A 40917-nucleotide genomic window follows, 5' to 3' on the forward strand; every position below is an offset into this window, starting at 1 on the left:
CCACTGGCAATCAGCACTTCGCGGCCTTTGCCGGCACTGGCATTGGCTTCTAGTTTATCGGCTGTAATGAGCATAGTACCTTGACGTATCTCAACTTTTTCACGATAAATTGAAATGTTATCTTTAATAGATGCTTCCCAGAAGTCAGCACTGATATCGACTGGCAAGGTATAGTCGGCGGGGGCAGCGTTTACACCAACACTCAGCAGCCAGCCAAACAGCCACAGGCGGTTAGTTTTCATTATGATACCTCGTCTCTAAATGGGTCGTCAGTTGCAACGTTTTTTGTTCAAGATTGGCCTGTAAACCTATACCTTTGATGATAAATCCCTCACCTTCAATTGACACTGCTTCATGGGTTTGCACGGTTTTTTCAGGCAATAAAATAGTCAGCTCAACACTGTCAATGCGGTCTACCAGTTCGCCGGGCAATAAGTTGCGAATGGCGACATCTTGCTCCAGCATAATTTTGTCTTCCGGAAACCACACTGCAAAGCGGCTACTGATTTCCCAGGCAGCCATATGTTGCTCGTTAAATAATGTATAACGGGGCTGCTCAAATTGGGTAAAGCCAAGTTGCTCAAAATGTTCCAATCCGCTGGCCTGCATATGATCGGCCAGATACCCCTCATTGTCATAAATTCTTAATACCACCTGCTCAGCAATGTAATCTGGAAACAGCTCATTTTCCTGCGCCATACTTAGCGAAGTGTCATCGGGGGCAAACCATAACCAGGCGGCAATGGAACTCAGTATCGCTATGACTACTATCCCCAATCGATTCATGTACTGCTACCCTCAAACTGCGCAAATTGCTGTTGGCTGATTAACAGTAAATCGCACAGCTCCCTTACCGCGCCAAAACCGCCAGCTAAACTGGTAATCAGATGCGCCTGTTGTCTGAGCCATGGATGGGCATCGGCCACTGCCACACTGAGACCACTTTGTTGCATTACCGGCCAATCGGCTAGGTCATCGCCTATATAGGCTACTTGTTCAGCGTTAAGTTGCAGTAGCTGTAATAATTCAGCAAAAGCAGCGGTTTTATTTTCCTGCCCCTGATAAATGTGGCTCACCGTGAGTGAGCGCATTCGTTGTTCAACAATAGCCGAGCGACGACCGGTAATAATGGCCACTTCAATACCCGCCTGGCGTAATGCTTTGATGCCATACCCATCCCGGGTATGAAAAGCTTTTAATTCTTCACCGGCATTGCCCAGATAAATGCGACCATCCGAAAACACGCCATCCACATCGCAGATTAATAAGCGGATGGCGGCAGCACGTTGCATGATGCTGTCAGGTATTGCCTGGTAAAGCTGCTGGTATAGATCCATTATCACAACACTCCGGCGCGCAATAAGTCGTGCATATTCATTGCGCCAATGGGCTGGCGCTGTGCGTTTAACACCAACAGGCCATTAATTTTCTTTTGTTGCATGATATTAAGTGCTTCGGCAGCCAGCATATCGGCTTTGGCGGTAATGCAATTTACGGTCATCACGTGCTCAATGGCTAACTGATGAATATCCAGCTTCTGATCGAGAATGCGGCGTAAATCGCCATCGGTAAAAAGCCCGGCCAAACTGCCATCATCATTGACAACACTGGTCATACCAAGGCCTTTTTGGGAAATTTCTAACAGCGCATCCTTAATACTGGCCGTTCGATGCACCCGGGGAAGCAGCTCGCCCTGATGCATAACATCTGACAACCTTAATAGCAACTTACGTCCAAGGCTGCCACCAGGATGTGACAGGGCAAAATCATCGGCCGAAAAACCTCTGGCATCAAGTACCGCTACGGCAATAGCATCGCCCATAGCCAGGGTAGCTGTAGTACTGGCGGTAGGCGCTAATCCGAGTGGGCAGGCTTCTTTAGCTATAGCTACACAGACATGGACATCAGCTAAACGGGCCAGGGTGGAGTGTGGTTTGCCTGTCATCGCAATCAATCCCAGCCCCATGCGTTTAATAACGGGCACTATGGTCAGCAATTCAGCGGTTTCGCCAGAGTAAGAAATAGCAATCACTACATCGCCTTTACCCAGCATACCTAAATCGCCATGACTGGCTTCACCGGGATGCACAAAAAATGCCGGGGTGCCGGTGGACGCCAGCGTAGCAGCAATTTTATTGGCAATGTGACCAGATTTGCCAATGCCGGTAACGATCACTTTGCCCTGACTGCTTAGAATCAGTTGGCAAGCCTTTTCAAAATCGTCATTCAGATATTGCTCAAGTTGCTGTACGGCCTGCGCTTCAATGTGCAAAACCTCTAAAGCTTGTTGGCGAAATAATCGACTCATGATGATGCCCTGAAATGAGAGTAGCCCAGGCTACTGAAACAATAAAACCATATAACCGACAAAACAGGCCAGCAAAAGTGCGCCTTCAACGCGATTAATCCGTTGTACTTTGCTAAAGCGAACCGACATAATCAGCATAGCAAGGGTGGCGGCTATCATGACATAACTATCCCGGCTGCCGGCGTTTACATCCAGTAAGCCGGGGCCAATAACCGCACCTAAACCTAGCACAGCTGTAATATTAAAGATGTTTGAGCCGATGATATTGCCCAGCGCCAGATCATCCTCGCCTTTTAAAATGCCAATAATGCTGGCAGCCAGCTCAGGCAAGCTGGTGCCAATAGCGATAATAGTCAGGCCAATCACTAAATCGCTCATGCCTGCATACCTGGCAATGGTGACAGCACCGTGTACTAATAGCTGCGAACTGGCCAGTAATAGTGCCAGGCCTGCGATTATCCAGAATACTGCTTTTAGTGTAGACACCGCCACCGGCAGTTCCGCATTAATTTCAGCAATTAATGGGTCATCCGCTTTTGCAGTTCGGCCCCAATGCACGAGTAACACGATAAAACCAATAAAAGCGCCCAACAACATAATGCCTTCAACGCGGGTGAGCTCATGATCGGCCAGTAAAGCATATCCAAAGAAGGTGCACACCAATAGCAACGGGAACTCCCGCCTTAACGTCAATGATGAGACGGCAATCGGTTTTAACAAGGCGGTAGCTCCTATCACCAGCAAGATATTGGTAATATTGGAACCTATAGCATTACCCACTGACGTATCTAGCCGACCTTGCCAGGCCGCTGTGGCCGATACCAGCATTTCCGGAGCAGACGAGCCCATGGCAACGATTGTCAGGCCAATAATCATTGGTGAAATACCACTGTTACGGGCAATAGCGGACGCACCGAAGATAAAGCGGTCAGCACTCCAAATTAACAGTACCAGGCCTACGATCACAAAAAAAACGGCGAGTAATAAAGGTGACACGGCTAAATCCAAATAATGCGTGGTCGGAATAGGCTATTTTCACGTGTATTGCTGCTAAATGCAAAAAAACCTGTTAACTGGCCCCCTTTCGATTTTTCGAACATTTAGTTACGAATTTTTATTACCTGTTATTACCGCTGAAGCTTTACAATAGTGTTACTTTTGCTTGAACCATTAATGTGTGCAGTACAATAGACGGTCGTCGGGGTGACATTGTCAGCGATTAACAAAGGGCGTATAGTGCGGCCGCTTGCCGCTACCCTGGTTTTTCAGCTGTAATTCAGCAAGGCTTAATTTTACTGGGTTTATTTTTACAGGGTTTACTTGATTAGTGAGTACCGATTTGTCTGACATTCTGGTTGATATTCAACATCTGACGTTTTCGCGCGGCGAGCGACTGATATATAACGACATGAGCATGCAATTTGCGCGCGGTAAAGTCACGGCCATTATGGGCCCCAGCGGCATTGGTAAAACCACTTTGTTAAAGTTGATTGGCGGCCAATTACAGCCTGATAGTGGTGATATCTGGTTTGATGGTCAGAATATCCCTCAATTATCTCGGCGTGAGCTGTATCAGGCCCGGCAAAAAATGAGCATGCTGTTTCAAAGCGGAGCCTTATTTACCGATATGTCGGTATTTGACAATGTTGCTTTTCCGCTGCGTGAGCATACCCGTTTATCTGAATCGTTAATTCGCTTAGTGGTGCTGATGAAACTTGAAGCTGTGGGCTTGCGTGGCGCCCGCGACTTAATGCCAGCCGAATTATCTGGCGGTATGGCACGCCGGGCGGCGTTAGCCCGTGCTATAGCGCTGGACCCGCAACTGATTATGTATGATGAGCCTTTTGCGGGGCAGGACCCGATTTCTATGGGCGTGATAGTGCGGCTGATTCGTGAATTAAATAATGCCCTGGGGTTGACCTCTGTAGTGGTATCACATGATGTGACAGAAGTAATGAGCATTGCTGATTATGTATATCTGGTAGCAGAGCAGCGCGTTATTGGTGAGGGCACACCGCAACAGCTGCGTGAACATACCTCTGAATTGGTACAACAGTTTTTACAGGGTAAAGCCGATGGTGCAGTCCCATTTCATTTTAGTGCGGCACCCTATGAACAGGAATTGATGGAGTTAAGCAAGTGATTGCTAATAACCTGCAACAGCTGGGGCGTAGTACGGTACAAATTATCGTCGGCTATGGTCGGGCGGCATTAATGCTGGCAAGGGTATTATTTGCCCTGCCTGATATCAAAAAAGGCTTCCCGCTGCTGCTAAAGCAAATGTACGTCATTGGTGTGCTGTCGCTGTTAATTATCCTGGTATCAGGCCTGTTTATCGGTATGGTGCTGGCGCTGCAAGGCTATACCGTACTGGTTAAATTTGGTGCAGAGGGTATGTTAGGGCCTTTAGTCGCATTAAGCTTACTGCGAGAATTAGGGCCAGTGGTTACTGCTTTGCTATTTGCAGGCCGCGCCGGAAGTGCGCTTACAGCTGAAATCGGCCTGATGAAAGCTACCGAGCAATTATCAGGTATGGAAATGATGGCCGTTGACCCGCTCAGACGCATTATTGCACCACGCTTTTGGGCTGGTGTTATCTGTATGCCGTTATTAGCCTTAGTGTTTAATGCGGTAGGTATCCTTGGCGGCCATTTGGTTGGTGTAGAGTGGTTGGGCGTGGATGCCGGCAGTTACTGGTCGGCCATGCAAGCCAATGTTGATTTGTACCAGGACGTGTTCAACGGCGTCATTAAGAGCCTGGTATTTGCTCTTATCGTCGTTTGGATTGCACTGCATAAAGGCTATGATGCGATGCCCACTTCTGAGGGGATTAGTCAGGCAACAACGCAAACAGTAGTAACGGCTTCATTAGCGGTACTGGGTTTTGACTTTATTTTAACTGCACTTATGTTTGGTGGATAAGATGACCACACGGAAAATTGAAATATTAGTGGGCGCTTTTGTGGCATTAGCTATAGCAGCCTTTTTACTGTTAGCCCTGAAAGTCGCCAGTAGCTCTGGATTTAGTGGCACCGGCCAAAGCTATAGTTTGTATGCCAAATTCGATAACATTGGTGGCCTGAAAGTGCGCTCGCCAGTGAAAGTAGGTGGGGTAGTGGTAGGTCGCGTCGCTTCCATTGAACTCGATACAGTATTTTATACGCCGGTGGTCCGACTGGAAATCATTGCGGCTTACTCGAATTTTCCAGAAACCAGTTCAGTGGCTATTTTGACGTCAGGACTGTTGGGAGAGCAATATCTGGGGTTAATCCCCGGCTTTATTGACGAAACTGTTGAAATTTTGACCGATGGCGACTACATCGAAGATACCCGTTCGGCCATAGTGTTGGAAGAGTTAATTGGCCAGTTCTTATTTAACCGAGGTAGTTAATGATGAATCTTTTAAAACCTGTCAAAGCGCTATTATTCAGCATCGCCTTAGTGAGTGTTGTTAAGCAACCGGCGCTGGCTGAAGTGCCTACTTATACCAATCCTTACACTATGATGGAAGTAGTAGCAGACAAAGCCTTTAATCGGATTAAACAGGATCAGGCGCTGATCGCCGAGAATAAAGAGCATTTACGCACAATTGTTATTGAAGAATTGCTGCCATACATCGACAGCCGTTACGCTGCGGGTACAGTAGTAGGTCGTACTGTGGATATTCGCCAGCAACCCGAGGTTTTTGCTGAATTTGTCAAAGCATTTGAGCAATATATGGTGCAGTCATATGCCGGCGCCTTAACCTATTACCGCGACCAACAGGTGATTATTGAGCCAGAGCGGCCGATTGAGAACCAGAATATTATTACTATCAGAACCCGGGTAATAGACCCTGGCAAGCCTGATATCACTATTGATTTCAAATTACGCCGTAACCGCAGCACTGAGCAATGGCTTGTCATAGATATGGTGGCGGAGGGGATTTCTTTGCTGGACAGCAAGAGAGCCGAACTGAGTAACTTAATCCGTCAACAGGGTTTAGCCAGCGTCACCGCCTTATTGATTGAAAAATCTAAAGATCCTATTGTAGTTCCGGAGTAAACAGTGAGCCTCAATATAGCGATTACAGGGCAGTTAGCCCATTTTAGCGGTGCGCTGAATCGCGATACGTTAATGCTGTATTCACCCTGGCCGCAGTTAAATACGCTGTCGGGTGAGGTAACCTTTGATTTCTCTTCCCTAACCAATGTAGACTCAGCCGGGTTAGCCTGGCTGATCCAACAGCTGGCTCTTGCTAAACAACAAGGGCTGACTATCAGGATACAACAGGCACCCGAACAATTGCAGTCGCTGGCCAGGGTCAGTGCAGTAACGGCGTTCTTGCCGATAATTGATTAAGGTGTAGTTATGGAGATTCAACAAATTGAGCAGCTGTTGACCGCTCAATTACAATTGGCAGAAATTTATGTTAAAGCAGATGGCTCGCACTATGCAGTGACCGCTGTTGGTGATTGTTTCGAAGGCTTAAGCCGGGTAAAGCAACAACAACTGGTGTATCAGCCATTACAAGCCGCTATCGCTGACGGCAGCATTCATGCTATCAGCATTAAGACCTTTACGCCTACGCAATGGCGCAGAGAAAAACTACTCAATCCAGTGACGTGATCTGCCATGCACCAATTTCTTGTATCTGCCAATGGTCCTTTACACGGTGAAGTGACAATTTCAGGCGCGAAAAACGCTGCCTTGCCTATTTTATTTGCCAGCTTACTGTCTGAAAAAAGCACCACCATCAGCAATGTGCCGCAATTAAAAGACATTGAAACCACCTTTAAATTGCTGCAGCTGTTTGGTGCTACGGTCAGTCGTCAGGATGATCAGGTTACCGTGGATGCGGGTGCTGTGAATAATCAGTTTGCCCCTTATGAATTGGTTAAAACCATGCGGGCGTCGATTTTGGCGTTGGGACCCTTGCTCAGCCGCTTCGGTCAGGCGGAGGTGTCTTTACCAGGTGGCTGTGCTATTGGCGCGCGTCCGGTTAATTTGCACATAGATGGTTTGCGCAAAATGGGCGCAGACATTCAGGTTGAAAACGGCTATATCAAAGCCCGTGCTACCCGCTTAACCGGCGCTCATATCATTATGGAAATGATTAGCGTGACCGGTACTGAAAACCTGATGATGGCTGCCGTCCTGGCGGATGGCTTGACGGTGATTGATAACGCCGCCCGCGAACCAGAAGTGGTTGATTTAGCCAAATATCTTAATACCATGGGTGCTAAAATCAGTGGTGCGGGCACCGACAGCATTCGCATTGAAGGGGTTGAGCGTTTGCACGGCGGCGATTACAGGGTATTACCCGATCGCATAGAAACCGGCACCTTCTTGGTGGCGGCGGCGGTGACTGGCGGTGATATTACCTGTGTTAAAGCTGATCCGGCAGAGCTGGAAGTGGTATTAGAAAAGCTGCGCGCTGCCGGTGCTGAAGTGACCACCGGCAAAGATTGGATCCGTTTGAATATGACCGGTCGCACCTTGCACTCGGTTGATGTTAAAACGGTACCACATCCGGGTTTTCCTACCGACATGCAGGCGCAGTTTACCGTGCTGAATGTAGTGGCAGAGGGCGTAGGCGTCGTCACAGAAACGATTTTTGAAAACCGTTTTATGCATGTACCTGAGTTGCAGCGGATGGGCGCGAAAATCCGGCTCGAGGGTAATACTGCAGTATGCCAGCACAGCCCACGGCTGATGGCCGCGCAAGTCATGGCTACTGATTTACGTGCCTCTGCCAGTCTGGTGATTGCCGGCTTAGTCGCCGAAGGCACCACAGTAGTGGATCGTATTTACCATATCGATCGTGGCTATGAGCAGATTGAACACAAATTGCAGCGGTTAGGCGCTAATATTAAGCGTATAAACGCCAATTAACCTCAGCTATGACTGTTACCCCAGCATAAAAAACCGCCTTTAAGGCGGTTTTTTATCAAAGGTCATGTTAACGCATGTCTCGCCGCAACTCTCGCACCGTCACCGGTAACGGCATGCGCTGACCATTGCGATCGATTTCCATTAACAGTTCAGTATCCGGCGCGGTTTCGGCAATCAGGTTCATCGCCTGTTGCATGTTATCAAACTGCATGCCGGCAATAGACAGGATAATATCGCCTACCCGCAAGTCAGCTTCGGCCGCAGGCCCCCCGGGGTTAACCGAGGGAATGGTCAGGCCATATAAGGTTTGGCCGGTGGAAATTAACCGGTCGCCTGCTGCATTCACAACTGCCTCACCCGATACGCCCAGGTGACTGCGGGTCACCCGGCCATGCTGTATCAGTTTTTGCATAATGTTATGTGCCAGTTGGTAGGGCACCGCAAAGAAAATACCTTGAATTTCCTGATTTTGTAGCTGAAAAGCTGCGGCATTAATACCGACCAGAGTGCCGTTGCTGTTGACCAGAGCACCACCGGAGTTGCCTTTATTGATGGCGGCATCCATGCGCATAAAATCAATATAGCCACGTGAGCTTAAGCCATTATTGCCATTGGCACTAATGATGCCTTGGGTAATGGTTTGGCCTAAATTAAGCGGGTTGCCGATGGCCAATACCAGATCGCCGACCTGTGGCTCGAGCTGGGTATCCTGTGGGATCACTGGTAAGTTGTCGGCCTGTACATAGAGCACAGCTAAGTCAGTAATTTCATCCTGGCCTATTAATACCGCTTCCAGCCAGCGGCCATCCTGCAAAGCGACTTCAATGTGATCGGCACCATAGACAACATGGTGGTTGGTCAGAATGTAACCCTGAGCACTCATAATCACCCCTGAGCCTAATTCTTGCCGCTCAATGGTGCGCGGGCGAAGGGAGCGGGGATCGACTACCCGGCTGCGGGTGTAGACATTAACCACGGCGGGAGCTGCACGCCTGACCGCACGATTGTACGAAACAGGCCCCGGCTCACTTTGTTCAGTATGACTGGACCATAAGGGTAACTGAATGCCGGTATACTGAGGCAGCATTAAAATCAGCAGTGCCAGCGCCAGGCCATAGGCGATACTCTTACCCAGGAATAATAAAAATTTAAGCACGTTAACTCAGACGAGAGTCGATAAGTGTGCTTAGCATAGCATTAATAATGCTTAAGCAGTAGCCACTTAGCTACTGCTTAAGCCGTTCTGTCGATTAGCGCAGCAGAATATAAAGCTGATCATTGCCACGACGTATATACAGTGCAGCAACACCACCGTCACGATTTTCCAGCAAGCGGCGTAAATCGGCCAGGTTAGTTACCCGCTGCCGGTTCAGGCCAATAATCATATCGCCTTTACGCAGCCCTAGTTGCGCGGCAGGAGAGTTGCCATCCAGCTCAGTGACTTCCACACCGGCGCTGGCATTATTTAAGGTGGCGCCGTGTAGCATCGGGTGCAGTTGATTGGCTGCCACCTGACCGCTAGTTAGTTCTTGCAATAGCACCTTAATGGCTCGTTCGCGGCCATCACGCCATACACCCAAGGTCGCCTCACGACCGGCGCCCAGAGTAGCAATTTTGGCGCGTAGCTCGTTAAAGCTATGAATACGATTGCCATTCATGCTGATAATGACATCGCCGGCTTTCAGGCCTGCTTTAGCTGCGGCACTGTCGGCAATCACTTCATTGACAAAGGCACCACGATTGACATTCAGGTTTAAAGCTTTGGTCAGCTCGGCAGTGACATCCTGGCCACGAACGCCCAGGCTACCGCGGCGAATTTCACCAAATTCTATGATTTGATCGACCAGGTTTTTCATCATATTGCTGGGAATGGCAAAGCCAATACCGACATTACCGCCGCCGGGACCTAAAATGGCGGTATTGATGCCAATCAACTCGCCCCGTAAATTGACGAGGGCACCGCCGGAGTTACCGCTATTAATAGCGGCATCGGTTTGAATAAAATCTTCAAAACCTTCGATGCCCAGATTGCCCCGACCCAGGCCGCTGATAATGCCGGAGGTCACGGTTTGCTCCAAGCCAAAGGGGTTACCGATGGCAATGGCAAAATCACCTACCCGCAGCCGGTCTGAGTCGGCCAGCTTAAGTTGTACTAATTCCTCGGCGTCAATTTGTAGTAAGGCGACATCACTTTCCGGATCCTCACCCAGTTTTTTTGCTGCGAAAGTGCGGCCATCTTTCAGTTTAATCTGAATATTATCGGCGTCTTTAATCACATGGTAGTTAGTGACAATATAGCCTTTAGCCGCATCAATAATCACGCCTGAGCCCAAGCCGCGAAAAGGTCGCTCTTCGCGCAGCTCGCCCGGGCTGCGTGGGCCAAAGAAATGGCGAAAGGCATCCGGCATACGTTGACGTACTTCACGGCTGCCCATAACAGAAATATGCACCACAGCGGGTGTGGCCTGCTCCAGCATGGGGGCTAGGGTGGGCATTTCCTGATTATCAGCAGTGAAAAAGGGTAAATTTGCCTGGACGGCCGGTGTGGTACTTAAGGCAAAGGCCGCCACTAATGCGGCGGCTGATACGGACAGTTTCTTATTCATCGCGTAATAGTCTCCATTAATAACATGCGACTAAGAACGTTCAGCAATAAAAAAAGTTCATTAAGACCAGTCACTGGTCGGAGCTTACTCCGTTTTACTGTCTGAACGCTCTTTAATCAAACCACTGGCGTAGCCGGCATAATCTTTCGGTTGTTGTTCAACGGCAGAATACACCCGGCGCTTTTCATCGATTTGATGCAGCGACTGTTTAATATGGCTGGCAGTGTCAGAAGACAAGTAGTTTAAGTCTGATTTTACCGGTTGCAGTGGTTGCTCAACCAACTGCATTTTTGACTGCTGCATGTGGCGAGCTATGCGTTCGTAGTTATCATGCAACTGTGACATCAGCTGGTGCGATGTTTCCAGGTGCGCAGAGACTTCCTGACGATACTGCGATAATTGCTGCTGGCTTTCATCCAGCGCCAGTTGTAACTGATGTTGATTAAACTGGCGTAAACTAAACCAGCGAGTCACACCGGCACCCACCACTAAACCTACACCTGCCCACAGCAAACCAAACATTATATCCATGACAACTCCTACAAAAGACTTTCTGTCTCTTAGTGTAACCTAAGTTCTTATCCAGAGTGGTAAGGCATGTTACTATATTCTGACGTATTTAAGGGCATTAGCTGCAGTTTCAAGCAAATTATCATGACACCAATAGAAAAATACCAACAAGACTTGCAGCGCGCTGATTTTCATTTTGATGCGGCCCAGCAACAAGCAGTGGTGCATTTGCAGCGCTTATTTGATGAATTTGTGCAAAAAGTCCCGGCCACACCCAGTTTATGGCAGCGGTTGCGCCTGAAAAAACAGTCATCAACACCTCTGTTAGGGCTGTATTTCTGGGGAGGTGTCGGCCGCGGTAAAACCTATCTGGTCGATACCTTTTATGAGTGTTTACCGACACAACGTAAATTGCGCATTCACTTTCACCGCTTTATGCACCGGGTGCATCAGGAATTAAAACAACTCAGTGGGGTGGCTAACCCGCTGGAACAGGTGGCTGACCGTTTTAAACAACAAACTGACATTATCTGCTTTGACGAATTTTTTGTGTCAGACATTACTGATGCCATGATCCTCGGCACCTTGATGCAAGCGTTGTTTGCCCGCGGCATTTGTCTGGTGGCGACCTCGAATATTGAACCTGATGGCCTGTACCGCAATGGCTTGCAGCGTGCGCGGTTTTTGCCGGCTATTGCCTTAATTAAACAGCACACTCAGGTAGTTAATGTTGATAGCGGTATTGATTACCGGCTGCGTACGCTAGAGCAGGCTGAAATATTTCACTGTCCGTTAGATGAGGTGGCTGAGCAGAATTTACAGCAGTACTTTCTGGCGTTATCGGTAGAGCCCAGGCAGCAACAGGTTGAGGTTGACGTTGCCAACCGCAAACTTAAGGCGCGGGCTGAAGCCGATGGCATTGTCTGGTTTGATTTTAGCCAATTGTGTGAAACCGCGCGCAGTCAATATGACTACATGGAGTTGAGCCGTTGCTACCACACTGTTTTAGTGTCAGGGGTTAAGGCCATGGGGCAACAGAATGATGATGTGGCGAGGCGTTTTATTGCGTTGGTAGACGAGTTTTATGAGCGGCGGGTTAAGCTGATCATGTCTGCAGAACTGCCGCTGGAACAACTCTATAGTCAGGGCCAGCTACAATTTGAATTTAAACGCTGTATCAGTCGTTTACAAGAGATGCAATCGAGGGATTATCTGGCCAGTGCCCACCTGCCATAAAAATTTACGGCTTTTTCAGCTTATTTTTAGCACAAGGGCTGATTTTTAAATTTGCTTAATATATAATCCGCGCCCGGCCTACGTTACAGCCTGGTATTGCCGTTAGCCCGGTAATTTTGTACTCGAAGGGGTGCGATAACGACACTTGTACAACAGCCCTGTACGGTGTCAGGTGTAACTTAAGTTATTTTTTGGAATAGGTTTAAATGAAAACTTTTACTGCAAAACCAGAAAGCGTACAACGCGACTGGTACGTTGTTGATGCAACAGGCAAAACACTGGGTCGTATCGCAACTGAAATCGCTGCTCGCTTACGCGGCAAGCACAAACCAGAATACACCCCTCACGTTGACACTGGTGATTACATCATTGTGGTTAACGCTGAAAAAGTGACCGTAACTGGTAATAAAGCGAAAAACAAAATGTATTACTCGCACACTGGCTTCCCTGGCGGTATCAAGGAAATCAATTTCGAGAAGTTGATCGCGAAGAAACCTGAAATGGTTCTGGAAACAGCTATTAAAGGCATGTTGCCAAAAGGCCCGTTAGGCCGCGCTATGTTCCGTAAGTTAAAAGTTTACGCCGGCGCAGAGCATCAACACGCTGCTCAGCAACCGCAAATCTTAGATATTTAATCGGAGCATAACATGGCACAGAATCAATATTACGGAACTGGTCGTCGTAAAAGCTCAACGGCCCGCGTCTTTTTAAAAGCTGGTTCAGGTAACATTGTTATCAACCAGCGTGGTCTGACTGAGTATTTCGGTCGTGAAACCGCCTGTATGATAGTAAAACAGCCGTTAGAACTGGTCGACATGGTTGAAAAGTTTGACCTGTACATCACTGTTAAAGGTGGTGGTATTTCTGGTCAGGCTGGCGCTATCCGTCACGGTATCACCCGTGCACTGATGGAATTTGACGAGTCATTGCGTCCGGCACTGCGTAAAGCAGGCTTTGTAACGCGTGATGCCCGTCAGGTTGAACGTAAGAAAGTGGGTCTGCGTAAAGCACGTAAACGTCCACAGTACTCAAAGCGTTAATCGCTTTTTGCACCCAAAAAACCCGGCTTATTGCCGGGTTTTTTTTCATCAGGCGTATATCAGCGCACTACTGTAACGCTTTGTTGCTGCCAGTGAATGACTGACCGTTAAGATAATCCTTCATCAAGTCGCTTAATCCTTGTGTAAAGCAAGGCTTTTCATTATGATCGACGTTATTTTTTCAATTATAATAATCGCTGAATTTCAGCCGCTTAAAATTTAATCAGTTAAGCGTAAATGTGGAGATGAGTGGATGAGCAATGCGCCTGTAGATCATGGTCGCCGCCGCTTCCTGACCATTGCAACCTCGGTAGTAGGTGGCGTGGGGGCAGTCGGAGTTGCGGTGCCGTTTATTGCGTCCTGGAGTCCGAGTGAGCGAGCCAAGCAAGCTGGTGCCTCGGTGTCTGTTGACATCAGCAAGCTGGAAGTTGGTCAGTTAATGCGGGCGATGTGGCGTGGCCAGCCGGTATGGATTGTTAAACGCGGCGAGCAAACTTTGCAGGAGCTGAACCTTGTTGAAGAGAGTCTCAGTGACCCTGAATCAAAGCAAGAGCAACAACCGGTTTATGCCCGCAATCAGCACCGGTCCATTCGCCCGGAAATTTTTATCGCTGTCGGTATCTGTACTCACCTGGGTTGTTCTCCTTTGTATCAACACACCACCTTTGATGCTCAGGTAGAGGGTGTGCGTTCTGGTTTCTTCTGTCCTTGTCATGGTTCCACCTTTGATATGGCTGGCCGTGTATTCAGTGGTGTACCTGCACCAACTAATCTGCGGGTACCACCGCATATGTATATAGACGACAACACCATTATAATCGGTGAAGATGAGGGGGCTGTCTGATGTTTAAAAATGTGATGGACTGGATCGAGTATCGTTTGCCCTTTATGGACAAAATGAAGCTACACGTTACCCAGTATCCGGCTCCGAAAAACTTTAACTTCTGGTACTTGTTTGGTTCGCTGGCTATTTTAGTGCTGGTCAATCAGATCCTGACCGGTATCTGGCTAACCATGAATTATGAGCCTTCTGCTGAAGGTGCTTTCCGCTCTATTGAATATATCATGCGTGATGTTGAATATGGCTGGTTGCTACGCTACATGCATTCTACCGGTGCCTCGGCGTTCTTTGTGGTGGTGTATTTACACATGCTACGCGGTATGTTGTATGGCTCTTATCAGAAGCCACGGGAATTGCTGTGGATTTTCGGTATGCTGATTTATCTGGTACTGATGGCTGAAGCCTTTATGGGCTACATGCTGCCATGGGGCCAGATGTCATTCTGGGGTGCTCAGGTTATTATCTCGATTTTTGGTGCGCTGCCGATTATTGGTGAAGAGCTGACGCTGTGGATCCGTGGTGACTATGTTATTTCCGGTGCTACCCTTAACCGTTTCTTTGCGCTGCATGTTATCGCTTTGCCACTGGTATTAGTGATTCTGGTATTTTTACACATCATGGCACTGCACGAGGTAGGCTCAAATAATCCGGATGGTGTCGATATTAAGCGCGATAATGATGGCAGTGTTGAGCTGACTGAAGCGGATAAGAAGTTTCAATTTCACCCGCATTTCAGCAAGGGTGGCAAAAAAGTGATTGTCGATGCTATCCCATTCCATCCTTATTACACAGTTAAAGACATTATGGGCGCAGCAGTGTTCTTGTTTATCTTTGCCTGGGTCATTTTCTTCTGGCCTGAAGGCGGTGGTTTCTTTCTTGAGCGGCCAAACTTTGAACCGGCTAACCCATTAAAAACGCCTGATCACATTGCTCCTGTCTGGTACTTTACGCCGTTCTACGCCATTTTGGCGGCTATCCCGCAAAAGTTGGTGGGTGCTATCGCTATGTTCGGTGCGATTTTAGCGCTGGCTTTATTACCGTGGATTGACCGTGGCAAGGTACGTTCAATCCGTTACCGCAGCACCTTCCACAAGTGGAATATGGCTAACTTCTGTATCAGTTTTGTTGCCTTAGGTTACTTAGGTACTCAGGAGCCGGTCGGCATTAACGTGATCTTATCACGTACTTTCTCTTTCACCTACTTCGCGTTCTTTGTGTTGTTGTGGGTATACAGTAAAAATGAAAATACTAAACCGTTGCCAGAGAGGTTGACCTGATGCTTAAGACCATTATATCTGCTGTTGCGCTATTGGCTTCATCAGTCGTGCTGGCTGCGGGCCCAAGTATTCCACTGGACAAAGCACCGGTTGATCTACGCGACAAAGCATCACTGCAACGCGGTTTAGCGATGTACCAAAACTATTGTCTGGGCTGCCACCAAATGGAATATCAGCGCTATGCCCGCTCTTTCCGTGATTTAGATATCCCGGAAGAGTTGGGTATGCAGCACCTGATGTTTACCGGTGAGCGGGTGGGCGATTTTATTACCAACAATATGAAACCTGCGGATGCCAGTAACTGGTTTGGTACTGTAGCCCCTGATTTAACTAACGTATCACGGGTTCGCACTGCTGACTGGATTTATACTTATTTACGGACATTCTACCGTGATGACAGCCGTCCCTTTGGCGTGAACAATGATGTGTTCCCTATGGTCGGTATGCCGCATGTGCTGCAGGAATTACAAGGTGTTCCTTATAAGGCATACGAAACCCGTTTGGTTGATGGCCAGCCGAAAGAAGTTTACGTTGGTATCAGAACAGACGGCAGCGGTGAGATGAGTAACGAAGAATATGACCGTGCCGTCGGCGATCTGGTAAACTACCTGGTCTATGTCGGCGAGCCGACTAAGCTGCAATCTCAGCAGTTAGGTTATAAGGTATTAATCTTTTTAGCCATCTTCTTTGTGTTGGCATTGTTGCTGAAGAAAGAATACTGGAAAGATGTTCATTAAGTAGCTGTTTTTAAACGGTTGTTTTTTCAGGGGCCTTAGCGCCCCTTTGCTGTTTTTTATTTTACCGGAGGAATACATGGCGATCATTGCCAATAAGCGCCCAGTGATGACGTTGTTCACTGCCATAGATGAGATGTCTAGTCATCAGGTGCGCATCGTACTGGCGGAAAAAGGTGTGACTGTGGATATTCTCCAGGTAACTCAGGACAATCTGCCGGAAGATCTTTATGAAGTGAATCCTTATGGCAGCCTGCCAACCTTGTTAGATCGTGAGCTGGCACTGTATCAGGCGGATATCATTATGGAGTACCTGGATGAGCGCTTCCCGCATCCACCGCTAATGCCGGTGTATCCGGTAGCCCGTGGCCAGGCGCGTTTAATGATGTATCGTATCAAAAATGATTGGTACAGTTTGGCCGCTAAGATTACTGCTGGCGGTAGCGATGCTGACACAGCGCGCTTGGAGTTAAAAGAAGGCTTGTTGTCTATTGCGCCGCTGTTTAATGAAGCACCGTATTTTATGAGCGAAGAGTTTGGTCTGGTCGATTGTTACATGGCCGCCTTACTGTGGCGCTTACCTGCGTTCGGTATTGAATTGAATGGTGTCGGCAGCAAAGAGCTGAAGAACTACATGGCGCGCATTTTTGAGCGTGATGCCTTTCAGGCATCATTAACCGATATCGAGCGGGAGATCCGGCGCGGAGTGCGCTTGTAATGAGCCGCATGTCGCCAAACCGCCCTTATTTGCTCAGGGCCTTTTACGACTGGATAGTCGATAATCAATGCACTCCTTATCTGGTAGTGGATGCGACTTTTCCTGCCGTTACGGTACCCAGGGAGTTTGTACAAAATGGTCAAATCGTGTTGAATGTGTTGCCTTCTGCTGTCGGGAATTTGCAGTTAGGCAATGACATTATTACCTTTAACGCCCGTTTTAGTGGCAAACCCTTTGCGCTGTCTATTCCGGTGCAAGCCGTGTTGGCTATTTACGCCCGTGAAAACGGTGCAGGCACGGTCTTTACACTGGAAGAAGACGAAGATGAAGCAGATCTGTTCGACGCTTTAGACGACGATGACACAGGCGTTGAGCTGACTGAACCGACCGATCCTGGCAAGCCGAAAAAAGGCAGTCATTTAAAACTGATTAAATAGCTACTTTAGCCCTTGGCTGCCAATTGCCAGAAACGCTGCAATAACGGCTCAGCTTGGCGTTTGGCCAGCATACAGAGCCCTAAGTTAAAGGGTTCAAACTGATAGCCGACATTGATAACACGTACCCGGTCTTTGACCGGGCTATGTTGTAACACCGGCTCGGTACTGAGCGCTATACCACTGCCCAGCGCTACCATCGATACCATTGCCTCATGGCCATCCACTTTTGCCACTATTGGCGGATTAATTTGTGCTGCCTGCAGCCATTGATCTACCCGCAGTCTGGCCGGGCCGTGCTCGGGTAAAATAAGTGGGATCTCTGACCAATCAATCTGCGGTTTTGCCAGCAGATCTGTGGTTTTACAGGGGATCACCGGCGCAATTAACCATACCGGTAAATGGGCAATAGTTTGAAACAACATAGTCGACGGCAGTTGCTGCGGGTGGGCGGCGATGGCGATATCGGCCTCATCATGCCTGATTTTATCTATGGCAAGGGCAGCGTCGCCGGTGGTCAGCTGAATTTCTGCTTTAGGGCATTGCAGCCGAAAGCGGTCCAGAATCGCCGGTAAATGGCTGTAGCTGGCGGTCACTGTACAAAATAGTCTGATAGCGCCGCTAAGTTCTGCACTGGCCAATTGTAAATCCAGTTGCAGCTGATGCCACTCATCCAGCCATAGCCTGGCAAATTGCTGCATGCGTTTGCCGGCGGGGGTCAGTTGCACTGAGCGCTTATCGCGGGTAAACAGTGGGGCATTCAGCTCTTGCTCCAGCCGTTGGATCACCCGCGTCAGTGTAGAGGGGCTAACATAGAGTTGCTCACTGGTTTTGGCAAAGTTCAGGCTTGAGGCCAGGTGCAAGAATAATTGTGCGCTGCGGCTATCCATCAATACATCTCTATTTCATTTTCTGCAATTCAGAATTGATAATATATCACTTCACGCAATAAAAGCCATGACGTAGACTGCACTCATTAAAGCAGATAACGACGCTGCTTATGACTGCTAAGCAGTCAACTGAAACGAATTTGATGAGACGGTTATGAGCAATTATTTTAACACCTTAAGTTTACGCCAGCAGTTACAACAATTGGGCCAGTGTCGCTTTATGGATAAAGCCGAATTTTCTGATGGCTGCCAATTTATCAAGGACTGGAACATCGTTATCGTCGGTTGTGGTGCTCAGGGCTTAAACCAGGGCCTGAATATGCGCGACTCTGGCTTAAACATCAGTTATGCCCTGCGTGAAGAAGCCATCAGCGAAAAGCGGGCTTCTTACCAGAAAGCCAGCAGCAATGGTTTTACCGTTGGCACTTACCAGCAGTTAATTCCGCAGGCAGATTTAGTGTTAAACCTGACTCCGGATAAACAGCACAGCAGCGTGGTGGATGCGGTGATGCCACTGATGAAGCAAGGTGCCACCTTAGCCTATTCGCATGGTTTTAATATCGTAGAAGAAGGCAAACAAATCCGCCCTGATATCACTGTGGTAATGGTGGCGCCGAAATGCCCGGGTACTGAGGTACGTGAAGAGTACAAGCGTGGCTTTGGTGTGCCGACATTGATTGCCGTACACCCGGAGAACGATCCTAAAGGTCAGGGGTTGGCCGTAGCTAAAGCCTATGCTTCGGCCACCGGCGGTGATCGGGCAGGGGTGTTGCAGTCATCTTTTATTGCTGAAGTAAAATCAGACTTAATGGGTGAGCAAACTATCCTGTGCGGTATGTTGCAAACAGGCGCTATCCTGGCCTTTGACAAGTTAGTGGCTGAGGGCTTTGAAGCCGGTTATGCCGCTAAACTGATTCAGTATGGTTGGGAAACGGTGACTGAAGCGCTGAAGCATGGCGGCATCACTAACATGATGGACCGGTTGAGTAATCCGGCCAAAATCAAAGCCTATGATTTGGCAGAAGAGTTAAAAGTAACGCTTCGGCCATTATTTGAAAAGCATATGGACGATATCATCAGCGGTGAGTTCTCGCGCACTATGATGGCGGACTGGGCCAATGATGATAAAAACCTGCTGACCTGGCGCGAGCAAACCCGTGACAGCGGCTTTGAGCAAGCGCCGGTGTCGGATGAAAAAATTACTGAGCAAGAATATTTCGACCGCGGTGTTTTACTGGTGGCTATGGTAAAAGCCGGCGTTGAGCTGGCGTTTGAAACCATGGTTGATGCCGGCATTATTGCTGAGTCGGCTTACTACGAGTCGCTGCATGAAACGCCATTAATTGCCAATACTATCGCCCGCAAGCGCTTGTATGAGATGAACGTGGTGATTTCTGATACTGCCGAATATGGCAATTATCTGTTTGCCCATGCCGCCGTGCCTTTGCTGCGCGACAAGGTCAACAGCTTAAGCACTGACTATATCGGTAAAGGCATCAGCCACAGCCAGACTGGCGTGGATAACCTGAAACTTATCGCGGTCAATGAAGCGATACGGCAGCACCCGGTAGAGCAGGTGGGTAAAAAATTACGTGGTTATATGACCGCCATGAAACGAATTGTAGAGGCGAACTAACGCGCTTTAAATGAATGATGTGGTTAATGGCGATTAACGCTGGGCAGTGCCCGCGTTAATGCCAGACCAATAACGATGTTATACGTGGACCTTGGTTGTTTTGCCCCGCTTGTCGGGGCTTTTTTTATCTGAAACAAGGCCAGCTATAACGCTGGCCTCATGTTGAGTAAGCCAGTGAGTTTTACCTTTAAGCGCCGCAATGGCCGTTTGATATCTTCCAGAATAAGATAGAAGCAAGGCACCAGTATCAGCGTAATTAAGGTGGCAAAGAGTACAGCGAAACTGAGTGAAATGGCCATTGGAATGACAAATTGCGCCTGCAGGCTGGTTTCAAACATAATAGGCACCAGGCCAAAAAAGGTGGTTAAGGAGGTCAGTAATATGGCCCGAAAGCGCATACTGCCGGCCGAGACAATCGCCTCTTTCAAAGATAAGCCGCGCGCTCTGGCCTGATTCACATAGTCGGTAAACACCAGGCTGTCGTTTATCACCACACCAGCCGCTGCTATCATGCCGAAAAATGAAAACAGCGACAAATCAAAGCCTAAGAAGAAGTGTGCCCATAAGGCACCGGTCATGCCAAAGGGGATCACAGACATAATGATAAGCGGTTGGCTATAGCTTTTTAAGGGGATCGCCAGCAGGATATACACCAGCAGTAAGCCAGCTACCATGTAAAGCAGCATCTGATCCCGTTGTTTTTGTTGCTCTTCAATCTGGCCACCCAGCTCAGATTTCACTCCTGGGAAGCGCTTAAGTACCTCAGGCATAATATCAGCCCGGACTAATCGCACCACTTCAGAGGTGGTGACTTGCTGTTGATCAACACTAGCATCAATACGCACGTTTCTAAAACCCGCTTCGCGGTTAATGCGCGAAATACCTGGTAATTCAGCAATGTTGGCTACATCACCCAGCATGACAAAATCGCCATTAGCCAGTTTTAGCCGGGTATATTGTAACGCCGCTACCTGCTGCCGGTACTCCCTGGGATAGCGCACCATCACCCGTACCTCATCACCGTCACGGATCATGCGCTGTGCTTCTATACCATAAAAACTATGGCTAACCTGCTGTGCCAGCCAGGTTGGCGTCAAGCCCAGTTGATGTGCCAATGGTTTCAGTTCCAGGTTTAATTCTTTGCTGCCCGAATCTATAGTTGAGCCTAAATCATAGACGCCGGGTATTTTACTCAGCTCAGCAATCAGGGCATGGCCTGCGGCGTTCAGTTGATCAATATCGCTGCCAAATAAGCGGTAGCCCAATTCTCGCTGCGCGCCGCCACTAAACAAATCATCTCTGACCTGAATAGTGCGCACCCCAGCCAGCTCCGGTAAGCTCTCACGCCAGCGACGGCCCAGCTCAAAAGCATCAATAGGCCTATCTGCTTCATCCACCAGGGTAACCAGAATAGTGCCGCGGGTTTGGTTGTTTAGCCAGGCCATCACATGCTTGACCATAGGCTGGCCGGTCTCTTGCTGCACCAAGGCGTCTTGCTGATAAACCAACTGCTCAAGCTGTTGCAAAATAACCAGGCTTTGTTGTTCTGACGCATTTTGATGCATTTCAAAGCGGATCTCCGGGTAATCATGCGGTACCGGAGGCGTCATCACCATTCGCACATGATTGGCCGAAATCAACGCCACACCGCTGAGTAAGATACCAAAAAATACCGCCAGAGTGGCGTATCTATGCGCCATGCACAGCTGCAATAACGGCTGATAGCGCAACTGAATAAAATCCTGGAAACGCTTGTTAAAGCGCATACGCCAACCGTTCTCAGGCAAAGGCGTTAATTTTGTATGGGCCAGATGCGCTGGCAGGATCAGCTTAGATTCGATAAGGCTGAACAACAAACAACAAACGACCACTATAGAAATAACTTTAAACTCATTGGCTTCAATGCTATTTCCAAACATAAAAGGCGCAAAGACAGCCATAGTGGTCAACACACCAAAGGTTGCGGGTACGGCAACGCGCTGGGCTCCGCGAATAATGTTGTCGATACTGTGGCCCTGTAATTCAGTTTCATGATAGGCGCTTTCACCGATGACTATCGCATCGTCTACAACTATGCCTAGCACCATAATAAAGGCGAACAAGCTGATAATGTTAATAGTGACACCGGCAAAGGGCATCAGCCAGATGGCACCCAGAAAGGCTATGGGTAAGCCCAACATCACCCAGAACGCCACTTTAAAACGTAAGAACAGCATCAGCATCAAAAATACCAAGACGGCACCCTGCAACAAGTTACTCCACATCATGTTGAGCCGGCCATTCAGGTAGTAAGTCATATCGACCAGGGTGTGCAACTGATAGTCACCTTGTAATTGCTTATTTTTGAAGTCAACATATTGGTGCACACTGGCGGCGACATCTGGAAGCGACTGGGTTGCTGACGCTTTTACTGCCATAAAGGCAGCGGGCTTGCCGTCGTAGCGCATATAGTTAATGCGCTCTTCAAAACCATCATAGATGTTGGCAATATCGCCCAGGCGAATTTGTTCACCCTGCGGGCCGGTGATGATCGGCAGTACAGCAAATTCAGCGGCACGATAAGCGCGTTGCTCGGAGCGAATGGTAATCATACCGGCATCAGAGCGGATCATGCCGGCTGATACATTGTCAGAGTGTTGTGCGATGGCCCGGCTAACATCCTGCAAACTAATGTTGTAACGCTCAAGTGTTGCCGGTGCTATTTCAATGCCAATTTCCCAGGCAGGCATCGCATCAAAATCAACAAAGCTGATATTGTCCAGTTGTAGCAATTCATTTTTGATTTGCCGGCCCATGGCTTTTAGTGCTAATTGATCCGGCGTACCGGTCAATACCAGATTGACGGCGTCCTGGCGCCATTCCACCTGATAAATGGTTAGCGGCTCCATCGCGCCCGGAAAGGTGCTGATGGCGTCCATTTTCAGTTTTACCTGATCTAATCTGGACGAGACATCTATGCCCGGCTGTAATTCAATGCTGACCTGACCACCGCCACGCCAAGCGTTACTGCGATAGCGCTTAATACCTTCAATATCAGTCAGGGCTTCTTCAATTTTAATCAGAATACCTTCTTCAATTTCTTGCGGAGCCGCGCCGCGGAAGGTGGCATTAACATGGATAAAATTAACTTCAACGGCAGGAAACATTTGACGTTGCATCGTGGCGTAAGTGATTAACCCCATTACCACGATAAAAACCATTAATAAGTTAGCTGCAACGCTGTTGCGGGCGAACCAGGCAATAATGCCTCTTTCAGGATTATAAGGCATGTTTTACTCCGCTTTGACAACGTCAGCATCAGGTTGCTCAGTGCGCACCAGCATACCGGGTTGCGGAAAACTCGGTACTGTTAAAATAAGCTGTTGGCCGTCGGTTAAGCCGGCTCTGACATAAGCTATTCTGCCGGTTTGTCTAACCACCTCTACCGCTTGATGCTGCATGGTCATATCGTCCTGCAATAACCACACTTTGCCATCATAAAGTGCATCCTGGGGTATTGCATAAAGCTTATCCTCTACCCGTCCGGCCAGACGGACTTCAACATATTGGCCAAAGCGAATAACCGGTTGCTGGCTGCGTAATGAATAAGGGTCATCTAATTGCACCACTAAATGGCTCATGCGGGTCTGACTGTTGACCAGCCCCAGGTCGCGCACGACAGTGGCGCTGCGGCTAAGCTGCTCTGTGCGCAGTTCTGCCGGAATACCCATGCGCTCTTCTGGTAAAAAAGCCAAATCAAAACTGGCAACGGGCACATAGAGCTCCGCCTGCTCTACGCTATACAGCTCGCCCAAGGGCGTACCAGCACTGACCACCTGGCCCAGGCCTATTTGCCGTTTCACCACAAGCGCATCATAAGGGGCGGTGATGCGGGTTCGCTGTAAATCGCGTTGCGCTTTTTGCAGTGTCGCCTTGGCTGACGTTAACATGGCTTCTGCACTGAGTAATTGCGGTTCGCGCAAGGCTAAAGCGCTGATTTGCTCACGGGACAGATGTCGTAATTCTTGCTCGGCCACCCGGGCTTGCGCTTGCTCTTGCGCCAGGGCGGCTTGAGCACTAGCAACCGCCGCCTGAGCACTGAGCAAAGCGACCTGATAGTCGGCATCATCTAGTTGCGCCATCACTGTGCCCTTGGTGATAACGCCCCCGGCAATAAAATTTGGATCTATTGCGACTATGCGCCCAGATACTTCAGGTGTCAGGGTGGTGTGCTCTTTCGGTTTCACTTCTGCCCATAATTGCAGTTCAAAACGATGAGGCTGTGCCTGCAGTTGCTCAGTAAGTACCAGCGGTGCCAGATTCTTAGCCTTATCTTTTTGTATTGGTGGTTTTGCCGTGGCCTGAATGGTAATAAATGCAATGATGGCAAAGCCAAAAGCTGCGCCGGCGATAAGCCCTTTCTGTCTGGTTTTCATAAAGACACTCCATGCCTGATATATGTACGCTAACATACCAAAACCGAGCTTTAATGATAGTCGTAAATTGTTAGTAAATATTAGCCCAGCTTGCACCTTGTGGTTTTTTTTCAGTGCGTCTTGCATTGTGTTTCGGTTCAGCTGATTTTATAGTCTGAGACTTGTGCTTTAACTTCTTCATAAACAACGGGATCGCTGATGAAAAACATTGCTCTGGTAGCGCACGATGGCAAAAAAGCCACCCTGCTAGAATGGATTGGCAAGCATAAGGCGTTTTTTGCCGATAAAAATTTAATTGCCACCGGCACCACCGGCAAACTTATTAGTGATGCGTTGCAACAACCGGTGCGTTGTATGGCCAGTGGTCCACTGGGTGGTGATCAACAAATTGGGGCTTTAATTGCCGAGCAGCAAATAGACTGGCTTATTTTCTTTTGGGATCCACTGTCATCGCAGCCGCATGACCCTGATGTTAAAGCGTTAATCCGCCTTGCTGTGGTATGGAATATTCCAGTGGCTTGTAACCGTGCCACCGCCGATTTTATTATTCACTCCAGGTTGTATCAGCAGGATTATCAACGCGAAGTACCGGATTTTTCAGCGCATAACAGACGCTTGACCAGAAACTGACGCAAATTGCAGCGAAGCTGATAGATACACTGCTACAATCCAGAGGTTTTAGCCTTAGCGCGGCCGAAACTGACCTGAGTACAGCCAGATGAAGTGGGAGTGGTGTCATGACCGAGGTCGCTGAGCTTGATGTAATCGCGTTTAATCTGGCGGTCAGCCCATTGCTGCGTCTGGTGATCCACTTAACGGGTTTCGAAACGGCTTTTATTACTGAAATTGATCTCACGGCGGGCCGGCAAAGGATAGTACTGGCAGAAAACCACGGCCGCTTGCAGCTGGCCGCCGGTGCTGAAGTCGACTTGTCAGATTCAATGTGTCAATTAATGTTCAGTCAGCAACTTACTACGACGGCTGAGCTTAGCCAGTTGTTTCCCGATAGCAAAGGGGTGCAGCTGGGCATGCAAAGCTTTGTGGTCTTGCCGATCACCATAGGCGATAAGATGATAGGTACGCTCTGTGGTGCCGATGTCTCGCCTAAGACCCTGACGCCAGCGCAGCATAACAGTTTACAATTAATATCTGAGGCTTTGTCGTCGCAATTACAGGCTTTGCTCAACGCCAGGCAGCACCGGCTGGAGGCGCAGCAGGCCCAACGGAAAGTGACGAAATTACAAAGCAAGGTTGAGGATCTGGCTGAGCTGGCCAATACCGATCCATTAACGGAGTTATTAAACCGCCGCGGTTTTCAGCTGCGTAGTGCTGAAGCGGCGCAACTTTGCAGCCGCTCTGGGTTGTTGCTATCGATAATGATGATTGATATTGATCATTTTAAAGGTTTTAACGATACGCATGGTCATGAACAGGGTGATGACATGATAAAGCTGGTGGCTGAGGGATTACGCCGGGTCGCACGTACGACGGATGTCCTCTGCCGGCTGGGCGGCGATGAGTTTATACTGGCGGCGGTCGATACTAACGCCGCCGGTATGACGGCATTGGCCGAGCGATTACTGCACGATGTGCGACAGCAAAGTAAGCAACTTGGCCTACCGTGTACGCTGAGTATCGGCATCGCTTGTGGTCAGCCTGACGATGTCGAGCTGCTGATGAAAGAGGCTGATATGGCGTTATACCAGAGTAAAGACGCTGGCCGTAATGCCGTATCGGTTTATGCAGAGTAAACTGGCAGCAGGCCCTCTGCACTGCTGCCGGAATAATTGTGCCCCTGGCGGTTAGTCGCTGGTACCCGCGCCAAGGAAGCGTTCTAGCCAGCCCTGGAACTCACTGAACCAGAAAAGTGAATTATTGGGTTTTAATATCCAGTGGTTTTCGTTAGGGAAGTATACCAAGCGCGCATCCAGCCCTTTGCCTTTGTACACACCATACACCTCTAAGCCCTGGGTTGCCGGCACCCGGTAGTCCAGTTCACCGTGGATCACCAGCATAGGGGTGACAAACTTATCGGCATGCATGGCCGGGCTCCATTGGAGCATGGTCTCAAGGCCATCCCAGGGCGCACCACCATAGGCATGTACCCGGTGTGAGGTGCCGTCTGAGGCAAATTGGCCCATCAGGTTGTAGACGCCGGCGTGATTAATCAGCGCTTTATAGCGATCGGTATGGCCGGCAATCCAGCTGACCAGATAACCACCATAGCTGCCGCCGGCGGCGGCTAAGCGGTTTTCATCAATAAAGCCGCGCGCTAGCATATAGTCGACTGCGGCTTCGCTGTCGATAAAGGGTTTGGTTGGGTGTTCGCCATGAATCGACAGCGCAAACTCTTGGCCAAAACTGGTTGAGCCATGAAAGTTCGGCATGATGGTGACATAACCCGGCGCGGCAAACGCCTGCGGGTTCCAGCGGAAGCTAAAGCCGTCGCCAAAAAAGCCATGCGGGCCGCCGTGTAACAGGTTCAGTAACGGCCATTTTTTGCTGGCGTCAAAGTTAGGCGGGTAAATCACATACATTTGAATAGCCTTACTGTCAGCGCCGGTATAGCTGACCTCTTCTACCTTACCCCAGGCGATACTTTGCTGCAGTTCACGGTTAAACTGGGTGAGTTGGGTCAGATTGCGGCCATTGGTTTGCAGTTTAAATAACTCCGGGAACTGGCTGATACCATCCTGCACCACCAGCAGTTGGTTGTTTGCTGCCACCGCTAAGCCGCTGTTACTTTGATTACGCAGCACTTCACGCACCTTACCGCCACTGGCTGGCAGGGCAAAAATCGAGTTTTTCGCCCGATCGCCGGCCTGGAAGAACAGCGTTTTGCCATCGCGGCTAAATTGCCAGTTGCCGGGCGATAAATCCAGCTCGGGCGCCAGTGACAGCCTGTTGCCCGTGCGCAGATCGTAACGGATGAGTTTTACATTATCGGCATAGAAATCGCTGCGGTTGCGCTGGCCGTATACCAGATAGCGGCCATCCGGGCTAAATAGCGGGTTAGTGTCACTGGCCGGATTATCGGCAGTAATATTGGTGTACTGGCCACTGCCATCCAGAGTTAACAGCAGAATGTCGTTATTCAGCTCATCATAAGGCGGCAGGCTGGTAATGGCGCTTAACGCCAGGGTTTTGCCATCCGGCGCTATGTCATAATCGACACCACCACCTATATTGAACCAGCACGCCCAACCCGGGGTGAGCTCGGATACCTGCTCAGTGGCCAGTTCTAGTTTGAATAAGCGTGGAAAGTTATCATCGGTTAACCAACGATCCCAGTGCCGGTAAACACGGTTTTCGGTGACTTTAGCGCTGACTTTACTGTTTTTTTGCTCTGTTAACGTTTTACCAAGGGCGTTAAAGTCACCGTCAAAATTGGCCGGTACCTGCGCCATAAAAATAATGGCCTTGCCATCAGGCGTAAAACGCGGCGCTGACACGCCCACCGGCAGTTTGGTCACTTGCCGGGCTTCGCCACCCTTGCTGTTCATCACAAATAGCTGGTTGCTGCTGTTGCCGCGCCTTGCGACAAAGGCCAGTTGCTGAGCATTGGGGCTCCACTGCACGCCACTTTCACTGCCCTCATCAAAGGTTAGCTGGGTTTGCCGGCCAGAGGCGATGTCCAGAAGGTACAGATCCGCGTTACCCCGATCGGTGGTTACATCATAGCGGGTAGCGGTAAACAGCGCTTGCTTGCCATCGGGTGACACAACTGGGCTACCGATGCGGGTGGCCTGCCATAAGTCGTTAGCAGTAATAGGCCGGGTCTCGCTGGCCTGGGCGATGCTGCCCAAGCTTAATAGTAAGCCCGTCAGCAGTAAGCCTGCTTTAAGTGTGTTAAATCGCGAAGAAATAGCGTTCATAATTATCCCTGTTAAGGGTCCAATATTGTATAGCAATTTCTGCAGCTTAGCACAGCCATGGCGCCAAGGCAGGGCAGGCTGCGGTTGACCGCCCGCATGTTGCGATAAAATTTAATGAACATAACAGCCGTGTGCTTTTATCCTGCTCACTGACCGCTTCAGCGGCCTTAGTCTGCCACTGACCGCTAAAGTGAGGCATAATCTAGGGCGTTATTTTTTGAGGACTGCTGATGACAGCTATTATCTTGGGCCCGCTAGCCTTGCCACTTTCTCCTATGCTGTTGCTGATCAGTGTGCTGCTGGGGTTGTTAGTGGCGGCGCTGGTGGCGCGGAAACATAAGGTATCGGTCACCGATCCCTTACTCACCTTATTACTGGGCAGCTTGCTGGTGGGGCGTATAGTCTTTGTAGCCCGTTATGCCGACAGCTTTGATTCAGTGTGGCAGATGCTGGATTTTCGGGACAGGGGCTTTGATCTGGCGGCCACGCTATTGGCGGCGGCAGTGATCTTATGCTGGTTACTGTGGCGGCGCCGTCAGCAGCGCAAGGCTATGCTAGCCGGTGTACTAACGGCGGCTATGCTGCTGGCAGTGTTTAGCTCGGTGATTTATCTGGGACAACAACAGGCGGTGTTACCCGCTTACAGTTTTGAGCGGTTAAATGGCCAGCAGGTTAATCTGGCCGAACTGGGGCAGGGCCAGATCACAGTGGTGAATTTGTGGGCCAGCTGGTGCCCGCCCTGTCGTCGGGAAATGCCGGTATTGCAACAAGCTGAGCAAGATTACCCGCAAGTACGTTTTGTGCTGTTAAATCAGCGCGAGCACCCTGAGCTGGTGCAGCAGTATTTAGAGCAGGCCGGGTTGCAGTTTCAGCATGTGCTGCTGGATCGGCAAGGCCAGTTGGCGACGCAATTGGGCGCGCATGGTTTACCTGTTACCCTGTACTTTGATGGTGAGGGCCAGTTGCTACACAGCCATATGGGTGAAGTATCGGCCGCCAGCTTAAAACAACGGTTACAACAATATATACCGTAAACGTATTGAGAATAATTCGCGTTTGTGGTTAGATAAGCGCCTTGCCATAAGGGCTGATGTCGGAGTGGGCGCAGATGAAAATAAAGTCAGGTTTGTTGATGTTAGCGGCACTGGCCAGTGCCGGTTTGAATAGTGCTTCGTTGTGGGCAAATGAGGTAAATATTTACTCGGCGCGCCAGGAAGAGCTGATTAAGCCCTTACTTGATAAGTTTAGCGCCGACACCGGCATTAAAGTCAATTTAATCACCGGCAATGCTGATGAGTTAATCACCCGTATCAGCAGTGAGGGCCGCAACAGCCCGGCCGATTTGCTGTTGAGCACCGACGTGGGCCGCTTAGCGCGGGCCAAAGAGCAAGGTATTTTACAACAGGTTAGCTCCAACATTCTTGATAGTCAGATCCCCGCAGCTTTGCGTGATCCGGCTGGCTTGTGGTTTGGCTTAACCGTGCGCGCCCGGCCGATTCTGTATGTGCCTACTAAGGTTGACCCGAGCGAGTTATCTACGCTGGCCGATTTAACCTCAGCTAAATGGCGTGGCCGCATTTGTGTGCGCTCGTCCAACAATATTTATAACCAGTCTATGGTGGCGGCGTTAATTGCCCATGATGGTGTGGCCGTTAGTGAGCAGTGGGTCGAAGGATTGGTGCGCAATCTGGCGCGGCCACCGCGCGGTGGCGACAGAGATCAAATAAAAGCCGCGGCGGCCGGGGTCTGTGATATCGCGCTGGCTAACACTTATTATTTAGCCGGCATGCTGGCCGATGCGCGTGATAAAGCCGATGCCGAAAAAGTAGCGGTATTCTGGCCGGATCAGGCTGGTCGTGGTACTCATATCAATATCTCCGGTGCCGGTGTTGCTGCACATGCACCGAATCAGGCTAATGCTATCCGCTTGCTGGAATATATGGTTCAGCCGGCGGCGCAGCAGTGGTATGCCGAGGCCAACCATGAATACCCGGTGCTGGCCGATGTGGCGATCAGTGAGCTGTTAAAAAGTTTTGGTGACTTTAAAGCCGATAGCCTGGAGCTGAGTAAGGTAGCGGAATTAAATGCCGAAGCCATTCGTATTATGGACAGGGCCCGTTGGCGCTAAGGCTTACCGCCTGATGAGGATAAACGCGTGCCGCTGATACGCAGTAAAGCGCACAACAGTCACCGTCTGGCATTGCTGACAGAGGGCTTAAAACACTGGCAAGACAGCTGGCGCTGGGCGGTATTGCTGCCCGCGCTGTTGTTAGCTTTGCCGGTGCTGATGGTGTTTGCCAGTCTGTTCAGCCCACAGTGGGAGCTGTGGGCGCATCTACGCGCCACTGTGTTGGCCGATTATGTCATCAATTCTTTAGTGCTGGCCTTTGGCGTAGGCCTGGGTGCCTTATTGCTGGGTACCGGCAGCGCCTGGCTGGTGGCCAATTATCAGTTTGCCGGCCGGCGTGTGCTGGAATGGCTGTTGCTGCTGCCGCTGGCCATGCCGGCTTACATTATTGCCTATACCTATACCGGCATGCTGGATTTTGCCGGGCCTGTACAAAGTGCGCTGCGTGAGCAGTTTGACTGGCGCTTTGGCGATTATTGGTTTCCAGAAATCCGCTCGCTCGGTGGCGCTATTATTATGCTGTCGCTGGTGCTTTATCCCTATGTTTATATGCTGGCGCGCACCGCCTTTCGTGAGCAGTCCGCCTCGTTGCTCGAAGCCAGCCGTACCTTGGGCTTAACCCCGCGCCAGCATTTCTGGCAGGTGGCCTTACCGTTAGCGCGGCCGGCTATTTTAATCGGTACGGCATTGGCAATGATGGAAGCCTTTGCTGATTACGGTACGGTGCAGTATTTTGGCGTTAATACCTTCACTACCGGCATATTCCGTACCTGGTTTGGTATGGGTAATCAGCTGGCTGCCGCGCAACTGGCCGCCATGCTTAGCAGCTTTGTGCTGTTGTTGCTGATCTTAGAGCGTTGGTCACGGCGCAAAATCCGCTATTTTCATCAGGGACAAAAACACAGCAGTGTCGCCAGGCGTCAGTTAAGTCGGCCGCGGCAGTGTATTGTGCTGGCCTTGTGTTTACTGCCGGCCACACTGGGCTTTGGCTTACCCGCCTGGCAACTGCTGAGCTGGGCGCTGCAAAGCTGGCACACTACACTTGATCAGCAGTTTGCCCGTTTAGTCTGGAACAGTTTTTCGCTGGCAGCGATGGCTGCCGTGCTATCGGTGTTGCTGGCGTTATTATTTGCTTACGCGAAACGCTTGCGCCGCGATCCCTGGGTGCGGCTGCCGGTACAATTTGCTGCACTGGGCTACGCTATTCCGGGCACAGTTATTGCTATTGGCGTGATGCTGCCGCTGGCCTGGTTTGACCGTCATGTTGATTTATTGGCCGAGCAATGGTTTGGGGTGCGCACAGGTTTATTATTGTCAGGCACCATATTTGCGTTACTGCTGGCGTACAGTGTGCGCTTTTTAGCGGTGTCGCTGCACAGTGTCGAGGCTGGGTTGGAGCGCATTAAACCCAGTATGGATAATGCTGCCCGCTCGCTGGGGTTAAGCCCGTTTCAGGTGCTGAAAAAAGTGCATGTACCCTTGCTGCGCGGCAGTGTGCTGACCGCCTTATTGCTGGTGTTTGTTGATGTGCTAAAAGAGCTGCCGGCGACCTTAATTTTGCGGCCCTTTAATTTTAATACGCTGGCGGTACGCACCTATGAGCTGGCGTCAGATGAACGGCTGGCCGATGCCGCTTTACCGGCACTGGCCATAGTGCTGGTGAGTTTATTGCCGGTGATGTTATTGGCCAGAGCCGGAGAGCAGCCCGCTAAAGGAGCAAGCTGATGTTAGCAGTAGAGCAACTGGCGGTCGCCTATGGGCCGCATCAGGTGGTAAACAATATTGGCTTTGCGTTGGCCAAGGGCCAGATTGGCTGTTTAGTCGGCCCTTCTGGCTGCGGCAAAACCACCATTTTACGCGCTATTGCCGGTTTTGAAACGGTGGCGCAGGGTAATATCCGCTTGCAGGGTGAGTTGGTCAGCAGCCCATCCCAGCAGCTCGCTGCTGAGCAGCGCAAGGTCGGCATGGTGTTTCAGGATTTTGCGTTATTTCCGCATTTAAGCGTGGCTGATAACATCAGTTTTGGCTTGCATCAGCAAAGTCGCCAGCAAAAGCAGGCTAAGGTGAAACAGCTGTTACAGTTAGTTGGCCTGCCTGATTTAGCGAATCGCTATATTCATCAGTTATCCGGTGGCCAACAGCAGCGGGTGGCTTTAGCGCGGGCACTGGCGCCAGAGCCACAAGTGCTGCTACTGGATGAGCCCTTTTCCAGCCTGGATGCCGAGCTGCGTGAGGCGCTGGCGCGGGATATCCGGCATATCTTAAAGCAATTACAAATAACGGCAGTGTTAGTCACTCACGATCAGTTTGAAGCCTTTACCATGGCCGATATGATAGGGGTGATGCAGCATGGTCAGCTGCAACAATGGGCCACCCCTTACGAGCTATACCACAAGCCGGCTAACCGTTTTGTCGCTGATTTTATTGGCCGCGGCGTGTTATTACCGGGCATTATGTTAGATACACAGCAGGTGCAAACCTGTCTTGGGGTATTTCAGCAGCGCTATCTGCCGGATGTCACCCCCGGTGCCAAGGTAGATGTATTAATCCGCCCGGATGACATAGTGCACGACGACGACAGTGGCATTACCGCTCAGGTGCTGGATAAATCCTTTCGCGGCTCACATATTTTGTACACCTTGGCGCTGAGCGGCGGCGAGCAGGTGTACTGTCTGGCCTTAAGCCACCACAACCATGCCATTGGCGAGCAAATCGGCATCCGCCTCGATTTAGACCACCTGGTGTTGTTTCCACGGTTGCTGGATTAACAACACAACTGATCAGTCTGTGCTTGGCTATCCAGGCTCAGGTCCGGTTTTTGGGGGCAGCTGCTGTTGGCTGGCTGCCACGTCTTGCTCGGGTTGTTGCAACAAGCCTTGCTCGTTATTAACCGGCATGGCGCGTGATTGTTGATTGATCTGGTGTATGTGCTCGGTGTTGGCTAAATCCTGCTGATTCTTAATACTGGCGATGGTTTCCCTTGCCGCCAGGAAGCTACGCATATCGCTAACGATGGCCTGTAACTCTTCCGGTGTTTCGTCCATTTCCAGAATATAGCGTTGGTGTTCAAGATTCTTTTTGCCGCTATCGGCAAAGGTGCTGCTAAGCAAGCGGCTGCATAACACCCAGGGCGTGATAGACGCGCGCATCACATAGTTTTCTGATGCCGTTGAATCATAGATACCCTTGCCGGTGGTGAGCTTGCTCTCAGTGTAGGTGCCCTCACATTTTAAAAAGACAATCAGAGAGTTAAAGGTCAGCTCAGCAAACAGGATGCGGCTGTTGTTCAGTAATAAATGCCCAAAGGTGGCACAAATTAACCAGACAAAAAGCATATTCACTAAAAACTGCAGTTCACTGAGCAGCGCTTGCAAGCTGGTTAAATAAGCCTCACTTTGCTCAGGCAGTTGCTTCAGCTGTTCAGTAAGGTTTAGTAAAGTTTCGGCTTCGAACAGCAGATAAAACAGCAATAGCGGGCCACTTAATAACAGCAGCTGGGCGGCAAAAGTAGTCCATAACCGCAAATAGGTATAGAAGGGACTGACAGGCAGCGGTTCAGGCACAGGCTGCGTTTCTATCATTACCTTGCCATTAAAATCGCCCTTACTTTGTGACTGTTCATTCAGATTGGGCATCTGATGTTGATATACCCTGTTAGGGATTTCTTTGTAGCGGCGGTTAGCCATCACAATATTGTCAATATTGACAAACAGCTCTCTGGGATGGATGTTTTCCTGCCAGTTAGTTCTAAACTCTGATACCCGGGTATGCGCTTTGATCACGGCAGAGCGTAACGTCAGTTGCCATACCGTTGTTGCACCAATGGCCAGCATTAACACTAGGGTTAGCAATAACAGCGAGACGATTGATAACCCCTGCAAATCAAACGGCTCCAGCCATTGTAACATGGGCTGAAATTCCTCCACAGCGCGGGCTTTATTGATCAAAAACCCCAGAATGGCCGGCGCTAAAATGGCTAGCACAATAATCCGCACAATTTTGGATTTATTCTCGGTTTTAATTTCGGTATAAAGTTCGCGCTGCAAGCTGGCGACAGCACTCCGCCAGCGCAATACCAGGTAGAGCATCAGCAACACCGAAAACAGCGGCAGTAGCAGTTCTCCGGTTTCACCTATCAGCCCGGTCAGACACACAAAGGCAGTAATCGCAAACGAAATTAAGGCAATGACGGTATCAATCACCGCGCCGGCAAAACGTTGCGCCATATTCCGCAGCGGGGGTGGGAAGAAAATCAGCTTTTGCAGTAATGACAACACAAAATGGGCCACCGGGCCATCTGGCTCAGCAAAGGTGGTATTTTTGCGGCCCATCAGCATTTGCTCAAGTTCAGTGGGCTGATACTTAGTGGCTTCTTGCTGGGCTTTTTGTTGCTGCTCAGCGGCTCGGCTGCTATCGGTGGCCAGTGAGCTGGGCGCACTGCGACCGACATAAAACCTTAGCATATCGGCAATGCCGCGGCTGCTGATGGTCAGGCCGCTGCCCAGTAATACTACACCTATTGCCGTGTACAGCCAGCCCAGAGCTGTGCCATTGCCTGCTTGCAACATGGGCACCACCTGGAACAGCGGGTATAAACTAAGACCGGAGATAATCAGGCCACGGCACAGGTTTAAAAAACCATAAGCACGAAAGGGGTTGCGGATGCCCAGCGAGTCACTACCGTAATCAAAGGCCATGCTAACGTCCTTGTATATAGACAGAGTCAGCTAAAGCATAACTGCTTTGGCGCAGAGATCAACGAAAGCGAAATGAAAATAAACGGGGCATCCTAAACCAGCGATACCCCTCCAGGAAAACAGTATAAAGCGATTGCAAATTCGACTAGTTTAAAAATTCAGTGATAAGCTCAGCGACAGCACCAATGCCGACTACGCCGTCTAAATGCCCCCAATCACCGGGGATTTCAGCATAATCAACGTTTTTACCCTGCGCCTGCATCACATCGGCGCTGTGCCTGGACATCTGTGGCAGCAGCAATTGATCGCCGGCGGCCGGTAAAAACAGCGTTTTAGCCTTGATTTGGCTTAATGCTTGCTGCCAGTCATCGCCCATGCCAGCGCGGAATAACTGTGAGGCCCGCACCAGGTATAAAATATGGTTGGCATCCTGCACCCTGGCGCGCAGCGCAGCATGCTCACGCAGTTGCTGCCAGGCAGAGAAGGGCGCCAAAATGTCGGTGTGTGGCGCCTGGTCAGTGGCCGGTGCCGGGTAGCGCAGGTTAAAGCCATTAGGGTGAACAGCATCCTGAATAATGTAAGACAGCGCAGTAATCAGGCCCTGCTCAGGTTGGCCTTTTTCGTAGTAATCGCCGTTATGCCAGTTGGGATCCGTTTTTATCGGGTAGGCCCAGCGCTCTAAGCGCACCGCTGCCCAGGCATCCATATAGGCTGAGCCAATGACTGGTATTAAACGTTTAACGCGCTCTGGGTAACGGCTTGCCCACTCAATGGCCTGAAACGAGCCCATAGAGGCACCCATTACTGCATGCAGGCTGTCTATGCCCAGACTATCCAGCAAGGCTTTTTGCACTTCGACAAAATCACCAATAGTGACTACCGGAAAGCTTAAACCATAGGGTTTGCCGGTCGCCGGGTTTATGGTGGCGGGGCCAGTGGTAATGACATTAGGGTCAAACACATTGGCATTGGCCAGCGTATCAACGCTTATCACATAAAAAGTGTTGGTATCTATGGCTTTGCCGGGGCCAATAATGGCATCCCAATAGCCGGCTGCGGCATCTTCAGGGGTATATTTACCGGCGGCATGCGAGCTGCCTGAGAAAAAGTGCGTAATAAGAATAACATTAGATTTATCCTCATTCAGTGTACCGTAGGCTTCCCAACCCACCCGCACCGGACTGATGCTAACGCCGCTTTCGGTGGTAAAGTGCTCAAGTTCAAATGCTTGTTTCGTCACCAGCAAAGGCGGCTGTGTAACGGGCTGTTGCTGTTGGCTTGGCGCCTGCTGGGCTTGCTGCTGTGCTGGCTGCGGTTCACAGCCCAGTAGCGTTACCGTCAGCAGTATCAGTAAGGGTAAACGTGTCATTTAAAGCTCCTTAAAACCACTGAAACAGCATGATCGCCAGTACCACACCTAATAACGGCATCAGTACGCTGACTACCGCCATTGGCCAGTAGGCATTTTGGTGGGTCTCGCCACAAATAGCACGAATGGTGGTCACCACATAGCCGTTATGCGGCAGTGAATCGAGTGCTCCCGATGAAATGGCCACTACCCGGTGTAATTGCTCGGCATCTACCCCTCTGTCTAAATAGGTGGGGGCAATTTCCGGCAGGGCTATCGCCTGACCACCGGATGCCGAGCCGGTTAAGCCGGCAATAGCACTGACCGCCACAGCGGCACCCACTAATTCCGGGCCGGGCAGGTGCGTCATATAGGCCACTACATCACTAAACGCCGGTGTTAATCGGGCGACACTGCCAAAACCGACTACTGCGGCAGTGTTACCTATTGCCAGTAAGGCACCCAGTACACCCTCGTTAGTGGCGGCGGCCGGGTTGGCTAAAAAGCGGAAGTTCATCAGGTATAAGCTGACGACACCCCCAGCCAATGCAATAATCAGTGCCGCCTGTTGTAGTTGATCATGCAATAAAAACGAAGTGACAAGCACCACGAGTAACGGAATTAAGCCGGTTACCCAGTGTGGCAAGGGTTTGTCCGATAAGGTCGGGTCGCTGGCGCGGCTGATAAAATGCTCACCGTTTTTCACCGCATGCTTAATCATCCACATCAGGCTGAAATAACCGGCAACAGCCATAAAGGCGGCCACTACCAAGCTCACTTCCCAGCCAGCATAGGGGGTAGTGCCTAAATAAGGAATTGGGATCCAGTTCTGAATTTCCGGCGAGCCGGCCGAGGTCATGGTAAAGGTGACGGAACCCAGCGCCAGGGTTGCCGGAATAAAGCGCCGTGGTAAATTGGCACCTTTAAATAAGCTGACCGCCATGGGGTAGGCAGAGAAAGCCACTACAAACAGACTCACGCCGCCGTAAGTCAGTACCGCACAGGCCAGTACTATGGCCAATACCGCCCGGGTATGGCCCAGCCGTTTTACTATCGCCAGTGCCACCGCATCAGCAGCACCAGTATGCTCCATCAGTTTGCCAAATAAAGAGCCTAATAGAAACATTAAAAACCAGGCGGCGACAAAACCCGAAAAACCTTGCATGTAACCATGCACAAAGTCTATTTTATCAGCCACTTGCCAAAAGGGTATGCCATTGGTTAATGCCACCAGTAAGGCGCAGAGCGGCGCAGTAATAAACAGGTTAAAGCCCCGCATGGTAAAGACAATGAGCAAACCAAGCCCCAGTAACAACCCTAAGATACTTAGCATCAGACAATCCTTATTATCATTTTCAGTTAGTCTGATACAGCTTGCCGCTGTCCACCATAGTACTAAGGTACAGGTTAAACTTTCTGCAATCGGGGCTACAGTATGGGCATAACACTACACCTGAACATGTCACCTGAATAACACTAAGCACGATCAACAGGAGAGCCAAGATGGCCTATAACAATAAAAGTGATGTCGTAATAAATCGCCGACCTTTATTTCAACCCAGCGTATTAGCTCTGGCCATCAGCAGCTGTTTGGCGATGCCTGCCCTGGCGCAAGACGCTGAAAAAGATGCTGAATTGAAGCTGGAACGCATTGAAGTGACCGCGCGTCGTACTGTAGAAAGCTTGCAGGAAGTCCCGGTAGCCGTCACCTCAATTGGCGCCGATGCTATCGCCGAACGTGGTTTAGCCTCAGTGGTTGAAATTCAGCAGTTTTCGCCTAACACCACTCTGCAGGCCAGCCGGGGTACCAACTCTACGCTAACCGCTTTTATCCGAGGTGTTGGTCAGGAAGATCCGCTTTGGGGTTATGAGCCTGGGGTCGGTATCTATATTGATGATGTTTATGTTGCGCGGCCACAAGGTGCGGTGCTGGATATCTTAAACGTGGAACGTATTGAAGTACTGCGTGGCCCGCAAGGCACGCTTTATGGTAAAAATACTATAGGTGGCGCGCTGAAATATGTTACCCGTGAAATGACTGGTGACACTGAGTTCTCGATCAGCGGTACAGTTGGCAGCTACAACCAGCGTGATGTCAAAATGACCGGCCAACTGCCGTTAATTGATAATAAACTCTATATCGGCTTTGGCTATGCCAACTTGCAGCGCGATGGGTATGGCGAGTTTTTAACTTCGGCCCTCGCTAATCAAGACCGCGAAAACTACAACAAAGATTTACAGGCTTTTCGGTTAACACTGGAATTCCGGCCGCAGGATAACCTGTTTTTCCGGCTGAATTATGACAAAACAGACGATAAATCTAATGCCAAAGGCGGTTTTCGTTTAGTTCCCAGCTTATTAACTAATGCCCCAGTACCTGATAGCGTATACGACTCTTACACCAGCTTGCCCACCTGGAATAAAGTTGAAACCGAAGGCCTGAGTCTGACCGCCGCCTGGGACATTAATGATAACTTTACGCTTAAATCCATTACTTCAGATCGTAAGAGCTATTCACCGACCAATATCGACTTTGACAACACTTCTCTGCAAATTTTTGATGTACCAGCTATTTATGACGATAAAAGTTTTACCCAGGAATTTCAGTTAAATTATCAGACCGATAACTTCAAAATGGTATCGGGTGTGTATTATTACACCGCTGAATCTTGTGGTGTATTTGATGCCATCCTGGGTGTACTGGGACAGTCATTAGGTGCGCCGGGCTTAACCCGTGAAGTGGGCGGGTGCAGCAATGGCGATAGCACAGCCGTATTTTCACAGGGCAGTTATCAGTTTAATGACAAGTGGTCGATGACCGCAGGTTTGCGTTACACCCGTGATGAAAAAGATGCCATAGTGCGTAATGGCTTAATTTTTAACATTGTTTATCCCGAAAGTGGTTGGGTACCAGGCTATGTGCGCCCTGACGGTTTAACCACGCCAGTGGTACTGGATGACAACGCCAGCTGGACAAAGCTGACACCGAAACTGGGTGTTGAGTACAAACACAGCCGCGATACCATGTTTTTTGCCAGCTTTAGCCAGGGCTTTAAGTCAGGTACCTTTAACCCACGCGCCACTACTGCAGAACCTGCCGCTAACCCAGAAACGGTTAACTCCTTTGAGATTGGTGTTAAAAGCGATATTACCGATACGCTGCGCTTAAATGCCACGCTGTTCCAGCTGGATCACAAAGACCGCCAGTATATCTCGGTGATCCCGGATCCGAATGATGCCTCTGCCCTGAATCAGCGTTTAGGTAACGTCGGTCGCTCAGAAGCCACCGGTGCAGAGTTTGAAATGTTATGGTTAGCTAGTCGCAACCTGAACATCTATGCCAATCTGGGTTTAATTGATGCCAAATTCAAAGAAGTGGTTCAATTTCAACCCGGAGTGGGTCAGGTAGATATTTCAGACCGCTTTACCATTACCAATACTCCTAAAACCACGGCGACTATCGGCTTTAGTTACGATATGCCAACCAGCTTTGGTGATGTGATATTCAATGGTAACTATGCCTACCGCAGCAAGTACGATTTGGTGGAGCTGGATAACCTGTTATCGCAGGATGCCTATGGCTTGTTAAATCTGGGCGTCAGCTGGATCAGCAAAGATGGCCGCTGGAGCGCCGGTTTACACGCTAAAAATGTCACCGACGAGCAGTACCTGATTGGTAACTACGCCTTTATTTCGCCAGATCCAGCCAATCCGGGCGGCTTCCTGCCAGGTTTGGGCGGCGATAATACTCTGATCGGCTATTATGGTGCGCCGCGCACTATTAGCATGACAGTAGGTTACCGTTTCTAAGCTAAAAACACTTGCCGGGGCGTCAGCCCCGGTACATTATGGGCAAAATGCTCAGAAGTACTGCTTATGATTGCTATTATTGCTGATGATCACCCGTTATTCCGGGTGGCGTTATCTCAGGCCAGCGCTGCTATTCTCGGCAGTGATGCCACCTTACTGCAAGCGCAAACCATGCAACAAGTCTGGCCCTTATTGCGCCAGCACCCCGATACTCACTTTATTTTTCTGGATTTAAATATGCCAGGCTCAGACGGCTTTACCGGACTGAGTGCGTTGCGTACCGAATACCCGGATGTACCGGTGATTATGGTTTCGGCAGAAGAAGACCCCATCATCATTAAACAGGCTCTGGCACTGGGTGCTGCAGCCTATATTCCTAAATCTGCGCCGCTGGAACGGCTGGCCGATGCCATCAGCGCCGTACTAAACGGTGACAGCTGGCTGCCGCCTGAGTTAGCCGAAGATGTGAAAAATGCCAGGCCACTGATTGATAACGATTTTGCCGAGCGCTTAGAGCAATTGACCCCACAACAGTTTCGT

39 protein-coding genes are annotated in these 40917 nt (G+C 49.9%); 24 read left to right on the plus strand and 15 right to left on the minus strand.

The annotated features are described in order from the left end of the window. From V7D78_RS03885 to V7D78_RS03905, 5 genes are all read right to left on the minus strand, one after another. Positions 1–242, minus strand: a 242-nt coding sequence (locus V7D78_RS03885; protein WP_333607116.1) for an LptA/OstA family protein, incomplete at its 3' end; no start/stop codon positions are given. Next, positions 232–786, minus strand: a complete 555-nt coding sequence (lptC, locus tag V7D78_RS03890; protein ID WP_333607117.1) for an LPS export ABC transporter periplasmic protein LptC — start codon at positions 784–786, stop codon at positions 232–234. The genes lptC and V7D78_RS03885, both read right to left, overlap by 11 nt. Further along, positions 783–1337 (minus strand): 3-deoxy-manno-octulosonate-8-phosphatase KdsC, encoded by a 555-nt coding sequence (kdsC, locus tag V7D78_RS03895; RefSeq protein ID WP_333607174.1) that lies wholly within the window; start codon positions 1335–1337, stop codon positions 783–785. Before kdsC ends, lptC begins: the two co-directional genes overlap by 4 nt. Positions 1338–1339: 2 nt before the next feature. Continuing rightward, positions 1340–2308 (minus strand): KpsF/GutQ family sugar-phosphate isomerase, encoded by a 969-nt coding sequence (locus tag V7D78_RS03900; RefSeq protein WP_333607118.1) that lies wholly within the window; start codon positions 2306–2308, stop codon positions 1340–1342. A 30-nt stretch (positions 2309–2338) separates the two neighbouring features. After that, positions 2339–3304 (minus strand): calcium/sodium antiporter, encoded by a 966-nt coding sequence (locus tag V7D78_RS03905; protein ID WP_333607119.1) that lies wholly within the window; start codon positions 3302–3304, stop codon positions 2339–2341. A 331-nt stretch (positions 3305–3635) separates the two neighbouring features. Between V7D78_RS03905 and mlaF the strand changes: the two genes are divergently transcribed. From mlaF to murA, 7 genes are read left to right on the plus strand one after another with little or no spacing between them, the layout of a single operon-like run. Continuing rightward, positions 3636–4451 (plus strand): phospholipid ABC transporter ATP-binding protein MlaF, encoded by an 816-nt coding sequence (mlaF, locus tag V7D78_RS03910; protein WP_333607120.1) that lies wholly within the window; start codon positions 3636–3638, stop codon positions 4449–4451. Next, positions 4448–5230: a lipid asymmetry maintenance ABC transporter permease subunit MlaE gene (gene mlaE, locus V7D78_RS03915; RefSeq protein ID WP_333607121.1), complete on the plus strand. Its 783-nt coding sequence runs from the start codon at positions 4448–4450 to the stop codon at positions 5228–5230. The genes mlaF and mlaE overlap by 4 nt, the downstream gene beginning before the upstream one ends. Position 5231: 1 nt before the next feature. After that, positions 5232–5699, plus strand: a complete 468-nt coding sequence (mlaD, locus tag V7D78_RS03920) for an outer membrane lipid asymmetry maintenance protein MlaD (protein ID WP_333607122.1) — start codon at positions 5232–5234, stop codon at positions 5697–5699. Continuing rightward, positions 5699–6352, plus strand: coding sequence for an ABC transporter substrate-binding protein (locus V7D78_RS03925; protein ID WP_333607123.1), 654 nt, complete (start codon positions 5699–5701; stop codon positions 6350–6352). The genes mlaD and V7D78_RS03925 overlap by 1 nt, the downstream gene beginning before the upstream one ends. A gap of 3 nt (positions 6353–6355) precedes the next feature. Continuing rightward, positions 6356–6649, plus strand: a complete 294-nt coding sequence (locus tag V7D78_RS03930; RefSeq protein WP_333607124.1) for an STAS domain-containing protein — start codon at positions 6356–6358, stop codon at positions 6647–6649. A 9-nt stretch (positions 6650–6658) separates the two neighbouring features. Beyond that, positions 6659–6916 (plus strand): BolA family protein, encoded by a 258-nt coding sequence (locus tag V7D78_RS03935; protein ID WP_333607125.1) that lies wholly within the window; start codon positions 6659–6661, stop codon positions 6914–6916. 6 nt (positions 6917–6922) lie between these two features. Next, on the plus strand, positions 6923–8182 hold the full coding sequence (gene murA, locus V7D78_RS03940) for a UDP-N-acetylglucosamine 1-carboxyvinyltransferase (protein WP_333607126.1): 1260 nt from the start codon (positions 6923–6925) through the stop codon (positions 8180–8182). 67 nt (positions 8183–8249) lie between these two features. On the opposite strand, the gene V7D78_RS03945 is transcribed toward murA, so the two are convergent. The 3 genes from V7D78_RS03945 to V7D78_RS03955 form a co-directional block, all read right to left on the minus strand. Next, positions 8250–9338, minus strand: a complete 1089-nt coding sequence (locus tag V7D78_RS03945) for a trypsin-like peptidase domain-containing protein (protein ID WP_333607127.1) — start codon at positions 9336–9338, stop codon at positions 8250–8252. A 94-nt stretch (positions 9339–9432) separates the two neighbouring features. Continuing rightward, positions 9433–10788: a DegQ family serine endoprotease gene (locus V7D78_RS03950; protein WP_333607128.1), complete on the minus strand. Its 1356-nt coding sequence runs from the start codon at positions 10786–10788 to the stop codon at positions 9433–9435. A gap of 84 nt (positions 10789–10872) precedes the next feature. Further along, positions 10873–11319 (minus strand): YhcB family protein, encoded by a 447-nt coding sequence (locus tag V7D78_RS03955; protein WP_333607129.1) that lies wholly within the window; start codon positions 11317–11319, stop codon positions 10873–10875. Between the two features lie 123 nt (positions 11320–11442). Between V7D78_RS03955 and zapE the strand changes: the two genes are divergently transcribed. The 8 genes from zapE (at position 11443) to V7D78_RS03995 (ending at position 17581) form a co-directional block, all read left to right on the plus strand. Continuing rightward, positions 11443–12534, plus strand: a complete 1092-nt coding sequence (zapE, locus tag V7D78_RS03960; protein ID WP_333607130.1) for a cell division protein ZapE — start codon at positions 11443–11445, stop codon at positions 12532–12534. Between the two features lie 206 nt (positions 12535–12740). Continuing rightward, positions 12741–13169 (plus strand): 50S ribosomal protein L13, encoded by a 429-nt coding sequence (gene rplM / locus V7D78_RS03965; protein ID WP_333607131.1) that lies wholly within the window; start codon positions 12741–12743, stop codon positions 13167–13169. 12 nt (positions 13170–13181) lie between these two features. Further along, entirely contained in the window at positions 13182–13574 is a 393-nt protein-coding gene (gene rpsI / locus V7D78_RS03970; RefSeq protein ID WP_333607132.1) for a 30S ribosomal protein S9, read from the plus strand. A gap of 253 nt (positions 13575–13827) precedes the next feature. Then, complete coding sequence (petA, locus tag V7D78_RS03975) at positions 13828–14418, plus strand: ubiquinol-cytochrome c reductase iron-sulfur subunit (protein ID WP_333607133.1); 591 nt, start codon at positions 13828–13830, stop codon at positions 14416–14418. Beyond that, on the plus strand, positions 14418–15692 hold the full coding sequence (locus tag V7D78_RS03980; protein WP_333607134.1) for a cytochrome b: 1275 nt from the start codon (positions 14418–14420) through the stop codon (positions 15690–15692). The genes petA and V7D78_RS03980 overlap by 1 nt, the downstream gene beginning before the upstream one ends. Beyond that, the gene (locus tag V7D78_RS03985; protein WP_333607135.1) at positions 15692–16429 is read left to right on the plus strand and encodes a cytochrome c1; all 738 of its coding nucleotides are present in this window, start codon (positions 15692–15694) and stop codon (positions 16427–16429) included. The genes V7D78_RS03980 and V7D78_RS03985 overlap by 1 nt, the downstream gene beginning before the upstream one ends. 76 nt (positions 16430–16505) lie before the next feature. Continuing rightward, positions 16506–17144, plus strand: a complete 639-nt coding sequence (gene sspA, locus V7D78_RS03990; protein WP_333607136.1) for a stringent starvation protein SspA — start codon at positions 16506–16508, stop codon at positions 17142–17144. After that, positions 17144–17581, plus strand: a complete 438-nt coding sequence (locus tag V7D78_RS03995) for a ClpXP protease specificity-enhancing factor (protein ID WP_333607137.1) — start codon at positions 17144–17146, stop codon at positions 17579–17581. Before sspA ends, V7D78_RS03995 begins: the two co-directional genes overlap by 1 nt. A gap of 5 nt (positions 17582–17586) precedes the next feature. Here the strand turns inward: V7D78_RS03995 and ilvY are convergent, their stop codons facing one another. Beyond that, complete coding sequence (ilvY, locus tag V7D78_RS04000) at positions 17587–18468, minus strand: HTH-type transcriptional activator IlvY (protein ID WP_333607138.1); 882 nt, start codon at positions 18466–18468, stop codon at positions 17587–17589. A 154-nt stretch (positions 18469–18622) separates the two neighbouring features. Between ilvY and ilvC the strand changes: the two genes are divergently transcribed. Beyond that, the gene (gene ilvC, locus V7D78_RS04005) at positions 18623–20104 is read left to right on the plus strand and encodes a ketol-acid reductoisomerase (protein WP_333607139.1); all 1482 of its coding nucleotides are present in this window, start codon (positions 18623–18625) and stop codon (positions 20102–20104) included. Between the two features lie 143 nt (positions 20105–20247). Here the strand turns inward: ilvC and V7D78_RS04010 are convergent, their stop codons facing one another. Together V7D78_RS04010 and V7D78_RS04015 are read right to left on the minus strand one after the other, a co-directional pair. Beyond that, positions 20248–23373, minus strand: coding sequence for an efflux RND transporter permease subunit (locus tag V7D78_RS04010; protein ID WP_333607140.1), 3126 nt, complete (start codon positions 23371–23373; stop codon positions 20248–20250). Between the two features lie 3 nt (positions 23374–23376). After that, positions 23377–24519: an efflux RND transporter periplasmic adaptor subunit gene (locus V7D78_RS04015; RefSeq protein ID WP_333607141.1), complete on the minus strand. Its 1143-nt coding sequence runs from the start codon at positions 24517–24519 to the stop codon at positions 23377–23379. Between the two features lie 198 nt (positions 24520–24717). Here V7D78_RS04015 and V7D78_RS04020 point away from each other — a divergent pair, with 198 nt between their 5' ends. Together V7D78_RS04020 and V7D78_RS04025 are read left to right on the plus strand one after the other, a co-directional pair. Beyond that, complete coding sequence (locus tag V7D78_RS04020; RefSeq protein WP_333607142.1) at positions 24718–25149, plus strand: methylglyoxal synthase; 432 nt, start codon at positions 24718–24720, stop codon at positions 25147–25149. Positions 25150–25256: 107 nt separating this feature from the next. Continuing rightward, positions 25257–26270: a GGDEF domain-containing protein gene (locus tag V7D78_RS04025; RefSeq protein WP_333607143.1), complete on the plus strand. Its 1014-nt coding sequence runs from the start codon at positions 25257–25259 to the stop codon at positions 26268–26270. 51 nt (positions 26271–26321) lie between these two features. Here the strand turns inward: V7D78_RS04025 and V7D78_RS04030 are convergent, their stop codons facing one another. Continuing rightward, on the minus strand, positions 26322–28394 hold the full coding sequence (locus V7D78_RS04030) for a S9 family peptidase (RefSeq protein ID WP_333607144.1): 2073 nt from the start codon (positions 28392–28394) through the stop codon (positions 26322–26324). Positions 28395–28624: 230 nt separating this feature from the next. On the opposite strand from V7D78_RS04030, the gene V7D78_RS04035 reads away from it, so the two are divergent. The 4 genes from V7D78_RS04035 (at position 28625) to V7D78_RS04050 (ending at position 33290) form a co-directional block, all read left to right on the plus strand. Beyond that, positions 28625–29428 carry a TlpA family protein disulfide reductase gene (locus tag V7D78_RS04035; protein WP_333607145.1) on the plus strand — a complete coding sequence of 268 codons (804 nt, stop codon included), beginning with the start codon at positions 28625–28627 and terminating at the stop codon, positions 29426–29428. 98 nt (positions 29429–29526) lie between these two features. Beyond that, entirely contained in the window at positions 29527–30522 is a 996-nt protein-coding gene (locus V7D78_RS04040; protein ID WP_333607175.1) for a Fe(3+) ABC transporter substrate-binding protein, read from the plus strand. Between the two features lie 72 nt (positions 30523–30594). Then, entirely contained in the window at positions 30595–32247 is a 1653-nt protein-coding gene (locus V7D78_RS04045; RefSeq protein WP_333607176.1) for an ABC transporter permease, read from the plus strand. Next, positions 32247–33290: an ABC transporter ATP-binding protein gene (locus tag V7D78_RS04050; protein WP_333607146.1), complete on the plus strand. Its 1044-nt coding sequence runs from the start codon at positions 32247–32249 to the stop codon at positions 33288–33290. Before V7D78_RS04045 ends, V7D78_RS04050 begins: the two co-directional genes overlap by 1 nt. Positions 33291–33317: 27 nt before the next feature. Here V7D78_RS04050 and V7D78_RS04055 read toward each other — a convergent pair whose 3' ends face one another. From V7D78_RS04055 to V7D78_RS04065, 3 genes are all read right to left on the minus strand, one after another. Next, positions 33318–35219, minus strand: a complete 1902-nt coding sequence (locus V7D78_RS04055; RefSeq protein WP_333607147.1) for a hypothetical protein — start codon at positions 35217–35219, stop codon at positions 33318–33320. Between the two features lie 145 nt (positions 35220–35364). After that, a complete protein-coding gene (locus tag V7D78_RS04060; protein ID WP_333607148.1) occupies positions 35365–36588 on the minus strand; it encodes an E22 family MetX-like putative esterase in 1224 nt (407 codons plus the stop codon). Between the two features lie 10 nt (positions 36589–36598). Then, positions 36599–37900 carry a GntP family permease gene (locus V7D78_RS04065; RefSeq protein WP_333607149.1) on the minus strand — a complete coding sequence of 434 codons (1302 nt, stop codon included), beginning with the start codon at positions 37898–37900 and terminating at the stop codon, positions 36599–36601. A gap of 170 nt (positions 37901–38070) precedes the next feature. Here V7D78_RS04065 and V7D78_RS04070 point away from each other — a divergent pair, with 170 nt between their 5' ends. Together V7D78_RS04070 and V7D78_RS04075 are read left to right on the plus strand one after the other, a co-directional pair. Next, complete coding sequence (locus tag V7D78_RS04070; RefSeq protein ID WP_333607150.1) at positions 38071–40377, plus strand: TonB-dependent receptor; 2307 nt, start codon at positions 38071–38073, stop codon at positions 40375–40377. Between the two features lie 66 nt (positions 40378–40443). Further along, positions 40444–40917, plus strand: a 474-nt coding sequence (locus tag V7D78_RS04075; RefSeq protein WP_333607151.1) for a response regulator, incomplete at its 3' end; no start/stop codon positions are given.

The organism is Arsukibacterium sp., from assembly GCF_036735525.1.
In the GTDB taxonomy this organism is placed as follows: domain Bacteria; phylum Pseudomonadota; class Gammaproteobacteria; order Enterobacterales; family Alteromonadaceae; genus Alishewanella.

Coding starts and splice junctions, on each gene's coding strand:
- lptC (WP_333607117.1), bottom strand. CDS start 786: ATGAATCGATTGGGGATAGTAGTCATAGCGATACTGAGTTCCATTGCC.
- kdsC (WP_333607174.1), bottom strand. CDS start 1,337: ATGGATCTATACCAGCAGCTTTACCAGGCAATACCTGACAGCATCATG.
- V7D78_RS03900 (WP_333607118.1), bottom strand. CDS start 2,308: ATGAGTCGATTATTTCGCCAACAAGCTTTAGAGGTTTTGCACATTGAA.
- mlaD (WP_333607122.1), top strand. CDS start 5,232: ATGACCACACGGAAAATTGAAATATTAGTGGGCGCTTTTGTGGCATTA.
- V7D78_RS03925 (WP_333607123.1), top strand. CDS start 5,699: ATGATGAATCTTTTAAAACCTGTCAAAGCGCTATTATTCAGCATCGCC.
- V7D78_RS03935 (WP_333607125.1), top strand. CDS start 6,659: ATGGAGATTCAACAAATTGAGCAGCTGTTGACCGCTCAATTACAATTG.
- murA (WP_333607126.1), top strand. CDS start 6,923: ATGCACCAATTTCTTGTATCTGCCAATGGTCCTTTACACGGTGAAGTG.
- V7D78_RS03950 (WP_333607128.1), bottom strand. CDS start 10,788: ATGAATAAGAAACTGTCCGTATCAGCCGCCGCATTAGTGGCGGCCTTT.
- V7D78_RS03955 (WP_333607129.1), bottom strand. CDS start 11,319: ATGGATATAATGTTTGGTTTGCTGTGGGCAGGTGTAGGTTTAGTGGTG.
- zapE (WP_333607130.1), top strand. CDS start 11,443: ATGACACCAATAGAAAAATACCAACAAGACTTGCAGCGCGCTGATTTT.
- rplM (WP_333607131.1), top strand. CDS start 12,741: ATGAAAACTTTTACTGCAAAACCAGAAAGCGTACAACGCGACTGGTAC.
- rpsI (WP_333607132.1), top strand. CDS start 13,182: ATGGCACAGAATCAATATTACGGAACTGGTCGTCGTAAAAGCTCAACG.
- petA (WP_333607133.1), top strand. CDS start 13,828: ATGAGCAATGCGCCTGTAGATCATGGTCGCCGCCGCTTCCTGACCATT.
- V7D78_RS03980 (WP_333607134.1), top strand. CDS start 14,418: ATGTTTAAAAATGTGATGGACTGGATCGAGTATCGTTTGCCCTTTATG.
- V7D78_RS03985 (WP_333607135.1), top strand. CDS start 15,692: ATGCTTAAGACCATTATATCTGCTGTTGCGCTATTGGCTTCATCAGTC.
- sspA (WP_333607136.1), top strand. CDS start 16,506: ATGGCGATCATTGCCAATAAGCGCCCAGTGATGACGTTGTTCACTGCC.
- V7D78_RS03995 (WP_333607137.1), top strand. CDS start 17,144: ATGAGCCGCATGTCGCCAAACCGCCCTTATTTGCTCAGGGCCTTTTAC.
- ilvY (WP_333607138.1), bottom strand. CDS start 18,468: ATGGATAGCCGCAGCGCACAATTATTCTTGCACCTGGCCTCAAGCCTG.
- ilvC (WP_333607139.1), top strand. CDS start 18,623: ATGAGCAATTATTTTAACACCTTAAGTTTACGCCAGCAGTTACAACAA.
- V7D78_RS04010 (WP_333607140.1), bottom strand. CDS start 23,373: ATGCCTTATAATCCTGAAAGAGGCATTATTGCCTGGTTCGCCCGCAAC.
- V7D78_RS04015 (WP_333607141.1), bottom strand. CDS start 24,519: ATGAAAACCAGACAGAAAGGGCTTATCGCCGGCGCAGCTTTTGGCTTT.
- V7D78_RS04020 (WP_333607142.1), top strand. CDS start 24,718: ATGAAAAACATTGCTCTGGTAGCGCACGATGGCAAAAAAGCCACCCTG.
- V7D78_RS04025 (WP_333607143.1), top strand. CDS start 25,257: ATGACCGAGGTCGCTGAGCTTGATGTAATCGCGTTTAATCTGGCGGTC.
- V7D78_RS04030 (WP_333607144.1), bottom strand. CDS start 28,394: ATGAACGCTATTTCTTCGCGATTTAACACACTTAAAGCAGGCTTACTG.
- V7D78_RS04035 (WP_333607145.1), top strand. CDS start 28,625: ATGACAGCTATTATCTTGGGCCCGCTAGCCTTGCCACTTTCTCCTATG.
- V7D78_RS04040 (WP_333607175.1), top strand. CDS start 29,527: ATGTTAGCGGCACTGGCCAGTGCCGGTTTGAATAGTGCTTCGTTGTGG.
- V7D78_RS04050 (WP_333607146.1), top strand. CDS start 32,247: ATGTTAGCAGTAGAGCAACTGGCGGTCGCCTATGGGCCGCATCAGGTG.
- V7D78_RS04055 (WP_333607147.1), bottom strand. CDS start 35,219: ATGGCCTTTGATTACGGTAGTGACTCGCTGGGCATCCGCAACCCCTTT.
- V7D78_RS04060 (WP_333607148.1), bottom strand. CDS start 36,588: ATGACACGTTTACCCTTACTGATACTGCTGACGGTAACGCTACTGGGC.
- V7D78_RS04065 (WP_333607149.1), bottom strand. CDS start 37,900: ATGCTAAGTATCTTAGGGTTGTTACTGGGGCTTGGTTTGCTCATTGTC.
- V7D78_RS04070 (WP_333607150.1), top strand. CDS start 38,071: ATGGCCTATAACAATAAAAGTGATGTCGTAATAAATCGCCGACCTTTA.